The sequence below is a fragment of the Shewanella sp. CAL98-MNA-CIBAN-0140 genome, from assembly GCF_040309905.1.
In the GTDB taxonomy this organism is placed as follows: domain Bacteria; phylum Pseudomonadota; class Gammaproteobacteria; order Enterobacterales; family Shewanellaceae; genus Shewanella; species Shewanella psychromarinicola.
The window spans coordinates 57,672-103,855 of record NZ_JBEOPI010000016.1; the positions used below are offsets into that span (position 1 = coordinate 57,672).

The 46,184-nt window shown below is 43.4% G+C and carries 37 protein-coding genes, 1 other RNA gene and 1 pseudogene (1 of these 39 only partly in view); 23 read left to right on the plus strand and 16 right to left on the minus strand.

Translation table 11 applies throughout. The features are described 5' to 3' along the window. On the minus strand, positions 1–44 hold the 5' end (the start) of the coding sequence (yjjX, locus tag AAEY93_RS10175; RefSeq protein WP_124013516.1) for an inosine/xanthosine triphosphatase. 529 nt of this gene lie to the left of the window's left edge; 44 of the gene's 573 nt are visible here — the first part of the coding sequence; its start codon is at positions 42–44; its stop codon lies off the left edge, out of view. A gap of 279 nt (positions 45–323) precedes the next feature. Here yjjX and AAEY93_RS10180 point away from each other — a divergent pair, with 279 nt between their 5' ends. Further along, positions 324–1,133, plus strand: a complete 810-nt coding sequence (locus AAEY93_RS10180; RefSeq protein WP_101032786.1) for a DUF4097 family beta strand repeat-containing protein — start codon at positions 324–326, stop codon at positions 1,131–1,133. Between the two features lie 154 nt (positions 1,134–1,287). Then, entirely contained in the window at positions 1,288–2,079 is a 792-nt protein-coding gene (locus AAEY93_RS10185; RefSeq protein ID WP_101032785.1) for a ribonuclease H family protein, read from the plus strand. A 98-nt stretch (positions 2,080–2,177) separates the two neighbouring features. Here the strand turns inward: AAEY93_RS10185 and AAEY93_RS10190 are convergent, their stop codons facing one another. After that, a complete protein-coding gene (locus AAEY93_RS10190) occupies positions 2,178–2,633 on the minus strand; it encodes a GNAT family N-acetyltransferase (protein ID WP_124013517.1) in 456 nt (151 codons plus the stop codon). Between the two features lie 543 nt (positions 2,634–3,176). Between AAEY93_RS10190 and mdh the strand changes: the two genes are divergently transcribed. Next, entirely contained in the window at positions 3,177–4,112 is a 936-nt protein-coding gene (gene mdh, locus AAEY93_RS10195; protein WP_124013518.1) for a malate dehydrogenase, read from the plus strand. Positions 4,113–4,234: 122 nt separating this feature from the next. Here mdh and AAEY93_RS10200 read toward each other — a convergent pair whose 3' ends face one another. Then, on the minus strand, positions 4,235–5,050 hold the full coding sequence (locus tag AAEY93_RS10200) for an SDR family NAD(P)-dependent oxidoreductase (protein WP_351076637.1): 816 nt from the start codon (positions 5,048–5,050) through the stop codon (positions 4,235–4,237). 11 nt (positions 5,051–5,061) lie between these two features. Next, positions 5,062–5,451 (minus strand): thiol-disulfide oxidoreductase DCC family protein, encoded by a 390-nt coding sequence (locus AAEY93_RS10205; RefSeq protein ID WP_101032780.1) that lies wholly within the window; start codon positions 5,449–5,451, stop codon positions 5,062–5,064. A 179-nt stretch (positions 5,452–5,630) separates the two neighbouring features. Here AAEY93_RS10205 and folX point away from each other — a divergent pair, with 179 nt between their 5' ends. The 4 genes from folX (at position 5,631) to AAEY93_RS10225 (ending at position 9,091) form a co-directional block, all read left to right on the plus strand. Then, positions 5,631–5,993, plus strand: coding sequence for a dihydroneopterin triphosphate 2'-epimerase (gene folX / locus AAEY93_RS10210; RefSeq protein WP_101032779.1), 363 nt, complete (start codon positions 5,631–5,633; stop codon positions 5,991–5,993). A 30-nt stretch (positions 5,994–6,023) separates the two neighbouring features. After that, positions 6,024–6,689, plus strand: a complete 666-nt coding sequence (folE, locus tag AAEY93_RS10215; protein ID WP_418896013.1) for a GTP cyclohydrolase I FolE — start codon at positions 6,024–6,026, stop codon at positions 6,687–6,689. 220 nt (positions 6,690–6,909) lie between these two features. Further along, entirely contained in the window at positions 6,910–7,638 is a 729-nt protein-coding gene (folM, locus tag AAEY93_RS10220; protein WP_124013520.1) for a dihydromonapterin reductase, read from the plus strand. Between the two features lie 160 nt (positions 7,639–7,798). Continuing rightward, entirely contained in the window at positions 7,799–9,091 is a 1,293-nt protein-coding gene (locus tag AAEY93_RS10225) for an O-acetylhomoserine aminocarboxypropyltransferase/cysteine synthase family protein (protein ID WP_124013541.1), read from the plus strand. 180 nt (positions 9,092–9,271) lie between these two features. Here the strand turns inward: AAEY93_RS10225 and AAEY93_RS10230 are convergent, their stop codons facing one another. The 6 genes from AAEY93_RS10230 to AAEY93_RS10255 all read right to left on the minus strand — a co-directional run bounded on the left by AAEY93_RS10230 (position 9,272) and on the right by AAEY93_RS10255 (position 17,112). Beyond that, on the minus strand, positions 9,272–9,844 hold the full coding sequence (locus tag AAEY93_RS10230; protein WP_232772208.1) for a 5-formyltetrahydrofolate cyclo-ligase: 573 nt from the start codon (positions 9,842–9,844) through the stop codon (positions 9,272–9,274). A 391-nt stretch (positions 9,845–10,235) separates the two neighbouring features. Further along, on the minus strand, positions 10,236–12,128 hold the full coding sequence (locus AAEY93_RS10235) for a DnaJ-like cysteine-rich domain-containing protein (RefSeq protein WP_351076642.1): 1,893 nt from the start codon (positions 12,126–12,128) through the stop codon (positions 10,236–10,238). Between the two features lie 51 nt (positions 12,129–12,179). Beyond that, a complete protein-coding gene (locus AAEY93_RS10240; RefSeq protein WP_233768577.1) occupies positions 12,180–14,600 on the minus strand; it encodes a peptidase associated/transthyretin-like domain-containing protein in 2,421 nt (806 codons plus the stop codon). A gap of 67 nt (positions 14,601–14,667) precedes the next feature. Then, positions 14,668–16,074, minus strand: a complete 1,407-nt coding sequence (locus AAEY93_RS10245) for a glycerophosphodiester phosphodiesterase (RefSeq protein WP_233768576.1) — start codon at positions 16,072–16,074, stop codon at positions 14,668–14,670. A gap of 504 nt (positions 16,075–16,578) precedes the next feature. After that, positions 16,579–16,760, minus strand: a non-coding RNA gene (ssrS, locus tag AAEY93_RS10250) — 6S RNA. A gap of 52 nt (positions 16,761–16,812) precedes the next feature. After that, a complete protein-coding gene (locus AAEY93_RS10255; protein ID WP_101032773.1) occupies positions 16,813–17,112 on the minus strand; it encodes a cell division protein ZapA in 300 nt (99 codons plus the stop codon). A gap of 433 nt (positions 17,113–17,545) precedes the next feature. Here AAEY93_RS10255 and AAEY93_RS10260 point away from each other — a divergent pair, with 433 nt between their 5' ends. The 7 genes from AAEY93_RS10260 to AAEY93_RS10290 all read left to right on the plus strand — a co-directional run bounded on the left by AAEY93_RS10260 (position 17,546) and on the right by AAEY93_RS10290 (position 28,626). Further along, a complete protein-coding gene (locus tag AAEY93_RS10260) occupies positions 17,546–18,121 on the plus strand; it encodes a UPF0149 family protein (RefSeq protein WP_101032772.1) in 576 nt (191 codons plus the stop codon). A gap of 29 nt (positions 18,122–18,150) precedes the next feature. Beyond that, the gene (gene ubiH / locus AAEY93_RS10265) at positions 18,151–19,446 is read left to right on the plus strand and encodes a 2-octaprenyl-6-methoxyphenyl hydroxylase (protein WP_351076647.1); all 1,296 of its coding nucleotides are present in this window, start codon (positions 18,151–18,153) and stop codon (positions 19,444–19,446) included. A 23-nt stretch (positions 19,447–19,469) separates the two neighbouring features. Next, the gene (locus tag AAEY93_RS10270) at positions 19,470–20,687 is read left to right on the plus strand and encodes an FAD-dependent oxidoreductase (protein WP_351076650.1); all 1,218 of its coding nucleotides are present in this window, start codon (positions 19,470–19,472) and stop codon (positions 20,685–20,687) included. 225 nt (positions 20,688–20,912) lie between these two features. Next, positions 20,913–22,007, plus strand: coding sequence for a glycine cleavage system aminomethyltransferase GcvT (gcvT, locus tag AAEY93_RS10275; RefSeq protein ID WP_335687397.1), 1,095 nt, complete (start codon positions 20,913–20,915; stop codon positions 22,005–22,007). A gap of 71 nt (positions 22,008–22,078) precedes the next feature. Continuing rightward, the gene (gene gcvH / locus AAEY93_RS10280) at positions 22,079–22,468 is read left to right on the plus strand and encodes a glycine cleavage system protein GcvH (protein WP_101032768.1); all 390 of its coding nucleotides are present in this window, start codon (positions 22,079–22,081) and stop codon (positions 22,466–22,468) included. Between the two features lie 215 nt (positions 22,469–22,683). After that, positions 22,684–25,572, plus strand: coding sequence for an aminomethyl-transferring glycine dehydrogenase (gene gcvP, locus AAEY93_RS10285; protein WP_351076654.1), 2,889 nt, complete (start codon positions 22,684–22,686; stop codon positions 25,570–25,572). 1,023 nt (positions 25,573–26,595) lie between these two features. After that, positions 26,596–28,626 (plus strand): S9 family peptidase, encoded by a 2,031-nt coding sequence (locus tag AAEY93_RS10290; RefSeq protein WP_124013530.1) that lies wholly within the window; start codon positions 26,596–26,598, stop codon positions 28,624–28,626. Between the two features lie 46 nt (positions 28,627–28,672). On the opposite strand, the gene AAEY93_RS10295 is transcribed toward AAEY93_RS10290, so the two are convergent. The 4 genes from AAEY93_RS10295 to AAEY93_RS10310 all read right to left on the minus strand — a co-directional run bounded on the left by AAEY93_RS10295 (position 28,673) and on the right by AAEY93_RS10310 (position 32,108). Beyond that, a complete protein-coding gene (locus AAEY93_RS10295) occupies positions 28,673–29,365 on the minus strand; it encodes a transposase (RefSeq protein ID WP_351076658.1) in 693 nt (230 codons plus the stop codon). 73 nt (positions 29,366–29,438) lie between these two features. Beyond that, on the minus strand, positions 29,439–30,131 hold the full coding sequence (locus AAEY93_RS10300; protein ID WP_351076661.1) for a transposase: 693 nt from the start codon (positions 30,129–30,131) through the stop codon (positions 29,439–29,441). A 331-nt stretch (positions 30,132–30,462) separates the two neighbouring features. Then, positions 30,463–31,653, minus strand: a complete 1,191-nt coding sequence (locus AAEY93_RS10305) for a lipase family protein (RefSeq protein WP_351076664.1) — start codon at positions 31,651–31,653, stop codon at positions 30,463–30,465. Between the two features lie 17 nt (positions 31,654–31,670). Next, positions 31,671–32,108 (minus strand): DUF6795 domain-containing protein, encoded by a 438-nt coding sequence (locus tag AAEY93_RS10310; protein ID WP_351076667.1) that lies wholly within the window; start codon positions 32,106–32,108, stop codon positions 31,671–31,673. Positions 32,109–33,304: 1,196 nt separating this feature from the next. Between AAEY93_RS10310 and AAEY93_RS10315 the strand changes: the two genes are divergently transcribed. The 6 genes from AAEY93_RS10315 (at position 33,305) to AAEY93_RS10340 (ending at position 40,635) form a co-directional block, all read left to right on the plus strand. After that, positions 33,305–34,258 (plus strand): DmsE family decaheme c-type cytochrome, encoded by a 954-nt coding sequence (locus AAEY93_RS10315; RefSeq protein ID WP_351076670.1) that lies wholly within the window; start codon positions 33,305–33,307, stop codon positions 34,256–34,258. 15 nt (positions 34,259–34,273) lie between these two features. Then, positions 34,274–36,280 (plus strand): MtrB/PioB family decaheme-associated outer membrane protein, encoded by a 2,007-nt coding sequence (locus AAEY93_RS10320; RefSeq protein ID WP_351076673.1) that lies wholly within the window; start codon positions 34,274–34,276, stop codon positions 36,278–36,280. Between the two features lie 40 nt (positions 36,281–36,320). Continuing rightward, a complete protein-coding gene (locus AAEY93_RS10325; protein WP_351076676.1) occupies positions 36,321–38,750 on the plus strand; it encodes a DMSO/selenate family reductase complex A subunit in 2,430 nt (809 codons plus the stop codon). Between the two features lie 12 nt (positions 38,751–38,762). Continuing rightward, on the plus strand, positions 38,763–39,398 hold the full coding sequence (locus tag AAEY93_RS10330) for a DMSO/selenate family reductase complex B subunit (protein WP_351076679.1): 636 nt from the start codon (positions 38,763–38,765) through the stop codon (positions 39,396–39,398). An 84-nt stretch (positions 39,399–39,482) separates the two neighbouring features. Continuing rightward, the gene (locus tag AAEY93_RS10335) at positions 39,483–40,142 is read left to right on the plus strand and encodes a TorD/DmsD family molecular chaperone (RefSeq protein WP_351076682.1); all 660 of its coding nucleotides are present in this window, start codon (positions 39,483–39,485) and stop codon (positions 40,140–40,142) included. Between the two features lie 46 nt (positions 40,143–40,188). Then, positions 40,189–40,635: a hypothetical protein gene (locus AAEY93_RS10340; RefSeq protein ID WP_351076685.1), complete on the plus strand. Its 447-nt coding sequence runs from the start codon at positions 40,189–40,191 to the stop codon at positions 40,633–40,635. Positions 40,636–40,905: 270 nt separating this feature from the next. Here the strand turns inward: AAEY93_RS10340 and AAEY93_RS10345 are convergent, their stop codons facing one another. Then, a complete protein-coding gene (locus AAEY93_RS10345; RefSeq protein ID WP_351076688.1) occupies positions 40,906–42,099 on the minus strand; it encodes a serine hydrolase domain-containing protein in 1,194 nt (397 codons plus the stop codon). A gap of 573 nt (positions 42,100–42,672) precedes the next feature. On the opposite strand from AAEY93_RS10345, the gene AAEY93_RS10350 reads away from it, so the two are divergent. From AAEY93_RS10350 to AAEY93_RS10360, 3 genes are all read left to right on the plus strand, one after another. Then, positions 42,673–43,422, plus strand: coding sequence for a putative porin (locus tag AAEY93_RS10350; RefSeq protein ID WP_351076691.1), 750 nt, complete (start codon positions 42,673–42,675; stop codon positions 43,420–43,422). 759 nt (positions 43,423–44,181) lie between these two features. Continuing rightward, on the plus strand, positions 44,182–44,844 hold the full coding sequence (locus AAEY93_RS10355; protein ID WP_351076693.1) for a hypothetical protein: 663 nt from the start codon (positions 44,182–44,184) through the stop codon (positions 44,842–44,844). 295 nt (positions 44,845–45,139) lie between these two features. Further along, positions 45,140–45,745 (plus strand): hypothetical protein, encoded by a 606-nt coding sequence (locus AAEY93_RS10360; protein WP_351076696.1) that lies wholly within the window; start codon positions 45,140–45,142, stop codon positions 45,743–45,745. A gap of 169 nt (positions 45,746–45,914) precedes the next feature. Here AAEY93_RS10360 and AAEY93_RS10365 read toward each other — a convergent pair. Next, positions 45,915–46,184 (minus strand): annotated as a pseudogene (locus AAEY93_RS10365) (IS3 family transposase); the annotation flags it as partial.

The window sequence follows — 46,184 nt, forward strand, 5'->3', positions numbered from 1 at the left end:
ACAATGATAGTTAACGTTTGCGATATCGCTGGAGATGTTGGCATAGGGCTATTTTTCTTTTTTGTTTGAGTTAACCGTGACAATCACAGTGGTAAAGTTAACCACATTGTATGATATTTTAGTTCTTTTTGGTTTAATGAACCACTTTTTTTAATGACGATTAAGTTTAAGTTACTGTAAATAAAGACTTTGTAGAGTTGGTATAAAACCTGCTAAATCATTGTTAATTGCCGCTAACGCTTACCAACAAGCGTTAACTCATGTTAATAACATTGGTGTAGTGAGCTAAGCTTATTTATATCTTCATAAAGGGAATTACTCATATGTCTATTCGTATCGCAACCATTAGTGTCACCGTCGGGCTTATTTTAGGGGCGACGCTGTTCGGTGCGTCACAAGGCGAAGCTGAGTCGGTGTTTTCGTCATCACAAACCTCTGCGCAAACTCAGACAGATCTTAACTTGGTACAGCAGCAATTGAATCTTGATGCTGGATCATTAACGCAGTTAGTTGCCAATACGGGTGCAGGTAAGTTAACGATTATCGGCGTACAAGGCTTAACTGAAGTGGTGATACATGCTGACATCTATACCCAGTCATTAGATCAAGATGACATTAACATTAAACTCAGTTTGACCCGTAAAGGTGATAAAGCCTATTTGTTATCAGAAATACACACTGAGCATTTATTAGGTGAGTCCCCCTTTATCGATCTATTGGTCAAAGTACCGTCAACCTTAGCCCTAGACATTAACGACGGTTCAGGCTCTATCCAAGTTGATGACGTCAGTGCAGATATCGAGTTAACCGACGGTTCGGGCAGTATTGTGATGAACCACATTGGCAAATTGGTATTAGTTGATGGTTCAGGATCTGTTGATATTGATCAAGCGTCAGGGGCGATCGATGTGCAAGATGGTTCGGGATCTATTCGCATTAACCATGTTATTGGCGATGTCAGTATTGAAGATGGGTCAGGCTCTATCAAGGTTAACCAAGTGCAGGGTATCGTTGCGATTAAAGATGGCTCCGGCGGCATTGAGGTTGCTAACACCAATGGGTTAACCATAGTCAATTCTGGCTCAGGCAGTGTCAATTATCATGATATTAATGGCCCACTGACCCTTAACTAACGCAAGCCCCAATAGGCTTTTATTTTATCAAGCAGCTCAAGTTAACTGCAACTGTAATGATCTAGATGGTTTTTTGTTTTAAAGCCAGGTTTAATCATGGCATGATGCAATCACGTTATTCGTGACGCTAGCATTGTTGAAGTAAGAATTAATCATGGCAAAGAAGTTTTATGTAGTATGGGCAGGACGAGAAACCGGCATTTTTACCAGCTGGGATGTCACTAAGCGCTCAGTTGATAAATATCCGCAAGCCAAATACAAATCCTTTGCCACAGAAGCGGAAGCTAAAGCGGCATTTGCTCAATCTCCTGCAAGCAGTATCGGCAAAAGTACCTCAGCCAAGACGACAAGCCGTTCATCAACCGTAAAGCCTGCTGGGGCTAGCACATCAACCAAAAGCCTTGGCGCTAATCAAGCAGTATTAAGCCAATTTGATGTGGTGATTTATACCGACGGCGGTTGTGAACCTAATCCTGGTAAAGCCGGGTCGGGGATGGCGATATACCGTAAAGGCGAGTTAAGCGAGTTATGGTTTGGATTGTTTAATCCTAATGGCACCAATAACACCGCCGAGCTCAACGCGCTGCATCAGGCATTATTGGTGGCTAAAAAAGTCCTAGACGCGGGCGAAACCGTGCAAATCATGAGCGACTCCCAGTACTCGATTAAATGTGTCTGTGAGTGGGCATACGGTTGGAAAGCTAAAAACTGGACTCGAAAAAGCGGTGAAATAGCCAACCTTGAGATCATCAAACCGGCTCATGCGCTATATGAAGCAATGAAAGCGGATTTGGTGCTGCAACATGTCGCTGCCCATATTGGGATTGAAGGTAATGAATTGGCAGACAGAATGTCGATCCATGCGATTGATCAACAGCACAAAGGGTTCAGCCAATTTAGCGCGCCACTGGATATCAGTAAAATTCTTGCGTTGCGCACAGGCTAGTTATTGTCGCAACTCTCCCTTGAACGCCTTAGATTCCTTGAAAAATAACCACAAAAAAGCCGGATTGTTCCGGCTTTTTGTATACCACTTATGATCACTTACGATTGCTTGGTATTTTCTTCGTACATTAAATAATGGCTCTGTTCCATGCCTAAGGATTCATAGGTTTGTTGGGCTATTTTATTATCATGCTCAACATATAAACGGAAGCTCGCAGTACCGCCATTGTCTGCGGCTAAGTCTTTTACTGCTTGATAAAGTTTGCCATAAATCCCTTGGCGACGATTGTGTGGGCGTATATACACACTTTGGATCCAGTAATAGTTATTTGCGCGCCAATCACTCCACTCGTAGGTCACCATGAGTGAGCCGGCAATTTCACCGTCAACTTCAGCGACTAAATATACCCCACGTTCAGGGTGGGTCAGCAACCCTTCAACACCGCGGGTTAACTGCTTGGCATCTAATGCAAGGTTCTCTGTTTCCATTGCCATGGCTTGATTAAATTGAACTAACGCTTGCTGGTCGGCCTGTTGGCCTATTCTTATTATCATCGAATTCTCACATTAAAAGGGCAATTACAACTGCATCGTATCAGTTAGTGATGGCAGCGTAGGTGAATAAGTTAATGCTGCCAGTGGCAGCCTAAGTGTACGCTAATTCTCTTATTTTATGGTATATAGCGCCTGCGTTCATGGTAGCGCTAATGTCATTAAACCAGTACAAATGAGCGGTTTGCTCATAACGTTAAAACAGTAAAACAAACAACACAAGAGGTTCATATGCAGTTATAGCCGCTATTTGAGCGAGGTAATCGAACATGTTTCTGTTGTAGCTAGTCGATATTGAACATCATTAGATTGACAAGATGTGCCTGAAAATGATCAATAATAATCCTTCTTTGGAGCGATTTTATGATATTTTTAGGTATAAATTGGAGCAAGATGTCCGTTTCCCCCAATTAAACTGTGGATTAGCGCTTACTTATTTATGACTGTCCACTAACGTATAATTGAAATTACTGTGACGATGCAGTAATGTGACGCCACGACAATGTAGATCAATGTCACAAACTGCATAAATTGATGGAGATAATTATGAAAGTTGCTGTATTGGGTGCTGCTGGTGGTATCGGCCAGGCTCTAGCTTTACTGTTAAAAACTCAACTGCCTGCGGGCTCAAAGTTGTCTCTGTATGACATCGCTCCTGTTACTCCTGGTGTTGCGGTTGACTTAAGTCACATCCCAACCGACGTAGAAGTAAAAGGTTTTGCTGGTGAAGATCCAACACCTGCATTATTGGATGCTGACGTAGTCTTAATGTCTGCGGGTATTGCGCGTAAGCCTGGTATGGATCGTTCAGATCTATTCAATATCAACGCTGGGATCGTGCGTAACCTAATGGAAAAAGTGGCGCTAACTTGTCCTAAAGCCTTAGTGGGTATTATTACTAACCCAGTTAACACAACGGTTGCGATTGCTGCTGAAGTATTGAAAAATGCTGGTGTTTACGACAAAAACCGTTTATTTGGTATCACCACTCTTGACGTTATCCGCAGTGAAACCTTCATCGCAGAGCTTAAAGGCTTAAACGTTGCTGACGTTAAAGTGAACGTTATTGGCGGACACAGCGGCGTGACTATTCTGCCTTTACTTTCTCAGGTTGAAGGCGTGACGTTCACTGACAAAGAAGTGGCAGCAATGACCACTCGCATTCAAAACGCGGGTACTGAAGTTGTTGAAGCTAAAGCCGGTGGTGGTAGCGCAACATTATCAATGGGCCAAGCAGCTTGTCGTTTTGGTTTATCATTGGTACGCGGTCTTCAAGGCGAAGCCAACATCGTTGAATGTGCCTATATTGACGGCGGCAGTGAGCACGCTACATTCTTCGCCCAGCCAATCCTTCTTGGCAAAAACGGCGTAGAAAAAGTATTACCTTACGGTGAAATTAGTGCATTTGAAGCTAACGCTCGTGATGCAATGTTAGACACCCTTAAAGGTGATATCAAATTAGGCGTTGAATTTGTTAAGTAATTAACAAATCAATGTACTAAAAACGCGAAGCCAATGCTTCGCGTTTTTTTATTTATAATGCCTAGCATCTAGCATCTAGCATCTAGCATCTAGCATCTAGCATCTAGCATCTTCATTCATCATCACCAATTTATCTCTTTGCCTTGCCAATCAAGATAACTGGCTTCGCCGTTAGGCTGTATTTCAGCCATGATCGCCGTTAACTGGCTGGCGACAAATTCTGGGGTGAATAACTTGCCTGCTGGCACATTGGCCTGAAACGGTTTTGATAATGGCGTGTCAGTGGTGCCGGGATGAAATGCGACGAGCTTGACTCGTTTCAGTCGCCTTGCATATTCTACGGCAGTGGTTTTGATCAACATGTTTAATGCCGCTTTCGAGGCGCGATAGCCGTACCAGCCGCCTAAACGATTATCTGAAATGCTGCCAACTCTGGCGCTTAAAATACTGATCACGCACTTTTTGTCAGCGGCTACGTTATGGTTTGCTTGCGACAATAACGCTGTCAGTGCGCTTAGCCACAGCATGGGCACAATACTGTTGGCATAAAACAATTCCTGCAATGCATCACTGTTAATGTCTTCAATGCGTTTTTCTGGCATCAGGTTTGAGTTTTTGGGTTGTTCAGTTGGCGATAGCGGCGTTTTGGAATGCAAAATACCATTGCACATCACCACACGAGTGACTTTACCGGCAACTAAACTGATGTTGTTAACACACTCAATAATAGAAGCTTGCTGATAATCACAGCTAAAATGGTGGTGCACTATGTTGGCTGGGTGTTCGGCTAACGTCAGTGCCGACTGACGGCTAATCGAAATGATACTTAACGGTACCTCTTGGCCTTGATCCACTACAGCTTGGTTGATAAACGCTCGGGCAATGGCCGATGAGGCACCAATAACAATTAAGGTTTCTGCTGAAGTTGGATCGCTCATGCCGCTTGCCCTTATTTGATGTTACAAGTGCCGTTACTACAACGCTTTTGACCCGTGAGTAGGTAAGATACTCGGTAGCGATTACGAGCAAAGGCCAAATAAGCCACATCGGCTATGGGTTTGATAACAGGCATGCGCAACAGTTTTATCCAACGGTGCTTACCCATCATCCCCCATGCTTTGGCGGTAACATCTAAGCCATAAAGCCAGCTGCCATCCGCTTGAAGTCCATGTAAAACAGTATTAGCGCGCACCACATCTAAATCAGGGAAGCGCAGCTTAATATCATCGGCATTAATATCTTCAAGGCCAATGCGGTTTAAACTGTCGTAGCGCTTTAATTGCTGCATTTCATTGAGGCAAAGCGGGCAAGTGCCGTCATAAAAAATAGTCAGTTCCATTATTAACCTCATTATTCAAAATGTGTATATTGAGTATTGTACGCACCACAAGCCTAGCCAGTTTACATTTACAGCAATCGAAATTTTATCCAGATAGGGCTGCTGATCGAAACGACTGTTTATGATCTTTTTATTCAACCTTGGCGTATCTAATCAAAACACACCACAAGGGCTCAATAATGCCATTAAGCCAAGCCATTATTAAGGTCACCAATTTACGCTTACGTACTTTTATTGGTTTTAACCAAGACGAGCGCGAAAAGCAGCAAGATGTGGTGATCAATATTGAGATCCATTATCCAGCCGATCGATCGTTTCAAACCGATAACGTTGCCGATGCGCTAAACTATAAGGTCATCACCAAAAAAGTGATTCAGCATGTTGAAGAGGGTAGGTTTTTATTACTGGAAAAACTGGTTGCCGACGTATTAGAAATTTGTCGTGAACACCCAGCCGTTACCATAGCCAGAGTCACCATTGATAAACCTCATGCATTGCGATTCGCCGATTCAGTGTCGTTGTCTTTAGAGTATCACAGCTAACTTAACCCATTATTTAAGGATGTTATTATTATGATGATTAATGACATAACCCGCGCAGAGTTGTCTGCTGAAGCATTGAAAGTTCAACAAGCTCTAGTCACACATGGACTTGAAACACCACTGGCACCAAGCCAGATGACCAGTGAGCAAAAGTATGAACGCATTAAAGGCTTAATGACTGAAGTGGTGTCAACGTTAGGGCTCGATCTTAGCGACGACAGCTTGGCTGAAACGCCGCACCGCATTGCTAAAATGTATGTTAACGAGATTTTTTCTGGTCTCGATTACGCTAATTTTCCTAAAATCACCCAAATTAAGAATAAAATGGGTGTCGAAGAAATGGTTAAGATCCGCGATATCAGTGTGGTCAGCACGTGCGAACATCACTTTATTACCATTGATGGGCTCGCCAAAGTCGCCTACATACCAAAAGACAATATTATTGGATTATCGAAAATTAACCGTATCGTGCGATTTTTTGCTCAAAGACCACAAGTGCAAGAACGCCTAACCCAGCAAATTTTAGTGGCGCTGCAAACCTTACTGGAAACCGACGATGTCGCAGTGAGCATTAATGCCACCCATTACTGCGTAAAATCACGCGGCATAATGGACACCTCATCAAGCACCCAAACCACAGCGCTTGGCGGCTGCTTTAAAGCCAACCCAGCGACAAGAGCTGAGTTTTTAGCTTAGGAATGACCTCCGTTTAGGATATAAACCGTTATCAATAATGGCTAATGACTTCAATTACCTCAAGTAACTGAAGTCATTTTTTTTATGACCAAGCTATAACTTGTCACCATTAGGCATTAAGATGACTTTTAGTCATCAATTGATCATTTTCTTTGAGATAACCATCTAATTTGCTTATGATAAAAGTTCAATGTATCAGAGCTAAAATAAAGAGAGCATTATGGAACGTACAATACTGATCACTGGCGTAGGTAAACGCATTGGCTATGCCCTGGCTAAATATTATTTGGCCCAAGGTCATCAGGTCATTGGTACCTATCGCACCCACTACGACAGTATTGAACAGCTGGGAAAGTTGGGGGCGAGTTTACATTCATGCGACTTAACTAATCCTGTGGCAATCGATGCATTGATTGAGCATATCAATGAGCATCATGATCGCCTCGATACCATTATTCATAATGCGTCAGACTGGTTGCCCGACAACAATGGCTTAAGCCCGAGCGAGACTATGATGCGGATGATGCAAATTCATGTATCTGCGCCGTATCAAATCAACCTAGCGTTAGCACCATTGCTGATCAGTGCCGCCAAAACCAATGACGATAGCATTGGTGCCAGTAACATTATTCATCTTACCGACTTTGTAGCCGAAAAAGGCAGTAAAAAGCATATTGCCTACGCCGCCAGCAAAGCCGCACTTCACAACATGAGTCTGTCGTTTGCGAGCTTGTTAGCCCCGCACGTTAAAGTTAACTCCATTGCGCCTGCTATGATTTTATTTAACCAAGATGACGATGATGCCTACAAAGCCAAAGCACTGGCTAAAGCGATGTTGCCTAAAGAAGCCGGTAATGATGAAATCATTTCTTTGGTCGACTACCTACTGGGCAGCCATTATGTTACAGGTCGCAGTTATGCGGTAGATGGCGGCAGACAGTTAAAATAGTCATGTCGTGAGGTATTGTTGCAACTAAGTAATAGACTTCTAGATGGCTAATTGCTAGTGTAGAGAACCGCTGCTATTATCAACAACTGCGGAGCCCCTTTTGGGTCATTAATCCATTCGAATATACACAGTTAAGGAAGGCGCTATGTCTGCAGCAAACATGAAACTGGAATCACTGGCATTACATTATGGCTACGAGTCTGAAGCAACCACCAAAGCTGCAGCAGTGCCCATTTACCAAACGACATCGTACACCTTTGATGATACTCAACACGGTGCCGACCTGTTTGACTTAAAAGTTGCCGGTAACATTTACACCCGCATTATGAACCCGACAACCAGCGTGCTTGAACAACGCTTGGCTGCGATAGAAGGTGGTATTGGTGCGCTGGCAGTTGCATCAGGCATGGCGGCAATTACTTATGCCATTCAAGCGTTAACCCAAGTGGGCGACAACATTGTCAGCACCAGCCAGTTATACGGTGGCACCTATAATTTATTTGCCCATACATTGCCCCGCCAAGGTGTTGAAGTCCGTATGGCGGCGTTTGATGATTTCGATGGCCTCGATGCATTAATTGACGATAAGACTAAAGCGTTATTTTGTGAATCGATTGGTAATCCTGCCGGTAATATTGTCGACTTACAGCGTTTGGCCGATATTGCCCACAAACATGGGGTGCCGTTAATTGTTGATAATACTGTGGCAACGCCAGTGTTATGTCGTGCATTTGATCATGGTGCAGATATCGTTATTCATTCATTAACCAAATACATTGGCGGCCACGGCACTACTATTGGTGGGGTGATTATTGATTCGGGCAAATTTGATTGGGTAGAGAACAAGCAACGCTTTGCGATACTCAATGAGCCCGATCCGTCTTATCACGGCGTGGTCTATACCGACGCGTTTGGTCCAGCGGCCTTTATTGGTCGCTGCCGCGTTGTGCCATTGCGCAATACTGGCGCAGCATTATCGCCACACAGTTCCTTTTTATTACTCCAAGGTTTAGAAACCTTAAGCCTGCGCATGGAACGTCATTGCTGCAATGCCCTCACGTTAGCTGAATATTTACAACAGCATCCAAGCATTAGCTGGGTTAATTACGCCGCATTACCGGATAGTCCGCATCATGGTACATGCCAAAAAATCACTGGCGGTAAAGCCTCTGGTATCATCAGTTTTGGCATTAAAGCCGATAATGCTGAAGCCGGTAAAGTCGCTGGTGGTAAGTTTATTGATGCACTGCAAATGGTGCTGCGTTTAGTCAATATCGGCGATGCTAAATCACTGGCGTGCCATCCTGCCAGTACCACTCACCGCCAACTCAGCGGCGCAGAGTTAGCCAAAGCCGGCGTGTCAGAAGACCTCGTCCGCATTTCGGTGGGAATAGAGCACATCGATGACATCATTGCCGATGTTAGCCAAGCATTAGAGAAAGCAATTGTGTAACTAACATAAATAAAATAAATAAAAAGCCCTATCAATACTGTGTATTGATAGGGCTTTTTATTATGCTATGAGGATCAACACTTTGCCGGAGCGGCTGGGGAGATCCAAGAGGGAAAAGCCGTTTTCCCTGCTTGAACGGGTGTGAGCGAAGCGCCAGGACCTTAATAAAATTAAGCTATTTTAAATAGCTAACCGTTTCGTTGGAGTAATTATCACCGGCAACGGCACATCCCAATATTCAATCGGTAAAACGCTCACTTGCTGACAGTCATGGGCATACCCGACGGCTAACGGCTTGTTATCAATCACTTGTGCCAAGGTGCGGTCGTAATAACCGCCGCCCATACCCATGCGATTACCATTATTATCAAATGCGACCAAGGGTGTCACAATCATATCCAGCTGCTCAACAGTGGCAATGTTGCCGACATCAAGCTTGGGTTCGGCAATGTTAAAGCGATTGTTTATCATCACAGTATCAGCGGTATAGCGAATAAACAGCAAATGCCCTTTAGCAAAAGGGTGCAAGCGAGGTAGATACACTTCAATATCTAATTTCCATAAAGCTTTTATCAACTTATTGGTTGCTAGTTCACCGTCAAAAGCTAAATATAGCGCCACTCGTTTAGCTGAAATACGCTGAATTTCTGACAATAAATGTCGACTAGCAATCAAGGCTAGTTGGTTTTGTTCCGCTTGAGAAAGGGCATTACGCTCTTGCCTGATATGGCGACGAATACTGTCACGGCTCATATTATAACTGTCGAATAACGGTGCTGGGATTGAAGGATCTGTAAATGAATCTTTATTGATAATGGCTTGATCCGTCATAAGTTTATCTGATGCAGTGCTGCCAGAAGAAAAATAAGTAATCAGGGTTTGAACCGCTGAAGAATCTGACTGATATGGTTCTGAATTAGTCATAAAACGCGTCATGCTCATATGTAGGGAATACTCCAACACTTACAAATGAATTTAAAAAAACGATAATCAACAACTGGAACTCAAAGTAGGTTATCGCGTTCTGTAATGAGATGAAATCACAGATTGATAGTCAGCTAATGCTGAATCACTTTGCATCAAACTTCCCCCCAGCGTAAGGCTTAGCATTACGCTGGGTTGTTTTTAGCAACACAATACGGGACTATTTATCCATGTTCATCGATTTTAGTAGCACCGGACTCTCGTAATCAGCCATCATCGTCTTTGCTTTTAACCAAAATTTTCTACGTGTTAAGAAGTAAGTAAAGCCAACTGATAACAAAGCCCACTCAATTAAATTATTCCCCATAAAACGTAAACCAGATGATAATAACGCAGCCACATCACCAGAATAATTAGCATTATTTTCGATAAAACCATAAGTTGGGTTTATTAAGAACAAACCGTATTGTAGGGCACAATAAAAACTGACTCCAGCAATCAATCCAAAAATTTTGCTATACCACTTTTGTGGCCATTTTACACCAATGACGAGTAAGTAAAGCCCGACCAATAATGAGCCACTCACGAGAGTGCTAGCCATGGCGGGTGAATGGCCAAGCAGTTCAACCGTGTTGTAATAAAGCGTTAACGCCATATGTGGCAATAATAGTGTAATGCTGATAGCCAATACCCAGATCTTAGCGTTACTGATATTTTTCCAATACAATTTTTTCACACCTTGGTAGCTTAACCACAATAACCCAAGTACAAAGGCATAATTAGCCACAGCGGGAAGCCCGAATAGGCCAAATTGCATCGTCAATAACGCCATCATCCATTCAGGTATTTGAGTCACGCTCATGCGATAACCGGAATCGACTGCAAATTTGGGGAATAACAGCGCGATTAACATCCCTAAAGTAAAGAATAAATAAGTGTATTTAATCAAGCCTGCGAACATGTTAGGTGTAATACCTTTAACGCTTTGCTTTTTTAATTGTGTCACTAAGTTTTGGTAGTTAGATAATACCGCGTCTTTAATATCAGTCGATACCCAGTTTTCATCTAATAATGCAATTTGCGTGTGGGTTGTATCGGCTTCGATAATGTTTTTTACAGCAGGGGTGGCTAATGCCACTTTGTCGGCGGATTGGCTGCCCCCTGCCATTTTCTGTGCCACACTCCATACCGCAGGATCGTAAACCCCACCGGCATTATGGGTGGTGTTCTTTTTACCGGCAAAGCACATCTTGGTATCGACTTTATCAATCGTCGCGGTAAATTGCAGGGTTGGAAGTTTAGCGGTAAAAGCATACATAAAGGTACAGCCATCAAGGGTACCCTCAACATCAACTTCAGTTATCTCAGTTAAATTATAGACTAAGTTTAAGCCGCTATTTTTGACAAATTCAGAGGTCCATTTGTGGTAATCACTGCTGTTATAAGCCCAGTTAGTGCTGCGTTTTGCTTCACCATCAATGGTGTAACTGTGATAGAGGTAACCGCCGCCACTACAAGTGCCGCACGTCACAGAGCCCGAGCCGTTGCAGGTATAACAGGTTTTTTTACCACTGCCCCAACATGATGAACAAGACTCTGTGGTATAAACCGTGCGATTATTATAGCTATCATGACGCGAAACACTGACGCGGCCACTACCATGACAACCACTACAAGAGTTACTACCAGAGCCATAACAGCTAGAACAACTTTGACTACCAGAACCATGGCAACGGTAGCAAACTTTGCTGCCCACATAGGTTTCAGGGGCTGATTTTAAGCCTCTATTTCTTATTAGGAAATTTTCCGCAATATCAGGCCCAAGTATTGTTAAGAAGCGATCGTTAAACAACGAATTCTGTCCACTGACATACTCTTTGGCTTTGTCATGGGCGAGATCTCGGGCATTGGATGCACTGCCTGACTTAATTCCAGATGGGCAATAGCCGCCGTGTTCATGTGCACTCACGCCAACTTCAATCGTCCAACCAAAGGTAAATTTAAGCTGTGGAAGCTTTGCTTGTTCGTTGCTTAATATTACTGGTACATCGACACCAGTGAGATCTTTACCGTTGCTACGGATAAAACTTTGGAATTGTTCTAATTTACTCACGTAATACTTCCTATAAATCAATGCGTGATGAATTTTTTTACTGTTTTTTTATCATTGACTGGTCACGTCTGCTGCTGACAAATTGATATTAAAATCAGTTTCGTCGGCTTTCAAATACACCCATTCTCTAACGGAAATATGTCCAGGGGCGCTGACTTTTATGTCATAACTGCCCGCGGGTAACATCATGCCTGCTTGATATGTTGGTTTAATATTCATCACTGCCACCTTGGCATTGGCGATATTGTTGTTGATAGTCAGAGGTAATAAGGCGGCTTTCTTAGGCGAGTATTTAGCAAGCTTAGTTGAATCATGTTCAGACATTATTGCTAAATCAAAGCGGTTAATGGGCTCACTGATCGCATTAAATCCTTTGGTGATAAATAAGCCTTGGTCAATGGATGAACCGATAGGTTGCACCATAGGTTGAGTCACTAATAACCATTTAAGCGCGAATGAAATCATGGCTGAATCATTCTTCTCCATTTGTTCAAAAAAGTAATGCAACGCCGATTCTTTCATGGTGTATTGGTTAACGGCCATGGATAAAGGCACCACAAAAATTGCCGCTAATAACAGGATAGATATTGCAGGTTTTATATATCGGTTAGGCTTAGCTTTTGCTGCTGCTCGAGTCCTTTTTACTTGCACGAGTTCTACGGCTTTCATCGGTAACTTTAATAGGGTTAATAGCACCAAGGCTAAGCTAATCGACATGGATATTGGCGGAATAATCGTTGATCTTAAAGCCGACTTACCCGTCGATTCAAAAGCGCCGCCGTCGGCAAACTCAACTTGTTGGGCTTCGAGCACATTAAGATACTCGGTGGTTTTCCGTCGTATATTGGGTTCAATAATTTTCTGTTTAAACTCACGGTTATTCCAATCAGCCAGCGTTGGTTTTACGTAAAGCTCTTTCATTTCATCCTCAATACGCTGTTGGATAACGCCTTGCTGTTGAAATGTCTGCCAGCTTAAATTCGGCGGCATGTCATTGCCTTTAGCCTTCATTTTTGATCGCCACTCACTATCAGCTTGTTGACGCACTTTTTTAGCAACTGCAATGTCAAAGCTATTACGATCGGTCAGTGACCAAGAAGGGGATAAGGTTAAGCCTTTTTGTTTCAGCTTTTTATTCACTTTTATGCTGGTAAGTTCATTTACTCTAAATTCATGAATTGAGTTAATGCCTAATGGATAGCCACCCGACTCTTTAATAAAATCAGGCTCCATTTTTAGCATCAACACGTTTTTATAATGATTCACATCGTTGGTATACACCATACGATGATCTTTAAATCCAGCGTCGCCACCCGTTACGGCATCAGCAGCTTGCATTGCAGTGTAAAGGCCAAATGTCAAAATCCCTGAAATAATGGAATTACCGACGTTTTCAGACGTCGAAATTTCTTCACGAACCAACCAATCATTAGGTGGAATATAAGGCATGCTGTATTTGGCTATTTCTTTGTCATAACCGTTCTGCAGTCGCTCGAAACAACGGTCTTTATTACTGCCACTTTTCTTTTCTGCACATTTATTACGCCGTTCAAAATAATCGTATAATTTAGGGGCTATTTTTTGTGCCCGGGATTCGACCCTGGCTTCATAAGCCTTGGTGCCTTGTTGGTATTGCTCCCAACCTTGCTTTACCTGGTTTTGGGTATCGAGCCAGTAAGCGTCAGATCGTGTTTGTACGCTAGCTAAGGCCTGATTATATTGATTAGAACCTGCAGCATACTCAGTGTATTTTCCCCGTAGGGTCTGGCGGAAATTATCATAGTTAGCGTAGTGTTGATCAAATCGAGACATAGCACGGTCGCGAACAAATTTTTCCATGATCAAGCGCTTTTTCTGTTTTAAATCGTCCACTAATTTATCATCAGCGTATACGAGTCCACCAAACACGGATAAAAACGTTTTTTCGATTGCACTGTGTTTTTTATCGGGGTCGTAATCAATGCCTTCAAATTTTATTGAATTTTCAATCAATGCGCTACGAAGTACTTGCGACAAATAAGCTTGTTGGCGCTCTTCTGGGGTCGATGCATCAATAATAAAATGATCCACTAACCACTTTTGACCAAAAAATACCGTTGGCCAAATAATCACTGCAATTAGGGTGAAATAACCTAAAGCCCGAGTGGCTTTAGCCACTTGTTTACCTTTTAGTAATAAGTCAGCTAAAAGCAGGGTAACGCCAACACCACTGATGGTACGACCAAATAATTCTACCGCCCGTAAGTCTTCCACGCTGGAATTGCGCCCGCCAGCAACATCGGTTAACGCCGCATTAAACACCGCCTCAGGGAATAAATACACTATCGAACAAATGAACATCAACAGCATCCACCAGAAGGGTTTACCCGTGTTAACCATTTGGGCTTCAACAGCTTGTTGTTTTTTAGCTTTGACAGCCGTTGATTGTTGATTTTTCTGTACTTTCTTCAGCTCTTTTTCAGCTGATTCCATCTTCTTTTGCGTCGGGGCAGTGTTAAGCAAATTTGTTGCAAATGGACTTTTGTTATTATCAGTCATATTAATTTTTATTAGCCTGACGACCTGGTAACCTTAAAATAATGGTGTCACCGGTGTCGTTATCAATTATTTCATCAGTAATAGTGGGGAAACCATGTTCCAACAAAGGCGTGGGTATGTTGTTAGGTGTCTTGTTAACCGCAGTGCTATGGATGGCTTTAAGGCCAGAGGTTAATGACAAATAATAACCTTCTGTTTGATAACCAAGCATTTCGTCAAAGCGATCAAAGTCAGCATCTTGGGGTAAAGCGGTAATATAACGACCGACATTACTCAATGCTTGATAACGCTTTTTAGGTACGGCTCTGTTGAATAAACGCTGGCAAATCTTGTAAGGCGTGGCATCCACAATTGCGCCATCGGGTAGCTTATTAGTGGTTAACTTAAGTAATTGTGATTGATGATAATCACTGCCATTAAGCGAATAGGTATAGACCTTCATTCCGAGTTGGTGAGCACGATACTTGACGCTGAGATGCTGCATAAAACTGCGAATGTCTAAGTGTAAACCAGAGTTGCTACCCAGCTTTTTTTGCAATTGGGTTAATGATGATGTTGCGGTGTAGTCTTTATAACGTGAGCGGTAACGTTTAGTGCCGTAGCGACCAGCAAGCTCAAGATTATGTTGATTATCTAAGTAATAGGCATCATTTTTTACACCTTTACGTAAATCTGCGGCTAACTTTTCAACACTGGTAGGGTGTCCACCTTGAATAAAGCCTAAGTAAACCGATGGGTTAATGCCACGTAGCTTGTATAGGACATCTCGTTCTGCCGCAGAATAATAAAATCCACCTAAGCCAATATATTTTCTGAGCATATTATCGAGCTCTACCAGCTTTTGGCCATTGGTATCAGATTTTATTTCTACATTGAGTCGTTGATTTTGGGTGCGATAAGCGCCAAATACTCTAAAGGCTTCTGCAGCCGTTATTGGGCGTTCGTTGAGTAAATTGTTACTGTGTTTATCCCGCAGTTTCAGATTAGCGAACTGCTGAACACTCATGCGATTTAGTTTAAAGCGTTCACCGGTGTAATACACGGTAGCGCGACCTGTTTGACTATCGTGATGATTAACCCAAGTGCCATCTTTGAGTAGCATTACGTCAATTTCGACACTGTTAAAGTTATCGTTCAAGGCCGAAGCAATAGCATTAGCGCTACTTTCTGGTTGACGAAAATCTCCACGGTGCGCCGAAATATCTAACTGGCATTGTGCGGTCGAGACCATTTTGATATTGCCATTGCTAGCCAGATATAAATTGCGATCGCCTAAGCTCAATTGAACATCAATGATATCCAAACCTAGGTTTGCTGCATCAGCAGGCAAATGAGATAACGCAGCAGGAATGATATGACTCGGTTTAACAGGGTCGGGTGTGGATTTACAAGCAGATAAGCTGAACATGAATACAATTAAAATGGTGCAGTAAACCTTGAGATGAGTGGAGCAGCTTGTCATAATCCATATTTACAAGTTATTAATATTAAACACTTTATACAGTAATATACGTTGTAAAACAATCTTAACAATAAAGTAACCTAGTGTCTCCGTCTGAAAGTGTGAAAGCGGGACTGTTTTGTATAAAAAACGGTCGTATTTTATTGGCTATTTGAGCTGAAGGATCAGCGTCACCAAGTTATGTTGTCGATTTATGCACAGCTGGAGGATAAAAGAGATCTTGAGGAGAAAAGAGAGCTTGGATATGAAACAGAGCTGGATATGAAAGAGTGCTTGGATATGAAACAGAGCTGGATATGAAAGTGAGCTGGATATGAAAGAGCTTGGATATGAAACAGTGCTTGGATATAAAAGCGTGCTTGAGGATGAAATAAAGGCACTATCTAAAAAGTGTAACCGAGGTGATCTTCAAAAAATGAGCCTTAAAAAAAGGCTAAATCTGAAATTAGAATGCTCCCCAAAATACCGCTGCTGGCGCAGCCCTTGAACCGTAGGTTCAAGGCGGGTAAATGTTCATTTCCTAAGGCTTCTCGGTATAATCCGAGCATGCACAGTGTCAACGAAAGCATTCACCCTGGGTTTGTAATTATCGGCACAGGGACTTAACCAACTGGCGAATATCTCAGGGAGCAAAACAGGGTAGAATCAAGTTATTCTTAATTCTGAAATCTTAGTTTAGCCTTCCTAGCTGCTTCGTTCAACCAAGGATGTTTCCAACGTTGACTGTAATAACGAAATTCGCTCATCCATTTGCGCCATGTACTGCTTATTCTTTTGCTTTTCTTCGTACAATTCATTACCAATATTGAGTGCGGCCATAATGGCAAGCTCTTCACGGCTTAAGTTGTTGGTCCGAGACTTTAACGTCGTCAGCTGGTTTTCAACTTCTCTGGCTACCGTGCGCAATGCTTCTTCGCGTCCTTTAGGACATCCGATGGAGTAGGTGCGCCCTAATAGGGTAATATCAACAGCACTGTTACTCATAATGTCGCCGCAGATCCTCAGTTAACCTCACTCGGGTTAAAGAGATGGGGTAAACAAGTAAAAATCATAAAATTTGACATATTTCATATCAAACTTGTCATTTGTTTTGCTAACCAGGCGTCTTGTGCAATTAATCGCTGCGCCAATAACAGGTCTATTATAAGTCAGTGTAGCGCAGTTAGCGGGACAAAAGACTGTTTGATAACCGTTTATTATTCCGAGCTGATGTTAGTAAAGTTCAGCATGTGAGCGAACTATATAGGGCTGAATTTAAAAGCGCAAGGCAACAGTATCCCTTTTTAACTATTTGCTGTTTGTGTGAACAAATCTGCTTCAGTCCCTGTATAATTGGGGCACAATACACGCTCGCATTTGGAGCATCATACTATCTCTGCTAGCATTGAAGCAGATATAGCGCTATTAGGAATTAACCATGGCAATCCCACCTTCATTATGTATTGAAAAACTAAAACAGGCATTAGATTACGCTGAAGTAGGCCAACATCCAGTAGAAGTGCACGGTGCACTTGTTGGGCTAATTTGTGGTGGCGTAAAACAAGAGAATTTTGCGTGGTTAACGCCGTTAGTTGAGTTAATGAACGACGGTCAGCCGCTAGAAGCGAACTTACAAAAGTTGATCAGTGAGTTGTATCAAGACACGGTGACACGATTAGTCGATTTTGAATTTGGCTTTACCTTGTTACTGCCAGAAGAAGAAGTGCCGCTGAGCGAGCGCGTTGAAGCGTTAGCTTTGTGGACCCAAAGCTTCTTAACCGGCATTGCCATTATTCAACCGCAGCTAGCAAAAGCATCATCTGATGTGCGTGAAGTGATTAAAGACCTTGCTGATATTGCCCAAGTAGAATTTGATGTTGGTGATGACGAAGAATCCGAAGTCGCCTACGTTGAACTGCAAGAATTTGTCAGAATGTCGGCTATTTTATGCTATTCAGAGTTCGGTTTAGACATGCCTTTACATGACACCGACGAGCATTCAAATTTTCACTAATATTTTTGGTATAGGCAGTAACGCAGCGTATGACCTCAGCACACACCTCCACACAACCACTTGCCGTTGATATTGCCATTGTGGGTGGCGCCATGGCAGGAGCCACGTTAGCCTTAGGGTTAGCTAAGTTATCTGCCACCTTGTCGCGTCCGCTGCGCATTGCCTTAATCGAAGCCCACGTTGCCAACAATAATCACCCAGGCTTTGATGCTCGCTCCATTGCCGTTGCTCACGGTTCTGTTTTTGAACTCACTCGTTTAGGCATTTGGCCCAAGTTGCAGCATCTTGGCACTGCAATTGAAAATATTCATGTTTCCGATCGCGGTCACTTTGGCATGACCGAGCTCAATGCTAAACCGCTTGGGTTAGATGCATTAGGCCAGGTGGTTGAATTAGCCCAAGTCGGTAAGGTGCTATTTGAGGAGCTGGCTAAATCATCTGTCAGTTTGTTTTGTCCTGCTAAAGTCACCTATATACAAGCCCAACAAGACGGCCACCTATTAACCTTAGATGACGGCACTCAATTGCATTGCCAGTTATTGGTGGCAGCAGATGGTGCCAATTCGGTCGTGCGCCAACATCTGGGCCAACCCACAGAAAAAATCGATTTTGATCAAACGGCTATAGTCGCTAATATCACCACAGATCAAGCCCATCAGCATTGGGCTTACGAACGCTTCACTCAAACCGGCCCGCTGGCACTTTTACCTATGTCATCAGCGTCTAATTCATTCAAGTCTAAGTCATTCGCGTCTAAGTCTTCAGCAACGCCGACCCAATCACGTTTTTCAGTCGTGTGGGCATTACCGCCCGCACAAGCCCATGAATTAGTCAACGGCGACAAAACTGAATTTTTAGCCGCCTTACAACAAGCGTTTGGTCACCGAGCGGGTCGTTTCGTCGACGTCGGTCAGCGGGTGAGTTATCCACTAACGTTATCGTATATGCCAAGGCCTGTTTACCATCGTTGTATCTTTGTCGGTAACGCCGCGCAAACCCTACATCCTATTGCCGGACAAGGCTTTAACTTAGGTTTACGTGATGTAGTGGGGTTACTCAATGTACTTGAACAGGCCTTTAGTGCGCATCAATTAACCAATAGCTCAACCCAGGTCGATGTCGGCAGCAGCGCCATCGTGCATCAATATTTAGTCGATCGCCAAGCCGATCGCGACTGCACACTTCGCAATATCGAATTTTTAGTGCGTGGTTTTTCCAATCAATATTGGCCGCTGGTGGCGGGGCGCAATGTCTGTTTGCGTTTATTGTCTTGGTTACCCCCACTCAAACGTCCCGTTGCTCAAACCGCAATGGGTTGGCGTTAACTCTTTTAAGGTAAGGATTGACCATGTATTCAACTCAAACATATGATGTTGCCATCGTCGGAGGTGGCATGGTCGGGCTCGCTACCGCAATCGGTTTAGCCAACGCCGACCTTAATGTCGTGGTCATCGATGCTGGCACAATTCAAGCGGTCAGTGGCGAGCCTAAATTGCGTGTCAGTGCCATTAACAAAGCCAGCCAGCAATTGCTACAAAACCTCAGTGCGTGGCAATATCTCGATGACAATCGTGTCAGCCCTTACCAAAAAATGTCGGTGTGGGACAAAGACGGCCTAGGCAAAATTGAATTTGACGCCCACAGCATCAGCGAAACGCATTTAGGCTCGATTATCGAAAACGATGCCATCAGCTATGCCCTTGCCAAACGTGCGAGTGAGATCAGTAATTTAACCCATTTAGAAGGCCAACGCCTTGAACGTATAGCCTTTGGCGAACGCGAAGCTTGGCTTACCTTAGCCAGTGGCGACAACATTAGCGCCGCCGTGGTGGTGGCTGCCGATGGTGCCAACTCATGGGTGCGCCAGCAATGCAGTATTCCGCTGACATTCTGGGACTACGGTCACCATGCCATTGTCGCCACAGTGCGCACCGAACTCGCCCATGACGCCACCGCCAGACAAGCCTTTTTACCCGGCGGCCCATTAGCTATGTTGCCCTTGTATGACGACCATTTATGTTCAATTGTGTGGTCGGTGTCGCCCGATCAAGCCAAGCAATTATTAGCGCTTGATGAGGTTGAGTTTTCAAAAGCATTAACCGCCGCGCTTGATGGTCGTTTAGGCTTGTGCCAAGTGATCAGCGAGCGTCAATCATTTCCACTGCGGATGCGTTATGCGCGCCATTTTGCGCGCCACCGTTTAGTGCTGGCCGGTGACGCCGCCCATACCATTCATCCGTTAGCCGGCCAAGGGGTTAACTTAGGCTTTTTAGACGCTGCCAGTATCATCGACACCTTTACCCAATTGCATGAGCAAGGCAAAGACTTAGGCGAATATAGCCATTTACGCGCCCTTGAACGTTGGCGTAAAGCTGAAGCCATGGAAATGATCGCCACCATGGAAGTCTTTAAAAGACTGTTTGCCGGCAGCAATCCGCTTAAAAAAGCCATGCGCGACATCGGCCTAACCCTAGTTGATAATGTCGCTGGACTGAAAACAGTGTTCATCAAACAGGCTATGGGTAACAAAATGACATTACCTAAACTTTGTCGTGAGCCAATTTAATCATAGCTAATGTAGAAACTTGTTTAATATCAGGTAGCACAGTTAAATCAGTTATTTTATTGTAAATAATTATGTAAAAAAATTATGCCAATAGATTAGCTAAACTAATGCGACTGGACTCGGATTAGAAAATTCTTTTGTATACAAATTGGGTCTGCGGAGTATAATTTTGTTCGCATTTTATCAAATACCTACATAAGAAAGGCCTCAAAAAAAGGGATAATAATGGCTAGCAAAACAGTACTTTTTAACAAGCATTTACAATCAAACGCCAAAATGGTCGATTTCCATGGTTGGGAAATGCCGATTAACTACGGCTCTCAAATCGAAGAGCACCACGCAGTACGTCAAGACGCAGGCATGTTTGACGTGTCTCACATGACCGTAGTTGACGTTACCGGCAGCGATGCTTGTGCCTTCTTACGTAAGTTACTTGCTAACGATGTCGCCAAACTTACCGTACCGGGTAAAGCCCTTTATGGCGGAATGCTAGACGAAAACGCTGGTATCATCGACGACCTTATTACCTACTACTTAACCGACACCCATTACCGCGTAGTGGTTAACTCCGCTACTCGCGACAAAGACCTCGCCTGGATCAACAAACAAGCCGCCGCGTTTGATGTTGTGGTTAGCGAACGTCCAGAATTGTCGATGATTGCCGTACAAGGCCCTAACGCGAAAGCGAAAGCCGCTAGCGTATTCACCGCCGATCAAAATGCTGCTATTGCAGGCATGAAGCCATTCTTTGGTGTGCAGTCAGGCAGTTTATTTATTGCCACCACAGGTTACACCGGTGAAGTTGGCTACGAAATCATTGTCCCAGAAGCTGAAGCTGAAGCCCTATGGCAAGCACTCTTAGAGGCAGGCGTTAAGCCGTGTGGTCTTGGTGCCCGCGACACATTACGCTTAGAAGCGGGCATGAATCTATACGGCCAAGACATGGACGAGTCAATCAATCCACTGGCTGCTAATATGGGCTGGACCGTTGCGTGGGAGCCAAGCGATCGTGACTTTATCGGCCGCGAAGCGTTAACCGCGATTAAAGCGGCAGGCACGACAAAGTTAGTTGGTTTGGTCATGGAAGAAAAGGGCGTGTTACGCCATGATATGGCGGTATTTTTTACCGATGCAGACGGTGTTGAACACCAAGGTGTGATCACCAGTGGTTCGTTTTCGCCAACGTTAGGCTATTCTATCGCCATGGCCCGTGTACCCAATGGTATTGGTGCCACAGCTAAAGTTGAAATGCGTAAAAAACGCGTGACCGTAAAAGTCATCGCCCCAAGTTTTGTGCGCAATGGTAAACAAGCCTTCTAATGATAGTGGCGTGTTACCGACACCGAATTTATTGATTAAGTCTTTGAACATCAGATTAAGGAACAGCAACAATGAGCACTATTCCGGCAGAATTGAAATATGCATCTTCACACGAATGGATCCGTAAAGAATCAGACGGTAGCTACACGGTAGGTATCACTGAGCATGCTCAAGAGCTTCTTGGTGACATGGTATTCGTAGAATTACCAGAAGTAGGCGATACCGTTACCGCCGGTGAAGATTGTGCAGTAGCAGAATCAGTCAAAGCGGCTTCAGACATCTACGCACCGATTTCTGGTGAAGTGATTGCCGTAAACGAATCCTTAGAAGATTCACCAGAACTGGTTAACAGTGACGCTTTTGGTGAAGGTTGGTTCTTCCGTGTTATGCCTTCTCTTGAAGCCGAAGTTGATGCATTGCTTGATGCCGACGGTTATCAAGAAGTCATTGACCAAGAATAATCACCCATAACACTAGAAGCTCCCTAGGGAGCTTCTTTGTTATATGAAGCTAAAAATGTTGCGCCGATAATCTCTAACCCGTGGCAGTTAAAAAGCCAATGACGAAGCCGCAACATAATAAACCGTAAACAGGTTATTCACGTATTACCCATTTTCACCCTAATCCAGTTATGTGCCCTACCGCCTCAACTGGTCGATTTGGAACAAGGTTTAATATGACCAAGCAAACCCTGACACAACTAGAACAGCACGAACTTTTCCTGACGCGCCACATCGGCCCAAATGCAGAACAACAACAAGACATGTTGAACTTCATTGGCGCAGAGTCGCTAGACGATCTGACCGCCCAAACGGTCCCAGGCAAAATTCGCTTACCCCAAGAGCTCACCATAGGTGATTCCTGTGGCGAAGCCGAAGGTATTGCCTATATCCGTAACATAGCAGATAAAAATACAGTCTTTAAAAGCTATATCGGTATGGGTTACTACGGCGTGCAAGTGCCTAATGTCATTTTGCGTAATGTGTTTGAAAACCCAGGTTGGTACACGGCTTACACGCCGTACCAGCCAGAAATCGCCCAAGGCCGTTTAGAAGCCACGTTAAACTTCCAGCAAGTGTCAATGGACCTTACCGGTCTTGATCTTGCCTCTGCATCATTATTAGATGAAGCAACCGCAGCAGCAGAAGCCATGGCATTAGCCAAGCGCGTCTCTAAAGCCAAAAAAGCCAACATCTTCTTTGTTGCCGACGACGTATTCCCGCAAACCCTCGACGTAGTCAAAACTCGCGCCGAATGCTTTGGTTTTGACGTGGTCGTTGGCCCAGCAAAAGAGGCAGTAAATTACGAATTATTTGGTGCCTTGTTCCAGTACACCAACCGTATTGGTCAAATCACCGACTACACTGAGTTATTTACTCAGTTACGTGACAAAAAAGTGGTGGTTACCGTTGCCGCCGACATTATGTCGTTATTACTGCTTAAATCACCGGGCGTCATGGGCGCAGATGTGGTGTTTGGTAGCGCGCAACGTTTTGGGGTACCCATGGGATACGGCGGACCTCACGCGGCCTTTTTCGTGGCCCGTGATGAGCACAAACGTTCAATGCCAGGTCGCATTATTGGTGTGTCAAAAGACCGCCGCGGCAACAGCGCATTACGCATGGCCATGCAAACCCGCGAGCAACATATTCGCCGCGAAAAAGCTAACTCAAACATTTGTACGGCGCAAACCTTATTAGCCAACATGGTGTCGTTTTATGCGGTATTCCACGGCCCACATGGCTTAAAAACCATCGCATCACGCATTCACCGTTTTGCCGACATTTTAGCCGCAGGCTTAAGCGCTAAAGGCTTAACCTTAGCGAACACTTCATGGTTCGACACCATCAGTGTTAAAGGTGCCGACGTTGCAGCGATTAACGCCCGTGCATTAGCGGCCAAGTTAAACTTACGCATCGACGCCGACGGCGCATTTGGGGTGAGTTTTGACGAAACCACTACTCGCCAGGATCTGGTGGTATTATTTGATGTGATTTTAGGTGCTGGCCATGGCATAGATGTCGCCACATTAGATGGCGCCATTGTGACCAATGGCAGTCAGTCAATCCCACAAGCATTAGTACGTCAAGACGCGGTATTAACTCATCCAACGTTTAATCGCTACCAAAGCGAAACCGAGATGATGCGTTATATCAAGCGTCTGGAAAACAAAGATTTAGCCCTAAACCACTCCATGATCTCGTTAGGTTCATGCACCATGAAGCTCAACGCCGCAGTGGAAATGCTACCGGTAAGCTGGCCAGAATTTGCTAACATGCACCCATTTTGCCCACTTGACCAAGCACAAGGTTACACTCAGTTAATTAATGAGTTGTCTGAGTTTTTAGTCAACATCACCGGTTACGATGCCGTGTGTATTCAACCTAACTCAGGTGCACAAGGCGAATACGCCGGTCTATTAGCGATTAAGAAATACCACGAGTCTCGCGGCGACGCGCACCGTAACATTTGCTTAATCCCGCAATCGGCCCACGGCACCAACCCAGCATCGGCACAACTTGCTGGTATGAAGGTGGTTGTTACTGCGTGCGACAAGCAAGGTAACGTTGATTTAGATGATTTACGCACTAAAGCGGTCGAGCTTGCCGACAACTTATCGTGCATTATGATCACATACCCATCGACCCACGGCGTGTACGAAGAATCAATCCGCGAAGTGTGCGACATCGTCCATCAATATGGCGGTCAAGTGTATTTGGACGGCGCCAACATGAACGCCCAGGTTGGCTTAACCTCACCTGGCTTTATCGGCGCAGACGTATCGCATTTAAACCTACACAAAACCTTTGCTATCCCGCACGGCGGCGGGGGGCCTGGTATGGGCCCAATCGGGGTTAAAGCGCACCTTGCGCCATTTGTAGCAGGCCACGTAGTGGTTAAGCCTGGCCGCGAAAGCGACCACAACGGCGCAGTATCTGCTGCACCTTATGGCAGCGCTAGCATCCTGCCAATCAGCTGGATGTACATTAAACTGTTAGGCACTAAGGGCGTTAAGCAATCAACCCAAACGGCGCTATTAAACGCTAACTACATCATGAAAAAGCTGTCAGCACATTACCCTGTGTTGTTCACCGGCCGTAACGAGCGGGTTGCCCACGAATGTATTATCGACTTACGTCCATTGAAAGAAATCTCTGGCGTAACCGAAATGGATATCGCTAAGCGTCTTAACGATTATGGTTTCCACTCACCCACCATGAGTTTCCCTGTGGCGGGCACCTTGATGATTGAACCAACTGAATCTGAGTCTAAGGTTGAGTTAGACCGTTTCGTTGAAGCGATGATTTCTATTCGCGGCGAAATCGCCAAAGTAGCAGCGGGCGAGTGGCCAGTAGACAACAACCCACTGCACAATGCACCTCACACCCTAGCAGATATTATGGACATCGAATTTGATTCACGTCCATACAGCCGCGAAGTAGCCGTGTTCCCAACGGCTGCGGTTAAGGCGAATAAGTTTTGGCCAACGGTTAATCGTATTGATGATGTTTATGGGGATCGCAACCTCATGTGCTCGTGTGTCCCAATTTCAGACTACGAATAAATGATAATGACTACTTGGCCTCGATAATACGGCGTCAGCCGACACTTTTCTCTTCTCATTGACACCAGTCAACTCCGAGGAGAAAAGCATCGGCTTCCTTGTCTTCTCATCGGCAGTAACGCCATTATCGTGGTAGTAGACTTCATTTAGCATTTTGAGTAAAAACATTAAAAAAGCGAACCGATTGGTTCGCTTTTTTGTTAGCTCCTTGGTCTCGATAATACGGCGTTAACCGAGAGTTTTCGCATAGCTCGAAATAAGGAGTTTGACACCAGTCAACTCCGCGGCGAAAACCTCAAACTTCATTGCCTTATCATCGCCAGCGACGCAATTATGGTGGTAGTGGGCTTCATTGAAATCTTCTGAGTAAGAGCATTAAAAAAGCGAACCTTTGGGTTCGTTTTTTATTGGTTGTTTAGTCTAGCTATTACGGAATTGAACCTCGGCTCCAGAAAGCTCATCACAAAGAGTTTGACACCAGTCAACTCCGCGCTAGAGCCTTCGGTTCGCCAGCGACGCAATTATGGTGGTAGTGGGCTTCATTTGAAGTTTTAGAATTTAAAAGCGACCGAAAGGTCGCTTTTTTGTCTTCGATACTCAGGAATGTTTATATTGACGTCATTCCGGCAATGCTTTTGAGCCGGAATCCAAGTGTTTGCTTATGCTTTTTTGCACCTATGGCCTGCAGCACTAAAAGCGTGGCCAATTTTACCTGACCACTACAGTTTGCATGTTTGGGATCCCTCACGCTCTGTCTCCCACTTATTAACTCCACTTATTTACCCCATTTATTACTTATTCGCGTCTTTATTACCGGTTTTATTATTCAAAACAATTAATTTGTAAACAGCTGCTACAGTCCGTTGTTATTCGTATCTTTTAACGGGCTTTGCTCGCTATACTGGGGCGGCAGTATGTGCTGGTTTTTGAATGGGAACGAACGGTTGTTACCCAGCCAAACGCTGTTGCATATCAACTCATAAAAATGACTACGAACTCATTCTGAATGAAGGAGAAGCTCTCGTGAAAAAAGTAGGGATTCTAATACTGTGTTTGTTGATGCCAATGACATCAGCTTTTGCAGAGCAAACCAAAACATTATCGGCAGAGGTGCTTTGGCAACTCAAGCGTATCGGTAGTCCGATTGTTTCACCCCAAGGTGATCATATTATTGCTGCCGTCACTGAGTACGACATACCAGAAGATAAAGGCACGACTCAGCTATGGTCGTTTGCAAAAGATGGCTCAGGCCAGCGTGCACTTACTGCAAAAGGCTTACGCGCTAGTGAGCCTGTGTTTTCTCCAGACGGAAAAACCTTAGCTTTTGTTAGTAAACGCGACAAAGATGAAGCAGGGCAAATCTACTTACTACCAATGAATGGACCGGGCGAAGCGCAACGCTTAACTGAGGTTCCCGGTGGCGTGCATGGTATTAAGTGGGTTGGTGAGCACATTTACTTCATTAGCCGTATTTTTCCAGGCAAAGACTGGGAACAAATGACCGAGCAGCTCAAAGCTGATAAAGACGATAAGGTCTCCGCCCACCAGTGGAACGCACTGCCTTATTCACATTTTGACCATTGGATTGATGAAGAAAGAGAGGCACATGTTTTTCGTATTTCAGCCAAAGGTGGAGACGTTGAAGCCGTCACCCAACCACTGAAAAAGCAATTGCCACGTTCTTCACAAAACGCTGGCAGCTACGATATCGACCCAAGCGAACGTTGGATTGCTTTTAACTCAAACGGCTCCGCTAACCAAGTTGACCCTAAAATTGATGTATTTCTTGCTAAAATCGGTAGCGGAAAATATGAAAATTTAACTCCGAACAATCAAGCACCTGATAGTGAACCTAAATTTAGTCCCGATGGTAAAACACTTGCATTCACCCGCCAATTAATTCATGGCTTCTACGGTGACACTTCGAGCTTGGTGTTGTTCGATATGGACAAACGTAGCGAACGTGTAGTGACCAAAGATTGGGACCGATCTGTTTCTAAATATCTCTGGACGCCAGATAGTAAGGGGTTTTATGCATCAATAGCCGATGCAGCCACAAACCGCATTTACTACATCAATGCTAAAAATGGCCAAGTTAGACAAGTCACCAATAATACCGATTTTGGCAAACCCTCTATCGCCAAAGACGGTACTTTGGTTGCCGCCAATCAAAGTTTTTTACATCCCGCACGCGTGGTGAAGATTGACTCCAGCAATGGAAAAATAACGCGTTTAGATAGCTTTAACGATGATGTATTGGCCAATGTGGACATGGGTACTTATGAGTCGGTGACTTATAAAGGTTATAACGGAGATGATATCCAGATGTGGGTGCACTACCCGCCGGGGTTTGATAAAACCAAAAAATACCCACTGATGATGTTGATCCACGGTGGTCCTCACGGTGCGATTTCAGACAGCTTCCATTACCGTTGGAATGCGCAAACGTTCTCTTCTTGGGGTTACGTGACCGCTTGGCCTAATTTCCACGGCTCAGGCAGCTTCGGCCAGAAATTTACTGACAGTATTAACCCTGACTGGAAGAACAAGTCGCTCGAGGATATCTACAAAGCAACAGATTGGTTTAAGAGCAAAGACTGGATTGATAGCGAACGTTTAGTCGCTGGTGGTGGTAGTTATGGGGGTTACTTAAGCTCAATTATTTTGGGGCAAAAAGATAACCCGTTCAATGCACTGTTTATCCACGCAGCGGTGTATAACATGTACTCACAAATGGCGGGGGATTTCGCGGTACACAGTACGCGTTTTGGTAGTTTTTGGGAAAAACCTGAAATTTATAAATCTATATCACCTCACTATGGCGCAGCCAATTTTGATACGCCAACCTTGGTTATCCACGGTCAGTTAGACCAACGAGTGCCCGTAGGACAAGGGTTTGAGTTATTCCGTACATTGCAAACCAAAGGTATTGAGTCGCGAATGATTTACTTCCCTGATGAGAATCACTGGGTGCTGAAGCCAAATAACTCGATTTATTGGTACGGCCAAGTGAAGGACTGGATGACTCGTTTTGCAGAGCCCGGTGGTAAGTAAAACCGTTCGCACTTAACATCGCGGATAAGTGGGGTCAGAGTAAACTTTATTCTATCACCTTAAAAGGGCGTCCCATTTTCTTTGGATGCATGCTTTTCCCCGTTAGTTTTTCTATTTGGTCTTTAAATGTGTCGCTGCCGATTACCATGCCTTTATTGGTTGCTTGACGAATATCGTTAATCATTTTTGCATCTAATTGATGTTGAAATAGGGCTCGGTAAGATGATTGCCTTGCTTGAGAGTCGTTGCTTATTGAAAGGTAAACTTGATGTGGAGTACAAAGCTGAGAGGCCTTACCTAGGGCGTTGATTTGATAGCTTGACCAGACATATTCGGCAGGGTCATTAACCATATTCGCTCTTACTGGGTTGAGTTCAATATAACGATATAGTTGGATTAAGTATTCTTCGGTTTGCACTAAACAAGATTTGAAACGACCTTCCCAAAGTGTTCCGGTACGTTTGTATGTGTAATTAAAATATCTGACATATTGTCTACCAAGTGATTGCATCATAAGGCTAACAGCATTGGCTTTTTGAGGAGTACAAAGCAAATGAACATGATTTGTCATAAATACCCACGCGTGAATTTCAACATGAAATTTACGTGAATACTCTTTTAGCCATCCAGCATAGGTTTTAAAGTCTTGTTCAGACGTGAAGCAAACGTGGCGATTATTACCTCGTTGAATAACGTGTTGAGGAATACCGATGGGGCAAATTCTTGGGGATCTCGGCATGGATAAGTGTGGATAAGTGGGGTCTGGATAAGTGGGGTCAGAGTAAACTTTATTAGTGGGGTCAGAGTAAACTTTATTCTATCACCTTAAAAGGGCGTCCCATTTTCTTTGGATGCATGCTTTTCCCCGTTAGTTTTTCTATTTGGTCTTTAAATGTGTCGCTGCCGATTACCATGCCTTTATTGGTTGCTTGACGAATATCGTTAATCATTTTTGCATCTAATTGATGTTGAAATAGGGCTCGGTAAGATGATTGCCTTGCTTGAGAGTCGTTGCTTATTGAAAGGTAAACCTGATGTGGAGTACAAAGCTGAGAGGTTTTACCTAGGGCGTTAATTTGATAGCTCGACCATATATATTCGGCAGGGTCATTAACCATATTCGCTCTTACAGGGTTGAGTTCAATATAACGATATAGTTGGATTAAGTACTCTTCAGTTTGCACTAAGCAAGACTTGAAACGACCTTCCCAAAGTGTCCCGGTACGTTTGTATGTGTAATTAAAATACCTCACATATTGTCTACCAAGTGATTGCATCATAAGGCTAACAGCATTCGCTTTTTGAGGAGTACAAAGCAAATGAACATGATTTGTCATAAATACCCACGCGTGAATATCGACATGAAATTTACGTGAGTATTCTTTTAGCCAGCCTGCATAGGCTCTGAAATCTTGTTCAGACGTGAAGCAAACATGGCGATTATTACCTCGCTGAATAACGTGTTGAGGAATACCTATGGGGCAGACTCTAGGTTTTCTAGGCATGTGCAAGATCCATTTGCAAAGTGACTTGAGTTAAAGAGTATAGCTGACAATTTTAAGTTTACTCTGACCCCATTTATACCTCAGACTCTGACCCCATTTATAAAACTGTGCCAGCGCCTACTGCTAACGCAAAAGTAACCATTTTCTTAGTCTTTATGGTATTCAGATGAAGTGGGCATTAATAACTCCAACCAGAATTTTTTCCCTCTGACGGCCTGCAAATATAAATCAATGTAAAACAAAAAAGCGACCTGAAGGTCGCTTTTTTGTTAGCTGATAGATAATTAAGTAAAGCTAAACACCAGTTTCGACATTTGCTACTTATTACAGATTAGTTCAGTGCTTCGCGCGCTAATCGATTAACAACTTGAATCGTTTTTTTAAACACCCAACGAATAAACTCATAGCTTAGAGTTTCGACTTTACGGGTAGCATGACCTGCAAAAACTAACATGTGAGCTAATAGACCATTTAATTGTCCAGTAAATGTCGCATTATGCAAAGTGACATCAGATAACACCATTGCGATTTGGTCATAAAAGTTTAAGCCATTGGCGATACCGCTTTGTATGCGCGAAGCAATACCATGACCTAGTTGGCGTAATAGCGTTAATAGTGCTTCGCTTAAACGGTTCATCCAAAATAAATCGCGACTGACTTGATGGCTTAAACGAACATCTAACGTTACTCTTTTATGGCTATTAAAGCTCATTTTTCGTTGATATGAATTCCAATCGTTGCTTTTCATATCTTGCATATAATACTTAACTTTGTGCTTTATTGGGTTTACAAAACCAGAGTTATCAACTCGATATTCATAACCATTATATGGAGCATGAACGAAGGGCCAGACTGGAACCATAGGGACAGGATCACAGCCCTTGGTGCAGCGGAATATATTTTCCTGCCCCAGAGAATTTGTGTGCTTAAGTGCAAAATCGGCAAACCCAACTTTAGGAGCACCGATACTATATAGTTTAACATTAAGAAGTTTTTGCTTTGCCCAGTCAGCAATCAAAGTCGCTATCGCTCCGCCTAAACTGTGTCCAACACAATGAAGTGTTGCATTTGCTGGAAGCAAATTAATATATGGCGATAGTTCTTTTTTCATTGACTCAAAAACGGAGTTAAAACCTGCATGTACTAAAGCACCGCGTTCAGTAGAACTTGTGGAAGCGCGAGCATCGGTTGATAAATCATTTAAACTGGCAAAATTAGTCCCGCGAACCGCGATGACAATATCATCCTTGTATTGTTCGCTTTTCCCTTGTCCTATTAGGGCGAATCCAGTTTGTTCGCTTTTCCCTTGTCCTATTAGGGCGAATCCAGTTTGTTGATTTTTTGCTTTGGCTACAAAGCCACCAGAGGTGCCCATGACAGGCTTTGAAAACGAATTAAAATTGAAGTGATTTGCTAAATTTTTACTTACATCGAAATCGAATCTCTTTGTTTTTTGTGTTTTTTGCACTGCATATGCGACAGTAGAAAGTTCTACTACCATATTCGGTGATAAGGTTCCCATAATTTCATCCTTAAAATTTAAAGTGAACAAATAGATCTAACAATTAGGGGGTATTCAGGTGCCTCCACATTGACTAATTCAAACACCTCTTCGTCATTGCATATATCAGGATTTAGATTACTTAAGTGTGACTTGCAAACATCAGGACAGGTAATGTTATGTTGATTTGTGGCCCAGATATAAGTTTCGCTATCATTGCCATCCAACGTAAACTCTAAAACCTGCCTAACAACAGGTTCATGTAAAATATTACCTGGTAAGCGTGATTTGATCGCTTTTGCTGTAAAACTAAATTCACCTTCAGCGTTAGTCATACAGTTATCTGAATATTCTTCATCTGCATAGGTGAGGCTACGTTCTATGAGTAGCTCTTTAATGGGGATGCCATTGTTTGTTATTTTTCCTGAAATTTCTGGGCATAATTCAACAGTATGTTTCTTAAGCATTCCTAGCATATTTCTGCTCCTTGCAAATAAGGGTAATGATTATAATCCACGTATTTAATAAGTAAACTATTTGCGGGTAAAGAATAAACAATAGATTTAAAAATCCTTTATTTATATACCCTTAATGATGTTTTTTGGCTTCTAAATAGTTAATTCTGGCGTGTTATGCATGTCAGGTGATTGCTGAAGTTAGTAGAGGTTGAGCAGACGTTTCTCCCGCAGACGGCCTATAAAATTTAAATCAATATAATACAAAAAAGCGACTCTAGAGTCGCTTTTTTGTTGGCTGAAAAATGCAGGTTTAGTGTTAGCGACACAAGTCTCCAGTCGTTAAGTTAATGGCTATATTTATTGTAATGACGATACAGTTTGACGGCAAAATGCGATGGTTTATTGCTTAGAAGTTATCGCATCAAGAAAGCCTAAATCGGCACTTTTTTTTACGATGAAACAGAGACAGTTGAGTCTGTTGGCGTTTCGCGGCCATCCATTTCAGGGTCAGTTTTAACATCTCTGAACCTCTGCATCCTCACAGCTAAAATTTTAACGATTTTTTTCGCTGTAGCACTTGTGTGACAAATGATGTTGCGAGTAACTGAGGCTCTTTTCTCTATTTGCACTTGCACTAGACGGTTTACTCCGCCTAGTTTTATTATCTATTGCAGTTTTATCTTTTCGTTTTTTCCTTTTTATGAGGCATTTGTCAGTTTGTGAAATTATTTATTTATAATGATTATAAGTTTACTTCAGAATTAATTTTAATTAAATTGTGAATTAATGTGAAAAGATATTAAAAGTTATTAACGAGGTTGTGAATAGTTATTAATGGTTATTGGTTTAATAAAAATAGTTATGAATAAAGACGATATGATTTCATAAGTTATATTATGTTTAAATCATTCTCATTTATATAAAGTGCAAATTTAAAATCATAGTAACCAGTAAGAGGTATTGAAAAGATACAATTAAAATCAATGGCTTGTAATTTATATTTGGTAATTTAAATATCAAAAAAATACATCCAACAGGCAAGGCTAAATAAAGATCTCGATCCCGAATAAATCATTTATAAATTAAAAATCACAGATCTAACAATACCTCTAAAGTAATAGCTTCGTATTTTAATTAATTCAAACTACAATTTAAATGCAAACTAATTAACACCAACGTTACCAAATCATATAATAATTAACTGTAAGGCCAAGATGATGAACAAATGTATTATCACTACGTTACTTTGTGGGATATTCGCTTTCGCGTGCTTATCTCTCTCAGTTCAGGCGGCCCCCTGGAACCAACTCACTGGTGAACAACTGGAACAGCAACTGACGGAGAAATTTGCTCAGGGTAAATACTCTAACAAAGGTGCCGACTCCTGCCTGATGTGTCATAAGAAAAATGACAAGGTCATGGCGATATTCGATGGCGTGCACGGTAGCCCGAGCCAACAGGGTTCGCCTATGGCGGGTCTGCAATGCGAAGCCTGCCATGGCCCGTTAGGCAAACATAACAAAGGCGGCAAGGAGCCGATGATCGCCTTTGGCAAAGAGAGCAAGCTGTCCGCTCAGAGTCAGAACAGTGTCTGCCTGGGTTGCCATAACGATCCTAAGCAGATGGCATGGCATAGCAGCAGCCACAATTTAGACGAGGTGGCCTGCAGCGATTGTCATAATATCCACACCGACAACGATCCGGTTATGGACCCGCTCACGGTCAATGACACCTGCACCTCTTGTCACACTCAGCAAAAATCTGCCATGAATAAGCGCTCATCTCACCCGATGAAATGGGATCAAATGACCTGTATCGATTGCCATAACCCACATGGGTCTATGAGTGAAAGTGCGCTGAATCACGCCACAGTGAATGACACTTGTTATAGCTGTCATGGCGAAAAACGTGGCCCCGTTTTATGGGAGCATGCGCCAGTGACAGAAAATTGTGCCAACTGTCATAACCCCCATGGCAGCGTTAACGAAGCCATGCTCACTCAAAGAGCGCCACAACTGTGTCAGCAATGTCATATGGATGATGGTCATGCTAGCCGTGTTGTACAACAAGGCGGAAATGACGCCTTTGGCGGCGGCAAGAGTTGCCTCAATTGCCATAGCCAGATCCATGGCTCCAATCACCCAGCCGGCAGCAAGCTGCAGCGCTAATTAGGAGTAACTCAAATGAGATTCAAATTTAACCTCATCACGTTATCACTTCTCGCTATATCAGGTGCGATAACGGGCTCTGCAATGGCGGCTGACTTTGGCGTGAACAAGGCCAATACCAGTACCGTTAACCAGCAAGTATTTCAGTGTAAGCGTTGCCCTCAAGTTGCAGGTTATAGCGGCAGCATCGGGGTCAATGCCGGCTATATTGACAGTGATGATATTCACTCCGGTAATGCGTTCGGTACCGACAATGACGGGGCTAATGGCAGTGTGGATGCCGACTTAAATTATCGAAACAGTGCAGGCTATAAAGCCAAGTTTCAGGCACACCAATTAGGTTTGGATAACGGCTTCGCTCATCTTGAAGCAGGAAAGTCAGGCCACTATAAACTGGTGGCAGATTATCAGCAGCTGACCCGTTATCAGTCAGGCGATGCACGCAGTCAGTTATGGTACCAAGATGGCGTGCTGACACCGAGTGAGCATACTCAAATTCAGGAGCTCTCGCTGCAGAGGAACAAAGCTGGCTTAGGTTTGAGCTATGGCCAAGACTTTTATCAGGCTTATGTGCGTTATGAGCACGAGCATAAAACCGGTTACCAGAGCAGTAGCATTGTCACTCCGCGTCCAGTTAATTTTGGCCTGCCAGTCGATGCCAACACTGATAATCTCACCGCGGGTTTGTCATTGTCTGGCGATAGCTGGACTACCAACCTGAATTACTTCGTGAGTCAGTATAAAAACGAGGTTGACGCGTTAAGTCTCCCCTATCTGTATGACGTTTTTGCACCCGCGCCTGACAATCAGGCTCATCAACTTAGCTTGTCTGGCCAATATCAATTTAACCGCACCGTTATGAGTGGTCGCCTGGCATCGGGCAAGATGACCCAAGATGATGATTTGATTCAAATGTCGGGTAATCCACTGCAAAACTGGGACGGGGAAGTCGATACCTTAGACGGCAAGCTGTCTGTCACTTCGCTGCTAAGCAACAAACTCAGACTCGGCGGCAGTGTCGATTACGCTAAGCGCGACAATAAGGGATCGGTATGGGAATTTGCTCAATATGAAGTGAACGGGATCACGGGGGCATTTAAACAAAATGTGCCTTTAGACACCGAGCGCCGCGGCCTCAAGCTTAATGCCAGTTACCGCCTAAGCAGTGACTATCGCGTGCAGGCTGGCTATGACCGCAAAGAGATGGAGCGCAGTTATGGTGACCGTGAACAGACCAATGATGACGCCCTATGGGCCAAGCTCAATGTCCGTGCAATGGATAATATCAAGCTTAAGTTCAAGGCCAGCCTCGATAACCGTGGCGGCAGCGAATATCAAACTAGCGAACTGACCTCATCTGAAACGAATCCTTTGCTACGCAAATACTACCTGGCTGATAGAAAGCGCACCGCCTTCGAAGCCAAGTTTAATCACGCCCCAACGTCGTGGCTCAGTGTGGATATGACTGCCCGCTACGCCAAAGATGATTATAACGAGACTCAACTGGGTCTGACCGAATCTGAAGAGTACGGTTATGACATCAATCTTGGGCTGCAGCTGAATGCACACCTATCTGGCTATGCCTTTGCTGGCCAGCAGTGGATCGATGCTGCTCAAGCTGGCAGTCAGGGTTTCTCAAGCCCTGACTGGTTCGCCGATGTCGAAGATGAGTTTATTAATCTGGGGGCTGGTTTCAACTATAGCGGGCTGCTTGAAGACAGGCTCAGCTTAGGCGGCGACTACTTATTTGCTAACTCTGCCAGCAACACGCTGGTCACCTATGACGTTACCACGCCACAGGGGGATTACACCTCTTTCAACCATAGTCTCAAACTACATGCGAACTACGCATTAAGCGAAGAGATGGCGTTAAAGCTGGCTTACCTGTATGAGCGCTATTACGACACCGATTATGCGCAAATTGATGTCAATACAGTTCCAGGACTGACCACCTTAGGTAGCCTGAACCATAACTATAACGCGCACCAAGTGATGTTGTCGTTTAGCTACCAGCTGCGCTAATGCAAACAGTGCTAATCATAACTGCAATGAGGAAAAGATAATGGAACGCAGAAGTTTCTTAAAAATGAGTGCCGCACTAAGTTGCGTAGCAACGGTTTCAGGCTGTAACTCAAGCTCTAAAGATGTTGAAGTAGTGCCGCCTACGCCACCTGTTGCCGGTGAAAACCTCAACTGGTCGGCTTGTTTGGTTAACTGTGGATCTAACTGTCCGGTACAGGTTTTTTCTACCGATGGGGTGATTACCCGGGTAGAGTCTCAATTTACCACCACAGATAAGTACGGCGACCATGATGTGCGCGCATGCCCACGGGGACGCTCTTTGCGTAAACGTGTTTATGCACCTGATCGTCTGAAATATCCAATGAAGCGTGTTGGTCCTCGTGGTAGCGGACAATTTGAGCGGATTAGCTGGGATGAAGCCCTTGATCTTGTCGCCGAAAAACTGCAAGGCACTATAGACCAGTACGGTAATGAATCGATTCACTTCACCTATAACTCGGGTGCACGTTATCACTTCTCCGGTAAGCAGTGTCTGTACCGCTTAATGAACCTTAAGGGCGGTTATCTTAACGCTTATGGCGATTATAGCTGGTCACAAATTTATGAAGCCGCCGGACAAACATATGGCTCTGCAGGCCCTGGCTGGCAAGGAAGTAGTGTGTCTGAAATGCAAAACTCAGACTTAGTGCTGATGGTTGGTTACAACCCATCCGAAATCCGCATGAGTGGTTCGGGCGAAGCCTATGACTTCTTGGTGCAGAAACAAAAACATAACTTTAAGACTATTTTGATTGACCCTCGTTATACCGACTCTGCGGTAGGTAAAGAAGATCAGTGGCTGGCAATTCGTCCGGGTACCGACGCGGCGCTATTTGAAGCCTTAGCCTATGAATGGATCACCACGAACACCGTTAATCAGGCCTTTCTGGATAAATACTGTGTCGGTTATGACGAGAAAACCATGCCTGAAGGCGTTGGATATGAAGAGAGCTACAAGGCGTATATTCTCGATAACGTGAAAGTTGGCGACTTAACTCCGGGTGTTAATGCTAAAACGCCAGAGTGGGCTGCTGCTATTACCGGTATCGAAGCTCATCTCATTGTCGAATTGGCCCGCGAACTGGCTGCGGCTCGCGCACCTTTCATTCAAATTGCCGCCTCGCTAAACCGTCAGGCTGCTGGTGAAAACAACACCCGTGCGGGTTATATGCTACCCATCCTGTTAGGTCAATTGGGTTTGCCGGGCACTAACTGTGGTGGTTTGTGTAAGGGCTCTTCTCTACACGCGCCATCAATGCCTACTGGCTCAAACCCAGTGAAGAAAGCGATATCATTCTTTACCTTCACGCAGGCCATCGAAGATGGCAAAAACATGACCGTTCTGTCCGATGGAGTACAAGGTGTCGACCTTGATGAAGCGGGTGACGGTAAGCTGGATACTGATATTAAGGCGATCATCAACTACGGTGGCAATGCCTTAATTAACCAACACTCTGACGTGCGTAAAACAGAGAAGCTACTCCAGGATGAAACTAAATGTGAATTTATCCTAGTGGTCGATAACTGGATGACACCCAGTGCCAAGTTTGCCGATGTTTTATTGCCAGACGTGTCATGGCTTGAATCAGAAGACTTAGTTAACCAAAGTTACGCCGCAGGTGATACCGCCTCTTTGGTACAGATGAGCAGCAGTGTCGACCCTATGTTCGAGAGCCGTCCTATCTATGAGGTTTGTGTCGACTTAGCAAGACGTATGGGGGTTGAAGCCGAGTTTACCGAAGGTAAGAGTCGCAAAGATTGGCTGGATCAATTCTATGCTGAATCTAAAGAGGCTACCCCAGAATTACCAGCAAAAGAGGTGATGCTCACACAGGGTATTTATCGCAAATATCTGCCACATGGTGGTTATATCGTACTGGAAGATTTCCGTACCGATCCCGATGCCAATCCACTCGGCACACCCTCTGGAAAGATTGAGATCTACTCATCACGCCTAGCGGAAAAAGCGCGTACCTGGAAGCTCAAAGAGGGTGACGTAATATCTGCGCTACCTAAATACGTGCCGACCTGGGAAGGTTATGAAGATACCGAGACCAAGAAGAAGTACCCATTACAACTTACTGGTTATCACACTAAGGGCCGTGCCCACTCTAGTTTTCACAACGTCCCTTGGCTGCGTGAAGCGGTGCAGGATGCTGTGTGGATGAACCCAATCGATGCTAATCAGCGCGGACTCAAAACCGGTGACAAGGTCCATATCTTCAATGATCGCGGCACCATCGAAGTCGAAGTGAAGGTAACACCTCGTATCATGGTCGGCGTAACGGCACTGGGTCAGGGCGCATGGTTCCTACCCGGCGGCGCGGTGGATAAAGGCGGTTGTTTAAACGTGCTGACCACACAACGCACCACACCGATAACGAAAGGCAATCCTCAGCACACTAACCTGGTTGAAATCCGTAAGGTCTGATAGGAGTTAACAATGAGCAATAATATCCAATACGGCTTTCATGTCGACGCAAGTAAATGTACTGGCTGTAAAACCTGTCAGATATCGTGTAAGGATCGTAAAGATCTTCCCGTTGGCATCAATTGGCGCCGGGTGTATGAATATGGTGGGGGACAATGGGCAGAACATGGTGATGGTACTGTAAGCCAAAACGTATTCGCCTATTACCTGTCTATCGCTTGTAACCACTGCTCTGAACCTGTGTGTGTTAAGGCCTGTCCAACTGGCGCAATGCACAAGCGCCGCAAAGATGGTTTAGTCCATGTGGCGGCGGATCTGTGTATCGGCTGTGAAAGCTGCGCAAGAGCTTGCCCATACGATGCACCGCAGATAGATAAAGATCGTAAGGTGATGACCAAGTGTGATGGTTGTTTTGAGCGCTTGGCTGAAGGTAAACAACCTTCATGTGTGGAGTCTTGCCCTATGCGTGCGATCGATTTTGGCCCCATGGACGAACTAAAGGCTAAGTACCCGGGCGCCATCTCGCCCGCGGTTGCCCCGTTGCCACAAAGCAGTATTACTACACCTAACTTACTTATTACACCTAACCGTCATTCTCGCCCAAGTGGTGACACTGATGGAGAAGTGTTGAACTACGCAGAAGTTTAATCCCCCGATTGGTGCCACTCATGTGGAGTGGCACCTCTATTTGCTGTTTATGGCGATACATTTAGTTCAACAAACGAGGTTAGCATGGTATCTCTTAACGAAAATGAACTGCTAGAATATCAAGGCATTGCGCGCATTCTTCACAATGTACTCTTTAATGATCCGACCCCAGAGTTGATCCAAGGATTTATTGAGCATGATGTTGCTCAAAGCTGGCCACCGTTTACCGCATCGGCCAAAGAGTCGAGTGGTCGTGAGTTGCTGGCCAATTATCTCGGCCAATGGACTGAAGATAAACAACAAGCCTTAAAACTGGACTATGCACAACTTTTCTATGGACCGGGCGAGCCCAATGCTGTGCCTTGGGGATCGGTTTACTTGAGCGAGAGGCAACTCCTCAATGACAAGTCGACTATGGCACTAAAAGCCTTTTATCATGAACAAGGGATCAGCTTCGAGCTGGATAGTAATCAACCTGTCGATCATATTGGTCTGTTTTTCGCGGTATTGGATCAAATGTTTACCCAATGGGATCAAACTGAAGATAACGAACCACTAGAACGAAGCTGCATGATCTTGCTGCAGCAACATTTACTTCCTTGGTCGGGTCGCTGCCTGGAGCTTATGACTGAACATGCTAGAACTGATTTTTATCGCGGCATAGCATTGTTGACTCAAGCTTATTTAGAGGGACTAATCAAAAAATTAAACCTAGTTCCAATAACGGCACGCTTATATCGTTAATAGACAGTATCGTTAATAGAAAAGATTTCATAACGGGTGGGTTGATATGACGTTCATTAAAGCGCTGGGCGCGCAGTGGAATAAAGGTAAATTGTCGCAACAGCTTGAGCAGGTTCTGATGTTGGAGCCTGAGATCCAGTCCCTTTTTATCGGGGCTACCACAGTCACCACAGTCGCTAATCTGATCGCAGCCATCGGCTTTCGCGATTCAGAGACTCAAGCGCTGCCGCTCGACCATGAGTTTATGCTCACCATACTGTTTGACTGTTTTCGGCTATTGATGATCAAACAAATTGAGCATGACAACCTGAGTCAAGCCGAACACCTGATCATTCAGCTTACAAAAATTTGGGCAACTAAAGACTTGGGCGACAAGCCAGTTAATGAGTCCCGCCTGACTCAATATCGAGCGCTGCAACAACAGATCCTCAAACTTACCGAACAGCTCGATGAGCTCAATCGGCAGAGGCTGCTGCAAAAGCGCAATATGTGACATTAGCCACTTCAAATTTAACAGGCTAACAAATAGCTAACTTTTTCATCTTACTGCGCATGGTATTCGGGTTGATATCCAGCAATTGAAAAGTGATCACCCGATAAGTAAGCTATCGATAAATGCGCAATTGATAAGTGAGCAATCGAAAAGTGAGCAATCGAAAAGTGAGCTATCGAAAAGTGAGCTATCGATAAGTGAGCTATCGATAAGTGAGCTATCGATAAGTGAGCTATCGATAAGTTGGGGCAGAGTCTGACGGATCCCTCATTACTCCAATGACGCCACAATCTCGCGGAAAAACGCGATTGTTTCTTGTTTTGAATTCAACTCATCAAGAAAGCCCAAATCGGCACTGTTTTTAACTATTACTACATTGTGTTGTTGGTTTACATAAATATATTGTCCGTATACGCCGACACAAAAAAATTCACCTTGCTGTGCTTCTGGCGGTAACCAAATTTGATAGCCATAACCTAATTTACCGACTTGCGGTTGTAGGTAATCTGCTTGCGGTGTGGTGGCGACTTTTATCCAAGCTGCTGACACGATTTGCTTGCCATTAACTGCGCCGTTGTTCAGTAATAAGCGGCCGAAGCGGGCGTAGTCGCGGGTGGTGACATTTAAGCCGCCTAATGCGAATTCAGTCCCTTGGGAGTCGGTAAGCCAATAAGCATCGCTTTCCATGCCGATGGTATTCCAAATGTTTTGCTGTAAAAGCTCGATTAATGATTTACCAGAAACGCGTCTGAGTATCATGCCTATAACGTGGGTGTCCATGCTGACATAATGAAATGCTTTGCCTGGGGCTGACTCATTAACCAGTTCGCTGGTCATGTGATCTAACGAGCCGCCAATGGCCAGTACACGACCCATTTTGTTAATGTCAGAATAAAAATCTTGATAGTCTTCGTCCCATTTAACCCCAGATGACATTTGTAATACGTGTTTTACTTTGACCTTGGCATAACCAGAATTGGCAAGCTCTGGCAGATAAAAGTCGACTGTTTTTTCAATATCTATGTTGCCAGCATCCACTTGCATACCGAACAATATCGATACAAATGATTTGGCCATTGACCACGAGATGCGTTTGTCATCACTTTTGGTACCTAGAAAATATTGCTCGTAGGTTATTTTGTCGTCTTTAAGCACCAGTAATGCGGTTGTGGCTCTGCGTGTGAGAAACGCTTCGGTATTGGTTGAGCTGTTTCGATAGTTAAACGATTCAGGCAAAGGCGCTAAGGCGACGTCGAACACATAAGGCTCGCCTTGTTTAACGATTTTTTTGTTAAAAAAGACATCTTTCATATTGGAAAAATTATCTACCACTAGGGCTTCATCAAATAAGGTTACTACGCTGTATAAGCGATTAACGCTTTGCCAATTAAACGCAACAAGGATGATAAAAATAACAAAAAGGCTTAATAAGCCACCTTTGATGAACTTAAATAAAGTCGACATTGACGTTTCCAGATAGATAAAATGGATGTAATGACAATAACCTATAGTTATCATCGACATAAATCAACTGCTTAACAAACCTGTCATTGTCGTCCTTGAACGTGTTTGAACTATGCAATCGGTCGCCATTCTACAGCCATAAATCTGCATAAATAATTTACTCCAGTTGCGTGTAAATGTAAGTGGCAGCGATGTGCTTTTATTTAAACACAGCTGTTTGAATTGATACGCTATCAAGTAGACTGGTTGCAGCGCCTAAAACCTCTGTTCTGTAATAAATTAACGTTTAGTTGACGATGTTGTTACGTTTTTCTCTATTGCTAAAGTAGGTAGTAGCAGTGTTTAATACATTCTGTATGATGTATTTTGTTGAAAAATATCAATAATTTATGGTTTTTTGTTTATTTTAGCGTTTCATTACTTTAGAGTATTCGCCGCTAGGAAAGCGCGTTAGCCCGACGGTAAGGTTAGGCTACATTTGAATTAATGGATAACCCCACTTTTTATGATTTATCCATTCTTTATATCTGCTTGAATCTCCTAGCGTAAAATAATCAAATAAAGGAATGATTGATGAAAAACGTTACTGCATTAGCACTAGTATTAGGTTTTGTGGCTTTACCCGCTATGGCTGCACAAGATGCACCATTTCACCACGAAGCGGGATTAGACTATTCTGCTAATACTGAAGAATTCGGTGATGGTCTATGGGACCTTAACTACCGTTTCTATCTTGACTCTGTATCACAAGAAAAAGGCCCTTATGCATTAAATGGCTTTTTAGCACAATCTACTAATGTGGGTGCTAGCTACTCAATGATAGATGATGATGACGTTGATATTTTCTCTGTCGATGGCACTTACGTTTTTGATTCAAAGTGGTTTGTGGGCGCTAAAATCGAACGTTATGATGCTGGCGTTTTCGATACTGACATTTACCAACTTGATCTTGGTTACTACTTCAACGACAGCTCAAAAGTCGCTGCGTTCTATGTTGATGGTAGCGATATTGATTCAATCTATGGTCTTGAAGCGCGTAGCTTTATTGATCTTAAGAGCACTACTGGTATCGATTTAGGTGCGATGTGGACTCATACTGATGATGACGATATCTTTAACGTAAACGCTGACTGGTATGTGACTAAAGCATGGTCTGTGGGTTTAGGTTATGACGATAACGGTTTAGACGATAACTTTACTGCCAAAACAGCTTACTGGTTACGTATGTCAGATTCTTTTTCAGCGACTTTTGAGCTAGCAAAAGTACTTGATTCTGACGTAGACGGTTTGCTTGTTGGTGTGGGTGTTGTTGGCCGTTTCTAAGCTAAAAAATCTCTAATAAAATGTTATCAATAAACGCTTATTGATACAGATCATCTCCCTTAAAAAAAGGAGCCTTAACCAGGCTCCTTTTTTATTTTTTATGCGCTACTAGAACAAGCCCGCTGAGTTAATAATGGATTGTCTAAAACCGCAATACGTTCATCACAACAGTTATCAGCCTCAGCTAAAACATCTTACTCATCCGCTAATTCGTCGAACTCTATGAGAAAATAGATAGCCAATCGGGCATTTACTTAATTTGGAAGTCTATAAAATTTGTTGATACGGCAACTAGTAACCATCTGTATCCACTTGATCTGTGAAACGTGTTAACTTAAAGCTATGACGTGGGTTCGTTGTATCAATTAAACTACGTAAATATGGCCAAATTTTCTAGTTACAGACCTTTCCCTTCTAGTTTTGCTCATTTAGTCTAGAAAGTAATAACTACAGAACCCAGGGCGAGATCGCGAACGTTTTTCGAACAAAAAGGTCATTTAATAAACTTCCTTAGTTCGATAAATCTTCATAGCTAGGATGGTTTCTTGTTCTTTTGCTTTCAGGTCAAACATAGAGTTCAAAAAGTAAGCACTCATGCGGTTGCCCTGCTACAGAACCTACCCAATATAATGTAAAACTTCAATTTAATTAAGTTTAACTACTTACTAATAGGGTATGTGGTTGTTTTAAAAGGATTTGATTTTAAAGTGAAAGTTGGTTATTCTCTGATAAAGGGATTTTAGAACATGGAGCGTTAGAGTGGAACTATTTACAGATCGCAATTACAAGCTTGAAGATGCGGCACATGAACCAGTGATTTATTTAGCTAAGTTAATGAAACTTGAGCAATACTCAACTTATATTCGAAGTCATAGTGACAGAATACTTCCGATATTGATTGGAGTATTACTCTATCGCCAATTAAGTCGACCTGAACAAAATAAAATTTTACCTATGACAAACAGCCTAAAGAATCCTCAGTTTCTTAATTCTATCCAGGCTTTGTTATCTCAAAATATAGCTAATCCTAACTGGAACAAATGGTGCTTATCTAACTCAGAATTAAGAGATTACTTTCAGAGTAATAAAACTGTAAGTGAGTTTATTGGTACCTGGTTCTTCACCGTTGAACCTAAACTAGAGGTGAGCTTTTTAGCTAGTAGTATTTTTTCAGTGGCGGCATTGGGGGCAAGTGGTTTTGCTCTAGAGGCTTCTGGAGGTGCTGTCACTGAATCCATGGTATCGTCGTTATCCAAAAAAACAGGTTTAAATATTACCAAAAGCTCTGTTAGAGCTGTTGGTAGAAGTACAATCATTGTAATGATTCTAGCAAGTACAATGAAAATGCTAAGTGATAGTGATATGAAGTTAGCTAAAAAAGAGCTCTTACGTAGAGGTTTACTGAATGTTGAGGATCTTTAATTGATATTTTGGATAATCGCTTATTTATTTTCTCTATTTTTAGTTTGTGTTCATTCTATTTCTATAATAAAGAAATTAAAATTGGAACTAAAAATTAATTTATTTGATAAATCTATTTTTTGTTTCAGCTTGTGTTTGAATCTTTTTTCTATTTCAGCATTTTCGATAATATCTTTAGATTTTCTGAATATTAGTTCTATATTTAAAGTTGCCATCGTCACCTTGAGTGGAATTCCTCTATTCATGGTAATATTGTTTGCAATGTCGCTTTCAGAAGATCGGTAAAGGACGCGTTGTGCTACATAATATTTTGAAATATAAATTTATTTTTTTTATGGCCTCATTCTTTTCTGCCAATGCATATGCTAGTAACTTATCTACGCTGACTTGCCAGATAACAATGATTGCAGACACTGAAATTATTATTAATCAATCAAAGTACGATGAAGATATTAAGTATGATTTTCAATTTGAACATAAAAACCAGATTATAAGTGCTACGGTTGGTGTGATTAGACCCGAACATAACTCCCTATTGCTAAATAAACCTGCAAAAGAAACCTCCAGATCTGACGTCATGGAAAATGCTCATATCGAATATGGAATAATATGGGAAGAAGAGCTTTTCTACGATGTTAGGTTAATACATGCTCAGAATGGTTCTTGGAACCAAAATGATACCAAATTAACCTTTTGGACGGCAGAATTTCCAAATGTACCCAATAGTCAGGCTTTGGTTGGTTTTTGGTCAATGGCGACCGATGAGGAGTTATTCACTATTACATTACTAATATCACCTTTGACACTAAATTCTGAGCAATACAATCTGTTGCCCACTGCCATAGCAATCGATATCACCAAGCAAATTATTGGTCAATGTCAGATTAAATCACTTACATGATGCAGGTTGATTTTACAGAGCAACCGCATGGGTGTGTATTTTTTGCTCACAATGAATGTTTTCAGTATAGAATCACTTCCAATCATTCTTGAGGTGATAACATTCCGAACAAATGTAGTTTGATAAATACCGGTGTTTTTCAAGGTAGTTGGCACTCTTTACTTAAATTTTAAGCTGCATTTCTTGTTTCTGTTTCAGACTTCTTATCTGGGTTCAGTGTGACTTCACCTACAGCGTCACAATTCCTTATACCGTTTGGCCAGCGTTTAGGATTTCTTGACCTCGCTTCCTCTAGCACTATCTTACGCTTAGATAAAATAGTCCTGTCTTGCATCGCATGACGCTCACTCGGTGACACAAAGTTGAGCTTGCTGTGTTTATGCTTAGTATTGTACCAAGTCACAAATACTTCGACCCATTCTCGTGCTTCGGTGATGCT

Excerpts from the sequence above, each read along its gene's own strand:
- AAEY93_RS10180 (WP_101032786.1), top strand. The coding sequence starts at position 324 with ATGTCTATTCGTATCGCAACCATTAGTGTCACCGTCGGGCTTATTTTA.
- AAEY93_RS10185 (WP_101032785.1), top strand. The coding sequence starts at position 1,288 with ATGGCAAAGAAGTTTTATGTAGTATGGGCAGGACGAGAAACCGGCATT.
- AAEY93_RS10190 (WP_124013517.1), bottom strand. The coding sequence starts at position 2,633 with ATGATAATAAGAATAGGCCAACAGGCCGACCAGCAAGCGTTAGTTCAA.
- mdh (WP_124013518.1), top strand. The coding sequence starts at position 3,177 with ATGAAAGTTGCTGTATTGGGTGCTGCTGGTGGTATCGGCCAGGCTCTA.
- AAEY93_RS10200 (WP_351076637.1), bottom strand. The coding sequence starts at position 5,050 with ATGAGCGATCCAACTTCAGCAGAAACCTTAATTGTTATTGGTGCCTCA.
- AAEY93_RS10205 (WP_101032780.1), bottom strand. The coding sequence starts at position 5,451 with ATGGAACTGACTATTTTTTATGACGGCACTTGCCCGCTTTGCCTCAAT.
- folX (WP_101032779.1), top strand. The coding sequence starts at position 5,631 with ATGCCATTAAGCCAAGCCATTATTAAGGTCACCAATTTACGCTTACGT.
- folE (WP_418896013.1), top strand. The coding sequence starts at position 6,024 with ATGATGATTAATGACATAACCCGCGCAGAGTTGTCTGCTGAAGCATTG.
- folM (WP_124013520.1), top strand. The coding sequence starts at position 6,910 with ATGGAACGTACAATACTGATCACTGGCGTAGGTAAACGCATTGGCTAT.
- AAEY93_RS10225 (WP_124013541.1), top strand. The coding sequence starts at position 7,799 with ATGAAACTGGAATCACTGGCATTACATTATGGCTACGAGTCTGAAGCA.
- AAEY93_RS10230 (WP_232772208.1), bottom strand. The coding sequence starts at position 9,844 with ATGAGCCGTGACAGTATTCGTCGCCATATCAGGCAAGAGCGTAATGCC.
- AAEY93_RS10240 (WP_233768577.1), bottom strand. The coding sequence starts at position 14,600 with ATGGAATCAGCTGAAAAAGAGCTGAAGAAAGTACAGAAAAATCAACAA.
- AAEY93_RS10245 (WP_233768576.1), bottom strand. The coding sequence starts at position 16,074 with ATGTTCAGCTTATCTGCTTGTAAATCCACACCCGACCCTGTTAAACCG.
- AAEY93_RS10255 (WP_101032773.1), bottom strand. The coding sequence starts at position 17,112 with ATGAGTAACAGTGCTGTTGATATTACCCTATTAGGGCGCACCTACTCC.
- AAEY93_RS10260 (WP_101032772.1), top strand. The coding sequence starts at position 17,546 with ATGGCAATCCCACCTTCATTATGTATTGAAAAACTAAAACAGGCATTA.
- ubiH (WP_351076647.1), top strand. The coding sequence starts at position 18,151 with ATGACCTCAGCACACACCTCCACACAACCACTTGCCGTTGATATTGCC.
- AAEY93_RS10270 (WP_351076650.1), top strand. The coding sequence starts at position 19,470 with ATGTATTCAACTCAAACATATGATGTTGCCATCGTCGGAGGTGGCATG.
- gcvT (WP_335687397.1), top strand. The coding sequence starts at position 20,913 with ATGGCTAGCAAAACAGTACTTTTTAACAAGCATTTACAATCAAACGCC.
- gcvH (WP_101032768.1), top strand. The coding sequence starts at position 22,079 with ATGAGCACTATTCCGGCAGAATTGAAATATGCATCTTCACACGAATGG.
- gcvP (WP_351076654.1), top strand. The coding sequence starts at position 22,684 with ATGACCAAGCAAACCCTGACACAACTAGAACAGCACGAACTTTTCCTG.
- AAEY93_RS10295 (WP_351076658.1), bottom strand. The coding sequence starts at position 29,365 with ATGCCGAGATCCCCAAGAATTTGCCCCATCGGTATTCCTCAACACGTT.
- AAEY93_RS10300 (WP_351076661.1), bottom strand. The coding sequence starts at position 30,131 with ATGCCTAGAAAACCTAGAGTCTGCCCCATAGGTATTCCTCAACACGTT.
- AAEY93_RS10305 (WP_351076664.1), bottom strand. The coding sequence starts at position 31,653 with ATGGGAACCTTATCACCGAATATGGTAGTAGAACTTTCTACTGTCGCA.
- AAEY93_RS10310 (WP_351076667.1), bottom strand. The coding sequence starts at position 32,108 with ATGCTAGGAATGCTTAAGAAACATACTGTTGAATTATGCCCAGAAATT.
- AAEY93_RS10315 (WP_351076670.1), top strand. The coding sequence starts at position 33,305 with ATGATGAACAAATGTATTATCACTACGTTACTTTGTGGGATATTCGCT.
- AAEY93_RS10320 (WP_351076673.1), top strand. The coding sequence starts at position 34,274 with ATGAGATTCAAATTTAACCTCATCACGTTATCACTTCTCGCTATATCA.
- AAEY93_RS10325 (WP_351076676.1), top strand. The coding sequence starts at position 36,321 with ATGGAACGCAGAAGTTTCTTAAAAATGAGTGCCGCACTAAGTTGCGTA.
- AAEY93_RS10330 (WP_351076679.1), top strand. The coding sequence starts at position 38,763 with ATGAGCAATAATATCCAATACGGCTTTCATGTCGACGCAAGTAAATGT.
- AAEY93_RS10335 (WP_351076682.1), top strand. The coding sequence starts at position 39,483 with ATGGTATCTCTTAACGAAAATGAACTGCTAGAATATCAAGGCATTGCG.
- AAEY93_RS10340 (WP_351076685.1), top strand. The coding sequence starts at position 40,189 with ATGACGTTCATTAAAGCGCTGGGCGCGCAGTGGAATAAAGGTAAATTG.
- AAEY93_RS10345 (WP_351076688.1), bottom strand. The coding sequence starts at position 42,099 with ATGTCGACTTTATTTAAGTTCATCAAAGGTGGCTTATTAAGCCTTTTT.
- AAEY93_RS10350 (WP_351076691.1), top strand. The coding sequence starts at position 42,673 with ATGAAAAACGTTACTGCATTAGCACTAGTATTAGGTTTTGTGGCTTTA.